General features: G+C 45.5%; 55 protein-coding genes and 1 other annotated feature (2 of these 56 only partly in view). Of the genes, 39 read left to right on the top strand and 16 right to left on the bottom strand.

Features of this window, described 5'->3' with window-relative positions; translation table 11 throughout:
• Nucleotides 1–55 carry the 3' end of an HD-GYP domain-containing protein gene (locus tag DHBDCA_RS08550; protein ID WP_015043828.1) on the top strand. 464 nt of this gene lie to the left of the window's left edge, so 55 of the gene's 519 nt are visible here — the last part of the coding sequence; its start codon lies beyond the left edge, outside the window; its stop codon occupies nt 53–55.
• 121 nt (nt 56–176) lie between these two features.
• Here DHBDCA_RS08550 and DHBDCA_RS15455 read toward each other — a convergent pair whose 3' ends face one another.
• The 3 genes from DHBDCA_RS15455 to DHBDCA_RS08540 form a co-directional block, all read right to left on the bottom strand.
• On the bottom strand, nt 177–320 hold the full coding sequence (locus tag DHBDCA_RS15455) for a hypothetical protein (RefSeq protein WP_015043827.1): 144 nt from the start codon (nt 318–320) through the stop codon (nt 177–179).
• A 19-nt stretch (nt 321–339) separates the two neighbouring features.
• A complete protein-coding gene (locus DHBDCA_RS08545; protein ID WP_015043826.1) occupies nt 340–534 on the bottom strand; it encodes a hypothetical protein in 195 nt (64 codons plus the stop codon).
• 312 nt (nt 535–846) lie between these two features.
• The gene (locus tag DHBDCA_RS08540) at nt 847–1,170 is read right to left on the bottom strand and encodes a nucleotide pyrophosphohydrolase (RefSeq protein WP_015043825.1); all 324 of its coding nucleotides are present in this window, start codon (nt 1,168–1,170) and stop codon (nt 847–849) included.
• Nucleotides 1,171–1,295: 125 nt separating this feature from the next.
• On the opposite strand from DHBDCA_RS08540, the gene cdaA reads away from it, so the two are divergent.
• The 5 genes from cdaA (at nt 1,296) to glmS (ending at nt 8,958) form a co-directional block, all read left to right on the top strand.
• Nucleotides 1,296–2,123, top strand: coding sequence for a diadenylate cyclase CdaA (gene cdaA, locus DHBDCA_RS08535; RefSeq protein ID WP_015043824.1), 828 nt, complete (start codon nt 1,296–1,298; stop codon nt 2,121–2,123).
• Entirely contained in the window at nt 2,110–3,357 is a 1,248-nt protein-coding gene (locus DHBDCA_RS08530; RefSeq protein ID WP_015043823.1) for a CdaR family protein, read from the top strand. The genes cdaA and DHBDCA_RS08530 overlap by 14 nt, the downstream gene beginning before the upstream one ends.
• An 11-nt stretch (nt 3,358–3,368) precedes the next feature.
• Complete coding sequence (locus tag DHBDCA_RS08525; RefSeq protein ID WP_034378962.1) at nt 3,369–4,976, top strand: NAD(P)/FAD-dependent oxidoreductase; 1,608 nt, start codon at nt 3,369–3,371, stop codon at nt 4,974–4,976.
• Between the two features lie 84 nt (nt 4,977–5,060).
• Nucleotides 5,061–6,407: a phosphoglucosamine mutase gene (gene glmM, locus DHBDCA_RS08520; protein ID WP_015043821.1), complete on the top strand. Its 1,347-nt coding sequence runs from the start codon at nt 5,061–5,063 to the stop codon at nt 6,405–6,407.
• A 721-nt stretch (nt 6,408–7,128) separates the two neighbouring features.
• Nucleotides 7,129–8,958 carry a glutamine--fructose-6-phosphate transaminase (isomerizing) gene (gene glmS, locus DHBDCA_RS08515; protein WP_015043820.1) on the top strand — a complete coding sequence of 610 codons (1,830 nt, stop codon included), beginning with the start codon at nt 7,129–7,131 and terminating at the stop codon, nt 8,956–8,958.
• A 169-nt stretch (nt 8,959–9,127) separates the two neighbouring features.
• Here the strand turns inward: glmS and DHBDCA_RS08510 are convergent, their stop codons facing one another.
• On the bottom strand, nt 9,128–10,117 hold the full coding sequence (locus DHBDCA_RS08510; RefSeq protein WP_015043819.1) for a sigma-54 interaction domain-containing protein: 990 nt from the start codon (nt 10,115–10,117) through the stop codon (nt 9,128–9,130).
• Between the two features lie 187 nt (nt 10,118–10,304).
• Between DHBDCA_RS08510 and DHBDCA_RS08505 the strand changes: the two genes are divergently transcribed.
• Complete coding sequence (locus tag DHBDCA_RS08505) at nt 10,305–10,658, top strand: hypothetical protein (RefSeq protein ID WP_015043818.1); 354 nt, start codon at nt 10,305–10,307, stop codon at nt 10,656–10,658.
• 259 nt (nt 10,659–10,917) lie between these two features.
• Here the strand turns inward: DHBDCA_RS08505 and yedF are convergent, their stop codons facing one another.
• From yedF to DHBDCA_RS08490, 3 genes are all read right to left on the bottom strand, one after another.
• Nucleotides 10,918–11,256: a sulfurtransferase-like selenium metabolism protein YedF gene (gene yedF, locus DHBDCA_RS08500; RefSeq protein ID WP_015043817.1), complete on the bottom strand. Its 339-nt coding sequence runs from the start codon at nt 11,254–11,256 to the stop codon at nt 10,918–10,920.
• A gap of 105 nt (nt 11,257–11,361) precedes the next feature.
• A complete protein-coding gene (locus tag DHBDCA_RS08495; RefSeq protein WP_015043816.1) occupies nt 11,362–11,592 on the bottom strand; it encodes a DUF3343 domain-containing protein in 231 nt (76 codons plus the stop codon).
• On the bottom strand, nt 11,589–12,731 hold the full coding sequence (locus tag DHBDCA_RS08490) for an aminotransferase class V-fold PLP-dependent enzyme (RefSeq protein ID WP_015043815.1): 1,143 nt from the start codon (nt 12,729–12,731) through the stop codon (nt 11,589–11,591). The genes DHBDCA_RS08495 and DHBDCA_RS08490 overlap by 4 nt, the downstream gene beginning before the upstream one ends.
• 327 nt (nt 12,732–13,058) lie before the next feature.
• On the opposite strand from DHBDCA_RS08490, the gene DHBDCA_RS08485 reads away from it, so the two are divergent.
• The 3 genes from DHBDCA_RS08485 (at nt 13,059) to DHBDCA_RS08475 (ending at nt 16,536) form a co-directional block, all read left to right on the top strand.
• On the top strand, nt 13,059–13,949 hold the full coding sequence (locus DHBDCA_RS08485) for an RluA family pseudouridine synthase (RefSeq protein ID WP_015043814.1): 891 nt from the start codon (nt 13,059–13,061) through the stop codon (nt 13,947–13,949).
• A 310-nt stretch (nt 13,950–14,259) separates the two neighbouring features.
• The gene (gene cysK / locus DHBDCA_RS08480) at nt 14,260–15,189 is read left to right on the top strand and encodes a cysteine synthase A (RefSeq protein ID WP_015043812.1); all 930 of its coding nucleotides are present in this window, start codon (nt 14,260–14,262) and stop codon (nt 15,187–15,189) included.
• Between the two features lie 63 nt (nt 15,190–15,252).
• Entirely contained in the window at nt 15,253–16,536 is a 1,284-nt protein-coding gene (locus DHBDCA_RS08475; RefSeq protein ID WP_015043811.1) for a homocysteine synthase, read from the top strand.
• A gap of 198 nt (nt 16,537–16,734) precedes the next feature.
• Here DHBDCA_RS08475 and DHBDCA_RS08470 read toward each other — a convergent pair whose 3' ends face one another.
• On the bottom strand, nt 16,735–17,655 hold the full coding sequence (locus tag DHBDCA_RS08470) for a selenium metabolism-associated LysR family transcriptional regulator (protein WP_015043810.1): 921 nt from the start codon (nt 17,653–17,655) through the stop codon (nt 16,735–16,737).
• A 231-nt stretch (nt 17,656–17,886) separates the two neighbouring features.
• On the opposite strand from DHBDCA_RS08470, the gene DHBDCA_RS08465 reads away from it, so the two are divergent.
• The 19 genes from DHBDCA_RS08465 to DHBDCA_RS14990 all read left to right on the top strand — a co-directional run bounded on the left by DHBDCA_RS08465 (nt 17,887) and on the right by DHBDCA_RS14990 (nt 36,671).
• A complete protein-coding gene (locus DHBDCA_RS08465) occupies nt 17,887–18,651 on the top strand; it encodes an acyl-CoA dehydratase activase (RefSeq protein WP_015043809.1) in 765 nt (254 codons plus the stop codon).
• A gap of 19 nt (nt 18,652–18,670) precedes the next feature.
• Nucleotides 18,671–19,813 (top strand): double-cubane-cluster-containing anaerobic reductase, encoded by a 1,143-nt coding sequence (locus DHBDCA_RS08460; RefSeq protein WP_015043808.1) that lies wholly within the window; start codon nt 18,671–18,673, stop codon nt 19,811–19,813.
• Nucleotides 19,814–20,122: 309 nt separating this feature from the next.
• The gene (locus DHBDCA_RS08455) at nt 20,123–20,389 is read left to right on the top strand and encodes a metal-sensing transcriptional repressor (protein WP_015043807.1); all 267 of its coding nucleotides are present in this window, start codon (nt 20,123–20,125) and stop codon (nt 20,387–20,389) included.
• A 94-nt stretch (nt 20,390–20,483) separates the two neighbouring features.
• Nucleotides 20,484–22,940 (top strand): heavy metal translocating P-type ATPase, encoded by a 2,457-nt coding sequence (locus DHBDCA_RS08450; RefSeq protein WP_015043806.1) that lies wholly within the window; start codon nt 20,484–20,486, stop codon nt 22,938–22,940.
• Nucleotides 22,941–22,968: 28 nt separating this feature from the next.
• The gene (locus DHBDCA_RS08445) at nt 22,969–23,184 is read left to right on the top strand and encodes a heavy-metal-associated domain-containing protein (RefSeq protein ID WP_015043805.1); all 216 of its coding nucleotides are present in this window, start codon (nt 22,969–22,971) and stop codon (nt 23,182–23,184) included.
• A 2-nt stretch (nt 23,185–23,186) separates the two neighbouring features.
• Nucleotides 23,187–23,954, top strand: coding sequence for a tRNA threonylcarbamoyladenosine dehydratase (locus DHBDCA_RS08440; RefSeq protein ID WP_015043804.1), 768 nt, complete (start codon nt 23,187–23,189; stop codon nt 23,952–23,954).
• Nucleotides 23,955–24,073: 119 nt separating this feature from the next.
• Nucleotides 24,074–24,535: a MarR family winged helix-turn-helix transcriptional regulator gene (locus tag DHBDCA_RS08435; protein WP_015043803.1), complete on the top strand. Its 462-nt coding sequence runs from the start codon at nt 24,074–24,076 to the stop codon at nt 24,533–24,535.
• Between the two features lie 284 nt (nt 24,536–24,819).
• A complete protein-coding gene (gene larE / locus DHBDCA_RS08430; RefSeq protein WP_015043802.1) occupies nt 24,820–25,635 on the top strand; it encodes an ATP-dependent sacrificial sulfur transferase LarE in 816 nt (271 codons plus the stop codon).
• A 42-nt stretch (nt 25,636–25,677) separates the two neighbouring features.
• Entirely contained in the window at nt 25,678–26,631 is a 954-nt protein-coding gene (locus DHBDCA_RS08425; protein ID WP_034378630.1) for a serine O-acetyltransferase, read from the top strand.
• Nucleotides 26,632–26,699: 68 nt separating this feature from the next.
• A complete protein-coding gene (locus DHBDCA_RS08420; RefSeq protein WP_015043800.1) occupies nt 26,700–27,146 on the top strand; it encodes an RrF2 family transcriptional regulator in 447 nt (148 codons plus the stop codon).
• A gap of 239 nt (nt 27,147–27,385) precedes the next feature.
• The gene (cysK, locus tag DHBDCA_RS08415) at nt 27,386–28,315 is read left to right on the top strand and encodes a cysteine synthase A (RefSeq protein WP_015043799.1); all 930 of its coding nucleotides are present in this window, start codon (nt 27,386–27,388) and stop codon (nt 28,313–28,315) included.
• Between the two features lie 90 nt (nt 28,316–28,405).
• On the top strand, nt 28,406–29,296 hold the full coding sequence (gene pdxS, locus DHBDCA_RS08410; RefSeq protein ID WP_015043798.1) for a pyridoxal 5'-phosphate synthase lyase subunit PdxS: 891 nt from the start codon (nt 28,406–28,408) through the stop codon (nt 29,294–29,296).
• Nucleotides 29,297–29,380: 84 nt separating this feature from the next.
• A complete protein-coding gene (locus DHBDCA_RS08405) occupies nt 29,381–30,661 on the top strand; it encodes a homocysteine synthase (RefSeq protein WP_015043797.1) in 1,281 nt (426 codons plus the stop codon).
• Between the two features lie 187 nt (nt 30,662–30,848).
• A complete protein-coding gene (mnmA, locus tag DHBDCA_RS08400) occupies nt 30,849–31,925 on the top strand; it encodes a tRNA 2-thiouridine(34) synthase MnmA (RefSeq protein WP_015043796.1) in 1,077 nt (358 codons plus the stop codon).
• A gap of 607 nt (nt 31,926–32,532) precedes the next feature.
• Nucleotides 32,533–33,732, top strand: coding sequence for a saccharopine dehydrogenase family protein (locus DHBDCA_RS08395; protein ID WP_015043795.1), 1,200 nt, complete (start codon nt 32,533–32,535; stop codon nt 33,730–33,732).
• A gap of 14 nt (nt 33,733–33,746) precedes the next feature.
• Nucleotides 33,747–34,937, top strand: a complete 1,191-nt coding sequence (nspC, locus tag DHBDCA_RS08390; RefSeq protein ID WP_015043794.1) for a carboxynorspermidine decarboxylase — start codon at nt 33,747–33,749, stop codon at nt 34,935–34,937.
• Between the two features lie 134 nt (nt 34,938–35,071).
• A complete protein-coding gene (gene metA / locus DHBDCA_RS08385) occupies nt 35,072–36,004 on the top strand; it encodes a homoserine O-acetyltransferase MetA (protein ID WP_015043793.1) in 933 nt (310 codons plus the stop codon).
• Between the two features lie 115 nt (nt 36,005–36,119).
• Nucleotides 36,120–36,380, top strand: coding sequence for a GIY-YIG nuclease family protein (locus DHBDCA_RS08380; protein WP_202951860.1), 261 nt, complete (start codon nt 36,120–36,122; stop codon nt 36,378–36,380).
• A gap of 123 nt (nt 36,381–36,503) precedes the next feature.
• On the top strand, nt 36,504–36,671 hold the full coding sequence (locus DHBDCA_RS14990; protein WP_015043791.1) for a DUF1540 domain-containing protein: 168 nt from the start codon (nt 36,504–36,506) through the stop codon (nt 36,669–36,671).
• Between the two features lie 100 nt (nt 36,672–36,771).
• Here DHBDCA_RS14990 and DHBDCA_RS08375 read toward each other — a convergent pair whose 3' ends face one another.
• Nucleotides 36,772–37,086 (bottom strand): hypothetical protein, encoded by a 315-nt coding sequence (locus tag DHBDCA_RS08375; RefSeq protein WP_015043790.1) that lies wholly within the window; start codon nt 37,084–37,086, stop codon nt 36,772–36,774.
• Nucleotides 37,087–37,278: 192 nt separating this feature from the next.
• Complete coding sequence (typA, locus tag DHBDCA_RS08370; protein ID WP_015043789.1) at nt 37,279–39,108, bottom strand: translational GTPase TypA; 1,830 nt, start codon at nt 39,106–39,108, stop codon at nt 37,279–37,281.
• Nucleotides 39,109–39,461: 353 nt separating this feature from the next.
• Between typA and DHBDCA_RS08365 the strand changes: the two genes are divergently transcribed.
• The 3 genes from DHBDCA_RS08365 to DHBDCA_RS08355 all read left to right on the top strand — a co-directional run bounded on the left by DHBDCA_RS08365 (nt 39,462) and on the right by DHBDCA_RS08355 (nt 43,046).
• The gene (locus DHBDCA_RS08365; protein ID WP_015043788.1) at nt 39,462–40,166 is read left to right on the top strand and encodes a CHAP domain-containing protein; all 705 of its coding nucleotides are present in this window, start codon (nt 39,462–39,464) and stop codon (nt 40,164–40,166) included.
• A gap of 287 nt (nt 40,167–40,453) precedes the next feature.
• Nucleotides 40,454–41,095, top strand: a complete 642-nt coding sequence (gene uppS, locus DHBDCA_RS08360; protein ID WP_015043787.1) for a polyprenyl diphosphate synthase — start codon at nt 40,454–40,456, stop codon at nt 41,093–41,095.
• Nucleotides 41,096–41,197: 102 nt separating this feature from the next.
• Nucleotides 41,198–41,459 (top strand) — a binding site (T-box leader).
• Nucleotides 41,460–41,552: 93 nt separating this feature from the next.
• Nucleotides 41,553–43,046, top strand: a complete 1,494-nt coding sequence (locus DHBDCA_RS08355) for a 2-isopropylmalate synthase (RefSeq protein WP_015043786.1) — start codon at nt 41,553–41,555, stop codon at nt 43,044–43,046.
• 39 nt (nt 43,047–43,085) lie between these two features.
• Here the strand turns inward: DHBDCA_RS08355 and speD are convergent, their stop codons facing one another.
• Nucleotides 43,086–43,901 carry an adenosylmethionine decarboxylase gene (speD, locus tag DHBDCA_RS08350; RefSeq protein ID WP_015043785.1) on the bottom strand — a complete coding sequence of 272 codons (816 nt, stop codon included), beginning with the start codon at nt 43,899–43,901 and terminating at the stop codon, nt 43,086–43,088.
• Nucleotides 43,902–44,131: 230 nt separating this feature from the next.
• Here speD and murI point away from each other — a divergent pair, with 230 nt between their 5' ends.
• Nucleotides 44,132–44,899 (top strand): glutamate racemase, encoded by a 768-nt coding sequence (murI, locus tag DHBDCA_RS08345; RefSeq protein ID WP_015043784.1) that lies wholly within the window; start codon nt 44,132–44,134, stop codon nt 44,897–44,899.
• A 16-nt stretch (nt 44,900–44,915) separates the two neighbouring features.
• Here the strand turns inward: murI and DHBDCA_RS08340 are convergent, their stop codons facing one another.
• Together DHBDCA_RS08340 and crcB are read right to left on the bottom strand one after the other, a co-directional pair.
• Nucleotides 44,916–45,254: a DUF190 domain-containing protein gene (locus tag DHBDCA_RS08340; RefSeq protein WP_015043783.1), complete on the bottom strand. Its 339-nt coding sequence runs from the start codon at nt 45,252–45,254 to the stop codon at nt 44,916–44,918.
• A 14-nt stretch (nt 45,255–45,268) separates the two neighbouring features.
• A complete protein-coding gene (crcB, locus tag DHBDCA_RS08335) occupies nt 45,269–45,655 on the bottom strand; it encodes a fluoride efflux transporter CrcB (protein ID WP_015043782.1) in 387 nt (128 codons plus the stop codon).
• 247 nt (nt 45,656–45,902) lie between these two features.
• Here crcB and DHBDCA_RS08330 point away from each other — a divergent pair, with 247 nt between their 5' ends.
• The 3 genes from DHBDCA_RS08330 (at nt 45,903) to DHBDCA_RS08320 (ending at nt 48,661) form a co-directional block, all read left to right on the top strand.
• Nucleotides 45,903–46,142 carry a FeoA family protein gene (locus DHBDCA_RS08330; protein WP_015043780.1) on the top strand — a complete coding sequence of 80 codons (240 nt, stop codon included), beginning with the start codon at nt 45,903–45,905 and terminating at the stop codon, nt 46,140–46,142.
• Between the two features lie 197 nt (nt 46,143–46,339).
• Entirely contained in the window at nt 46,340–48,361 is a 2,022-nt protein-coding gene (feoB, locus tag DHBDCA_RS08325; protein WP_015043779.1) for a ferrous iron transport protein B, read from the top strand.
• Between the two features lie 27 nt (nt 48,362–48,388).
• A complete protein-coding gene (locus DHBDCA_RS08320; protein WP_015043778.1) occupies nt 48,389–48,661 on the top strand; it encodes a FeoC-like transcriptional regulator in 273 nt (90 codons plus the stop codon).
• A 158-nt stretch (nt 48,662–48,819) separates the two neighbouring features.
• Here the strand turns inward: DHBDCA_RS08320 and DHBDCA_RS08315 are convergent, their stop codons facing one another.
• The gene (locus DHBDCA_RS08315; protein WP_015043777.1) at nt 48,820–49,551 is read right to left on the bottom strand and encodes a LolA family protein; all 732 of its coding nucleotides are present in this window, start codon (nt 49,549–49,551) and stop codon (nt 48,820–48,822) included.
• A gap of 378 nt (nt 49,552–49,929) precedes the next feature.
• Here DHBDCA_RS08315 and htpG point away from each other — a divergent pair, with 378 nt between their 5' ends.
• Both htpG and DHBDCA_RS08305 read left to right on the top strand, forming a co-directional pair.
• Nucleotides 49,930–51,807 (top strand): molecular chaperone HtpG, encoded by a 1,878-nt coding sequence (gene htpG / locus DHBDCA_RS08310; protein WP_015043775.1) that lies wholly within the window; start codon nt 49,930–49,932, stop codon nt 51,805–51,807.
• A 7-nt stretch (nt 51,808–51,814) separates the two neighbouring features.
• The gene (locus tag DHBDCA_RS08305; RefSeq protein WP_015043774.1) at nt 51,815–52,531 is read left to right on the top strand and encodes a ZIP family metal transporter; all 717 of its coding nucleotides are present in this window, start codon (nt 51,815–51,817) and stop codon (nt 52,529–52,531) included.
• Nucleotides 52,532–52,551: 20 nt separating this feature from the next.
• Here the strand turns inward: DHBDCA_RS08305 and DHBDCA_RS08300 are convergent, their stop codons facing one another.
• Together DHBDCA_RS08300 and DHBDCA_RS08295 are read right to left on the bottom strand one after the other, a co-directional pair.
• Nucleotides 52,552–54,141: a sensor histidine kinase gene (locus DHBDCA_RS08300; RefSeq protein WP_015043773.1), complete on the bottom strand. Its 1,590-nt coding sequence runs from the start codon at nt 54,139–54,141 to the stop codon at nt 52,552–52,554.
• A gap of 118 nt (nt 54,142–54,259) precedes the next feature.
• Nucleotides 54,260–54,943, bottom strand: coding sequence for a response regulator transcription factor (locus DHBDCA_RS08295; RefSeq protein ID WP_015043772.1), 684 nt, complete (start codon nt 54,941–54,943; stop codon nt 54,260–54,262).
• A 278-nt stretch (nt 54,944–55,221) separates the two neighbouring features.
• Between DHBDCA_RS08295 and metH the strand changes: the two genes are divergently transcribed.
• Nucleotides 55,222–57,671, top strand: partial view of a methionine synthase gene (gene metH, locus DHBDCA_RS08290; protein WP_015043771.1) — the 5' portion only. It continues 1,075 nt past the right edge of the window; only the first 2,450 of its 3,525 coding nucleotides appear in the window; its start codon is at nt 55,222–55,224; its stop codon lies beyond the right edge, outside the window.

Below are 57,671 nucleotides of genomic sequence, written 5' to 3'. Positions count from 1 at the left end.
TTATTGCAAGGAAATCTGCGAAGCTGCGATAGCCTATCTGACAGCTGAATCATAATGAATAATAAAAAATTCAAAAATAATAATTAAATGAAGAGAAAATAAGCCCAAAGAAATACCAGACAGCATGTATTATCTGGTTTTTTCTTTGGGCGAATCTTTTGCCGAGCAGCTAGTTCTTACTTGCTTTTTTTAAAAGCCAATAAGACCAGCTCTTCATTGTTTGCTTTGTATTGAGAATTCAGGGTTGATTCAGTTTGTTTGACCTGATTTAGCTGGGTCTGATCAAGTTGGGCAAAATCCATATGCATGACACTGTCCACGGCTTAAGACCTCCTTAAATTAAAAGCGGTGTTCATATAAGTCAATCCCGCCCAATATCATATGGGCTAGACCAAACCCGATGATTCCGGCACTGATTAGGGGATATACTTCCCTTTTGCTCATACCATTTTTTTTCATATCTTTGACCCTTAAGGCAACACCGGCTGCTGTGACTGCAGTTCCTAATGCGCTGGGTATCAAGCCTTCCCGCATCGTCATTCCCTCCTAAATTAAAATTCTGTCTTTAGCTTTAACCAATTTAGCAAATTTTATTAGCTGTCTTTAAATGAAATTTTTTGACAATTGATAAAATCTCTAACTTAGATAGAAAAATACCCCTGCGTCCAGGGGTATTAGATAAGTTTGCGCCAAGTCTAATTAAATATGTATCTCAGCCTACTTTAGCATAATGAAATATTGATGGTCAATAGATTTTGCCAAGTACTGGGTATGGTGAATAAAAAATATTTTACTAATTACAGAAAAAGGTATAAAATGGTACTTGTTGTAAATGCGCCCGGCTAGTCATTCCGGCTGTTTTCTGGTCCAGCGCTTGCTATCCCGGAGACGGTATTTTTCCATCATTCCTTCAAAGGATTTTTCAAGGTCTATCTGAAGCGAATTGGCCATACATATGATGATAAACAGAATGTCGGCCATTTCCAGCGCAAGATCACCCTCCTGCTCGGACGGTTTCTTGGGTTTTTCTCCGTAACGATGATTAACCTCTCTGGCCAGCTCGCCAACTTCTTCAATCAGCCGGAGCATCATCGAAGAGGGCTGCCAGTAACCCTCTTCAAATTGGGAAACCCAATTATCGACTTCTTTTTGCCAATCTTTGATATCCATCGCGAACAGTACTCCCTTGCAGTTTATTGTAAGTTCAATTTTAAGGGAATTTTTCCTGTCGGGCAAGGAATTTAGGGATTAATGTAGAATCATGATCCATTGATCTATTTTTAAGGAGTGAGACAGTGGCATATCTGCAGACGTTTGCACAAATGGTTCAATGGAAAGATTTCGTAGATATTGTCGTTGTCGCGATCATTATCTATCAATTGCTTATGCTGATTAAAGGAACAAGGGCCGTCCAATTAATCAAGGGTCTTTTTGTGTTTATGGTCATTTCTCTGATTGCGAGGCAGCTTGGTCTGACGACGCTGAACTGGATGGTGGAAAAAGTCTGGACCATGCTGGTTGTTGCGCTGCCTGTCGTTTTTCAGCCTGAGTTAAGAAGGACCCTGGAACAGATTGGTAGAGGTAAGTTTATTACCATGCACCCGGCGACAACCGGACCTGAGGAGTATAAGAAGCTGATCGAGGAAATTGTCAGGTGCAGTCAGGTTTTATCGCAAAGCCGCATTGGTGCTTTGATCGTCCTTGAAAAAACAACCGGGATTCAGGAATATGTTGAGACCGGTGTTAAAATTGATGGGGTTGTCTCTTCAGAGTTCCTGGTCAACCTATTTATTCCAAAGTCGCCGCTCCATGACGGCGCGGTGATTATCCGTGGGGACAGGGTTGCGGCTGCAGGCTGTTTTTTACCTTTGACCCAGGATAATGGACTGCAGAAGGATTTGGGGACCAGACACAGAGCTGCTTTAGGGCTTTCAGAAGTATCAGATGCGCTGGTTATCATCGTATCTGAAGAAACTGGTGTCGTTTCTACGGCCAAAAACAGCAGGCTCACCCGCTTCCTTGATGAAAAGAGCCTCCGCGATCTTTTAAAGAATGAGATCCTGGTCGAAAAAGCTTCCGGGCACAATCTGTTCCGAAGAGGTGACAACAATGCCAATACGTGATATTTTACGGCGAAACCTTGGATATAAAGTGATCTCTCTGATCCTGGCGATTGTTTTCTGGGTATGGCTGACCAGCCAGAATAATTCCTCGATTTTTTCAAAGAATATTGATACCCGGCAGCTGGTGTTTTACAACCAGCCCTCCAATATTGGGATCATATCGCCGGTTCCGACGATTACGATCCGGATTGACAGTTCCTCCCAAGAAAGCAGTGTCAAAGACCTGGTTGCTTATGTCGACCTCAAAGATGCTGTAGTCGGGGAATCCACCTATGATGTTCAAATTAATGCACCGGAAGGTATAAAAGTTGAAGAAATCAGTCCGAAAACAGTGACATTAAAGCTGGATCGGCTTGAGGACAAGATTGTCAAGGTTCAGGCCAACGTTAAGGGTAAACCGGCTTCCGGCTATGAGGCAGGCGAACTGTTATTCACTCCTTCCGTGGTGAATGTACGGGGACCTGCATCGGTCCTGGCCAACCTTACAAGCGTCACCGTCGATGTAGAATTTACAGATCTCACAGAGAGCAAAAGTGTGGTTAGGCCGGTCTACTTTACTGATAACCAAAATGCGGGGATTTTTGACGCGAATCCGTACCCTACACTGCAGGCTTTTCCCGATACTGTTGAGGTAATCATGCCGGTATATGCAAAAGGGACGGCGAGTAAAACTGTGCCGCTCCGGGTGGTAACTAAAGGGACACCTGCGGATGGAATGGAAGTACGGCTCGTGACTCCGCTTCCGTCACAGGTTCAGCTCGTTGGTAAAGAGGAAGCACTTAAAGCGGTCGAATATTTAAATCTTGGGACTGTTGATATCAGCGGAATTACCAGCACCAAAACCATTAATGTTTCCCTGAATTCAATTGTTTTGCCCAACGGAGTGTCTTTCAGTAAGGGAACCAAAATCAGCGTCATGGTTTATGTCGGTGCCAAAGCGGAGAATGAGATCCTGAAAGCGATACCGGTCGGGATTAAAAATATTCCCGACGGACTGACTGCTGATAACATTCAGCCGATCGATGTCACGGTCAGCGGATATCCGGATATTCTTAAAGCGCTGAAACAAGAGGATATTTCCTGTTGGATAGATGCTAAAGGCCTGAAAGAAGGGACATACTCCGACGTATCGGTACTGTGGGAAGTCCCATCCGGGGTGACAATGGTTAGCATACCCAAAGTGCAGCTTGTTCTGAAGGCAAGCACAGCAACTTCCGGAGATAATAAAGAATAGAGTTGGATAGATTGAATCTGATTTGGTCGGATCTAAAGCTGTCTGTGGACCAGGATGAGGGGGAACTGCCGAATATCCTGGCCCGCAGATTAAGAGTGTCACGCGAAAAGATCAATAACCTGCGGATACTACGGCGTTCTGTTGACGCACGCCAAAAGCCGGAGCTTTTTTTTGTTTATACCGTTGAGTTTTCTGCGCAGATTTCCGGTCCGGAATTAAGAAAAGCAATGGTCCATTATCCGCGGCTGAAAGAAAAAGTGTTTGTCCCGGAGCCCCCGCTAAATGGCTACCCGGCGTCCAAACTTGCTTTCCGGCCGATTGTGGTGGGGACAGGACCTGCCGGATATTTTGCTGCGTTGGCCCTGGCCCGGAAAGGCTACAGGCCGCTGGTGCTGGAACGTGGAGACAAAGTTGAAGACAGAAGCGGAACAGTTGAACGCTTTTGGAATACAGGAACCCTCGATCCGGAGAGTAATGTCCAATTTGGGGAAGGCGGTGCCGGGACATTTTCCGACGGCAAGCTGACCACCCGGATTGATGACCGAAGAGTACGGGAAGTATTGGAAAGTTTTGTGGAATTCGGAGCCAGCCCCGAAATTCTGTATGCGGCCAAACCACATATCGGAACCGATATACTGAAGAAGGTCGTCGCGGCAATGCGGGCTGAAATTGAAGCTTTGGGCGGTGAGGTGCTCTTCCGGACCAAAGTGACCGGTTTGAAAACCGTCAACAATCAACTGGAGGCTGTGGAGATCGATGGTGCGGAGACGATCCCGGCTGAAACGGTGATTCTAGCAGTCGGACACAGTGCGCGGGACGTTTATCAGTTCCTGAAGGTTCTTGGCGTGCAGCTAGAAGCGAAGCCTTTGGCGGTCGGCCTGCGAATCGAGCACCGGCAGGAATATGTCAACCTGACTCAATATGGGGGCCCTTTCCACGCTCGGCTAGGTCCGGCAGACTATCAGCTGACCTATAAAGATATAAGCAGCGGCCGAGGCGCTTATACGTTTTGCATGTGCCCCGGCGGACAGGTGATTGCCTCTTCTTCCGAAGACGGAGGGATCGTCACCAATGGGATGAGTAACTTTTCCAGGGACACTGCCATTGCGAACAGTGCGGTTGTTGTGACAGTCAGTCCGAAGGACTTTGCTTCTAGCGACCCATTAGCAGGGATTGATTTTCAGAGAGAATGGGAGCAGAAGGCTTTTCTGGCTGGAGGAAGGAATTACTGGGTACCCGCTCAGTCGGTACAGGATTTTTTGCGGAATCGGCTGACTAAGGAATTTCCTCTTGTACCGACGTACCGGCCGGGATATACATCGGTGGATCTGCATACGATTTTGCCGGATGAAATCGGCAGCGTACTCGAGAGAGCCCTGCTGGCCTTTGATCAGAAAATGAAAGGTTTTGCCGGTGCCGAAGCCACACTTTCTGGAATCGAATCCAGAACGAGTGCACCTGTCAGGATCCTGCGCAATGAATCAGGCCAGTCCGTAAACCTGAAAGGTCTGTTTCCGGCAGGAGAAGGAGCTGGGTACGCCGGCGGGATCACCAGTTCGGCGGTCGATGGGCTCAGGGCTGCCGAAAAATTGATGGCGCAATATGCGCCCAAAGAGTAAGAAAAGTTGGATAGTCCAAAAAAATAAACCAATTAACAGTATATATAACCTTAAGTTGACTGAAAATGAAAGGGGAGCTTGAATTTGGCCAGACTTTTTGGAACGGATGGAGTCAGAGGAAAAGCAAATACGGAGCTTACGCCGGAGCTTGCTTTCAAACTTGGAAAAGCAGGAGCCTACGTTTTGGGAAAAAGGCAGGAAAAAGCCAAAATTGTCATTGGCAAGGATACCCGGATATCAGGAGATATGTTGGAGGCAGCGCTGGCAGCAGGTATTTGTTCGATGGGAGTCGATGTACTGAAGGCTGGAATCCTTCCAACGCCGGGCATCGCATTTTTGACGCGGACGTTGGAAGCAAGTGCCGGTGTTGTCATTTCGGCGTCGCATAACCCTTATGAGGACAACGGTATTAAATTTTTTGCCGGAAGCGGATTCAAACTTTCGGACGAGCTGGAAGATGAGATTGAAGATACACTGAAGAGGATTGATGAGCTGGAATTACCTTCAGGCGGCGACATTGGCAGCATTGTGGAAGTCGAGAATGCGTCGGAGAAATATGCCGCATTCCTGAAAAAAACCTCCGTATCCCTGAAAGGGCTTAAAATTATCCTGGATTGCGCCAATGGCGCGGCTTATGAAGTGGGCCCAAAAGTACTGGCCGATCTCGGTGCTGAGGTCATACCACTCTATAACCAGCCTGACGGGATCAATATTAATGTTCACTGCGGTTCGACGCATCCGGAAGCGCTCGCTAAAGAAGTCCTGCAGCATGGTGCGGATCTCGGGCTGGCCTGTGACGGAGACGCGGATCGGATCATTGCTGTTGATGAGAACGGCAACATTCTTGATGGTGATGCGATCATGGTGATCTGTGCGCGAGCCCTGAAAGACAAAGGGAAGCTGGCCCATGATTCGCTGGTTGTAACCGTGATGAGTAACATGGGACTGCATAAAGCTCTCCGCAAAGCTGGCATCCGGATCCTTGAGACCAAGGTCGGGGACCGCTACGTCATGGAGAAACTGCTGGAATCTGGCGCAATCCTCGGTGGGGAACAGTCCGGCCACCTTATTTTTCTGGAACACAATACGACGGGTGACGGGCTGCTCTCTGGTCTGCAGCTGTTGTCCGTAATAAAAGAGAAAAAAGCCAAGCTGTCCGAGCTGGCCAAACAAATGAAACGATTCCCGCAGGTCCTGGTGAATACCAGCGTCGGTAATAAAGACAAGATTATGCAGAATGAGCAAGTGAACCTGAAGGTCAGAGCGGTTCAGGAAAGCCTGGGCGAGGACGGTAGGATCCTTGTTCGTCCGTCCGGTACGGAGTCTCTGATCCGGGTCATGCTGGAAGGACCGGACCAGCATGAGCTAACCAGGCTGGCTGAAGAAGTCGTCAAGATGGTCAGGACTGTCGATCAGAATGACCTTGGCTGAAAAGGGTTAGAACCCTTTGACGGAAAATGTAATAGAATAAAAATGTAATAGACCGGCACCAACCAAGTTTTCTTTCAGATAATCTTCAGATGATCTTGAGAAAATAAGTCTGTACCTATTTTCTCATATGGATTATAATAGGAAAGTCGGAAGCATTGCTGGTCTGTTACATTGATAGATAATTGACTGCTTATGAGGAGATGGTTGGGAAATAGGTCAGGGATTAAAAAAATGAATAGTGGATGATTTTGACGGTTTACAGTATACAGTTTACACTGCGGATTTTTCCGCACAAAAAATGTAGCGCCAGAGCCCATTTGGGTTGACGAGGAAGAGGTTAATCGAAGTTTTCGGCGGGTGCCTCTCGGTGGCTTGTCATCGTTAGATTCGTTGCAAATCCGGAAAGCAATTTCCGGGACAAGAGCGGATCAAACAGGAAGAAGGTTTTCTTTGCGGAATCCCTTTAGTTGTCCGTACTTTCCTACGCCCGATTGTGAAGCAGTTGGGAAAGGAGTCACGAACAGGATTAACAGGTCTTGACTTGTTTTGATTTGTCTTGCCTTGTTATATCTTCTCTCACTTTATGTTTGTATGTTAGAGATTTGTAGCCGTCCTTGACGGCTATTTTTTATGGCTGACGGAAATATAATGTTATAGAACACGTCATGAATGAGACAACAACTAAAAAATTATTAAATTTGAAACGAGGAGAACAAAAAACATGTGTGGTATTGTAGGATATTTTGGAGAGAAATCGGCTGTTCCGATTTTGGTTGAAGGTCTAAGAAAGCTTGAATATAGGGGATATGATTCCTCGGGCATAGCAGTCATGGAAGAAGGCGGGATCCGGATCACCAAGAGTGTTGGGAAACTTGTCAATTTAGAGGAAAAGCTAAGCAACCGCACTTACAATGCGAAAATCGGAATCGGCCATACCCGGTGGGCGACGCACGGCAGACCGTCTGATGTGAATGCTCACCCTCATATGGACTGCCATGGAGACTTTGCCGTTGTACATAACGGAATTATTGAGAATTATCTTGAGCTTAGAGAATGGCTGACTGCGGAGGGACATCTTTTCCGTTCCGAAACGGATACGGAAGTGCTGGCTCATCTGGTCGAACATTTTTATAAAGGGGATCTCCAGGACGCAGTCAAAAAAATGCTGGCCAAGGTAGAAGGGTCCTATGCAGTCGTCGTTTTGAGCTATAAGAATCCCGATATTATGGTTGCAGCCCGCAAAGACAGTCCGTTGATCGTCGGTATTGGAGACGGAGAATATTTTGTCGCGAGCGATATCCCGGCTGTACTTAAATATACGAGAAAGACGTACATCATGGAAGACGGGGAAATGGTGACCGTCTCGGCCGAAGGTTTGAAGTTCTGTGATTTTACGACAGGCGAATGTATTGAAAAGAGTGTCTTTGAAGTCACTTGGGATGCTGTGGCAGCCGAAAAAGGCGGTTACGAGCACTTTATGCTAAAAGAGATTTTTGAACAGCCGAAGGCCCTGCGGGACACGCTGGCCGGAAGACTGAACCACGACCATGTTGTGCTGCAGGAAGTGGATCTTACCCCGAAAGAGGTTGCTTTATTCAATAAAGTAGCAATTGTTGCCTGCGGAACTGCGTATCATGCCGGACTGATCGGCAAAGGGCTAATTGAACACTGGGCCAAAATACCGGTCGAAGTCGATATCGCTTCAGAGTTCCGGTACAGAGCGCCTTTGATTGATGATAAAACCCTGGTCGTTGTAATCAGCCAGTCGGGAGAAACGGCCGACACCCTGGCAGCTTTGCGCGAATCCAAAAAGAAGGGAGCCAGAGTTATCGCAATCACCAATGTTGTCGGCAGCTCCGTGGCTAGGGAAGCACACGATGTGATCCACACCTGGGCGGGACCGGAAATTGCCGTGGCCTCGACGAAAGCTTATACGACTCAGATTGAAGGAATGATCCTGCTTGCACTTTATCTTACGCAGGCCAAAGGAACCATGCCGAAGGAATGGATCACCGAAATTATTTCCGAACTTGGCAAAATTCCTGATAAAGCGGAGATTATCCTCAAAGAAGGAGCTGAACGCATTAAGACCCTAGCCAGGTACTTTGAAGAAGTGAGCAGCGCATTCTTTATCGGGCGCGGCCTGGACTGGGCAGTTGCGCAGGAAGGTTCTCTGAAACTTAAAGAAATCTCGTATATTCACGCTGAAGCCTATGCTTCAGGTGAGTTAAAGCATGGCACGCTCGCGCTGATTACAGAGGATACACCGATCATCGCGCTCGCAACCCAGAGAGACCTGTACGAGAAAACGGTCTCGAATGTGATCGAGGTTAAGGCCAGGGACGCCAAGGTCATTGGGTTTACGTTTGAAGGAAATACCGATTTATACAAGTCGGTTAATGAAATATTCTATATCCCGGAGACCGTCAATGAGCTTGCTCCGATCTTAACGGTGATTCCACTGCAGCTTCTGTCCTACTATGTTTCTGTCGCCAGAGGGAACGATGTCGATAAGCCCAGGAACCTGGCTAAATCAGTGACGGTTGAGTAATATGAAGGGTATTTGGCAATCCTACGGAAGATACTGAAAAAGCCAGCCAAATAAAGTTATTTAGCAAAAAAAGCAGCCCCCTGAATGCGGGCTGCTTTTTTGCTCTCAACCTATTGCCGTTTTCCAACGGAAGCCCTATAACTAGGGCGTTTGCGTGCCCTGGTATATTTTACTTAAGACCATACTCCTTGATTTTTCTGTACAATGTTGATTTTGATAAGCCTAGCTCTCTGGCCGCTTCATCTTTGTTTTTGTTTTTACACAAAGCATGCATAATAGCTTCTTTTTGTATATCCCTTAAAGGCAACGGATCATTGTTTTGTGTTACACTCACGGTGGTTTGCCTGTGTTTGATTTCATTCGGAAGGTCTCCAATATTCAGTATGCCGTTTTTGGCTTTAAAGACCGCATACACCATCGCATTTTTTAACTGCCTGATGTTTCCGGGCCAGGTATATTCCACAAGCGCTTTATAGACCTCAAAACTTAATTTGGGTGGTTCACATTGTATTTCTTTACTGATCTGATCCAAAAAATAATGCGCGAGCAGGAGAATATCCTTTCCTCTGTCCCGCAGCGGGGGGATATCAATCGCTAAAACGGATAAACGGAAATATAGATCGCTTCGAAATGTTTTTTCCTGTACCATTTGAAACAGGTTCTGGTTAGTTGCGGCGATAAGTCTGAAGTTTACCGTGGTGTACTTGCTGCTGTTAATCCTGACGACTCTTTTGTCCTCGAGGACACGTAATAATACAGGCTGGACTTCCAAAGGCATATCCCCGATTTCATCCAAAAACAAAGTTCCGCCATTGGCAGCCTCTATTTTACCGGGCTGACCGTTTTTGTTGGCTCCGGTAAAAGCTCCCCCTTCATAGCCAAATAATTCACTTTCAATTAAATTTCTGGGTATAGAAGCACAATTAAGGGCGACAAAAGGCCCTTCAGGACAATAATCATGATGAATTGCCTGAGCAAATATCTCTTTTCCTGTCCCGCTTTCACCATTCAGCAGAACATTATATGTAGACTTGCTGATATTCCTGGCAAAATCAATGGCCTGTACGATAGGCCGGCTTTTCCCGACAATGGCCTCAAAAGTATGAATGGTGTCATGATTAAGTTGAGATTGCTTTTCAATTCTTTCTTGAGATAACATGAAAATCCCGGCTCCTTTTGTTTTGTCGATTAGATGCTTAGGGTCAATATTATCATTATCTGAAAATTATGTCAATTCAAATTTTACCCAGGTGTTATAATCATCTATCAATAAAATTTGCCTTGTAAGACACTTAAGTAATATAATTATCTGGAAAAAGCTGTTACTGGGTAAGGAGGTTATCCCATTGTCAACCTATCATGCAGCGGCATGGATGGTGCCTGCAGAAAGCGGCCTAAAAAAGAAACATGTCCAGAAGGTGCTCGCGCTTTTGCCGGAGGACTGCGAACTGGTCCCGTTTGAGATTCATGGTAATAATTCCTCGGCGTATGGTTTTGCGACCATTGAGGTTATTGACGAAGAGGAAAACGGTCTGGAGACGATCGTCGAACTGCTGGAACCGCTTGTCGAAGACTGGACGGAGGATTCTTCCGACTGCACATTAGACCTGCCGGGCGGAAAGCAGACCTATATCGGCTGTGACTACCGTACAGTAATGGTTAGCGGAGTAGATCCGCAACCGCACAGTCATCATCATTAAAATCGTTTAAGAGTAACAAGATACAGATATTTGATTGAACAAGGTCAAGATCGTTGGCTATGCTGCGAAATCAATTGCTGAGCGGCTAAAGAAAAAGGAGGAAATCTGAATTCCTCCTCCTGAAGGATATTTTGTTAAAAACTCTGAAGGACCACTGAAACATGGTGAGTTGGAACGTGCTGCCAACTGGGTGAAGCAAGTAATATCGTAAGTCATTTTTGCTTATAAAGTATATTCCTGCGGCATAACTGAACGGACGTTACCCAAGGGTAATTACTTTCTCAGCCTCGGCCATAATATCCATATTCAGATACATGTTGCCGATTTCACCTACCTTGACCTGATCCTTCAGATTGTAGAAGTCCAGGCAGATGCCACAGGCATAAATGGTAACCCCTTTATCGACTAAAGTCTTTAAAATGTTCAGAACTGGGGCATCTGCCGTGACCAGCTTGACGCCCTCGTGCAGGAATAAAATATGAGAGGGCAAATGGTCTCCCTCGCTCAGACTGTAGAGATAGGAATACATTAATTTTTCTCCTAGGATTTCTTCACCTTTACCGAAACCTTTACTTGTAACCAACAATATGTAACCCATAAAAAATGCTCCTTTCAATCTCCAATATTTATTTATACCCAAAGACAAGAACCATACATCTTAAATCCAAAATTTAACATGATCCCCTGAAGCAAAAAATAATCATCAATCCATACGGACAGCTTTGAGTGGGAGAATGTCATACTGCTCCAAATACGCTTCAACGCCCTGCTGGTCGGAGCAGGCGATCTGGATCGCGAGCCCGCAGCCCTGGTTAATTGAGGGAGGGACCGGTATCAGGACAAAAGGCCAGCTGCCTGAATTCAAAAGATCTTCTGCTTCAAGCGTCTGATGAACGGAACTGAAAACAAGGGCGACATTTTCCGAACTTGTCACATTGAACCTCCCAATATGGTATTTAAGGCAGCCAATAACGCCGCTATATCCGACTCTGTTTGAGAATAATTGATACTGATGCGCAATGCTCCGCGATCAATGGTTCCGGCTGTTTGATGGGCTAAGGGGGCGCAATGCAGTCCCGAGCGGGTAACAATATCAAAGCGGCGGTCCAGCTCCAGAGCCACGCTGTCAGGGGTATGATTCCGGAAAACACAGGACACCAGGCCGACTCTCGCATTGATGTCACGGGGCCCGAGAATTTGGATTTCCGGGATATGTTCCAATCCTTCAAGCAGGATAGACATCAGTTGAAGTTCATGGCTGCGGATCTTAGGGAGGCCCTCATGCAATATGAGTTCTACCGCAGCCCCGAGGGCCGCGATTCCCGGGATATTCCGTGTGCCGCTTTCCATCCCTTCCGGCCAGATATCCGGTTGTTCAAGGGTCAGGGAATGAAGGCCTGTCCCTCCATAAATCAGGGGATTTAAAACAAGATCTGGCCTGGCATAGTATCCGCCAACCCCTTGAGGTCCCGACAGGCTCTTATGGCCGGTAAAGGCTAAAAAATCGATGTGCTGGTCTTCCACGTCAATTGGTATCACGCCGGCAGTTTGGGCCGCATCCACCATAAACAGGCAATGGTGCGCTTTAGCGATTTGCCCGAGCTGTTTGATCGGCAGAATCGTACCCAGCACATTCGAAGCATGCGCAAAACAAAGCAGGCGGGTATTGGGCTGAAAATTAGATTCCACGATAGCGGGATCCAAAAAACCCTCCCGGCTGCACGGAACAATTGTATAGGAAATTCCGCTCTTTTTGAGATATTCCAGCGGACGGACAACGGCATTATGTTCAAGGGAGCTGATCAGAACATGATCCCCAGTCTGAAGAAGTCCATGGAGTCCCACATTGAGCGATTCGGTGATATTCTGCGTAAAAACAATTCTCTCAGTATTTGCGATGCCAAACAAGCGGCTTAAAGCCTTTCTGGTATGAAGAAGCTCCCGCCCGGCGCGCAGAGAAGATTGATTGACACCGCGTCCGGCACTCCCTCCCTGACGCAGGACCCGGTCATGGGTTTCGTAGACCACCTCGGGTTTCGGCCAGGAAGTTGCGGCATTATCAAAATAAAGCAATTCCGTCTCCCCTTATCACGTGGATTTAATATGACTTATTTTAGCATAGGGACATTGGATTTGCATCTTCTCCCGACAGAATCTGCTATCTCTAATTTCGATCGGTCCTACTGTCAAGTATTCAAGACATCAATCGATACCCGAATTCAATTGTCGTTTATAATTCAATTGATGCTCCGGAATTTAATCGATGTTCTGAATCTAATTGAATTATTATTAATCAAAAGATAAACTGATACCAGTATCATGGTACTATGGTTCCCTGTTAGACATCATTAAGCTCGCGGTCAAAGAAAGCATGGTCAAAAGACATGAGAGAGGGACCTTATGAAGAAATTTCAAACATTTCGGATTGCCGAAGAACATCAGGGCTTGACTGTCGAGCAGTATTTGAAAAGTATTGTACAATGTTCCGGCAGAAAAATTCAAAAGCTGACCAGAGCAGGCGGAGTACGTCTCAATAAAAGAAATGCTTATCTTCAGAAAAAGATAAAAAGCGGGGACATCTTGGATGTTCTCGTTTTGGAAGATCAGTTCTTTGGGGTTAAGCCTGAGCCGGGACCGATTGACATTTTGTTTGAAGATCCGGCACTTATTATTTTATATAAACCAGCCGGCATGTTGGTGCATCCAGCAGGGCAAACAACCGGCGGAACGCTGGCTAACTATCTGGCGGAGTACTTTCGGGAAAATGGAGAGACAATTACCATTCGTCCTTTACACCGTCTGGATCGGGATACTACAGGCTGTGTGGTATTTGCCAAAGATGCACGAACCCAGTCTGAACTGGAAAAACAGTTACAGGATGGGAGGCTGAAAAGAAAATATTACGCAGTGGTCCGGGGAAGAATTGAGCCGCCATCCGGTTCTGTTGACGCACCGATCGGACCGCATCCAACACTGCCGAACCGGCGGGCTGTTCATGATCAGGGGGAGCGTGCGCTTACCCATTACAATACGATCAAGACTTTTGAAAATTATTCTCTGTTGGAGCTTACCCTTGAAACCGGAAGAACGCACCAGATTCGCGTTCATCTCTCCTCACTTGGCCATCCTGTGCTCGGAGACAGAATGTACGGGAAGCGCTCCTCCCTGATACCCAGACAGGCCTTGCATGCCAGATCCGTCTCGTTTTGCCATCCCGTGGACGGAAAGTTAATTGAAATACAGGCCCCTGTTCCGCCTGATTTGGAAAACCTAATCAGCCATCTTTCTTGATAGTTTTGGGCAGTGACTTTTACCACCACCAGGTTCTGTAACGGTATCTCGGCCTGTATGCGCCAATGAAAAGGGGAAGTCCCAAAGGAAAACCGAAAAAGAACATGCTGTTCACCTCTTTTTATATTGGTAAATGTATCCAGTTTCAATATATGTTCATTATGCCTAAAAATTATCTTGTCTATGATACCGGTCGTCTTGTTTCTTTATCCAAAAGGTAAAAAGGACAAAAAAAGGATTTAAGATGTTTCGAAAATTATGTTAAGATGTTCCTAAGATCAAAAAGAAATATTGTCGGGTGGTACATAAAATGGGAAAGATTTATAACGGCTTGACGGAACTTATCGGCGGCACGCCACTGGTAAGACTTCACCATATCTCTGCCGGAATCAATGCGGAGGTAATTGCGAAGATTGAATCATTCAATCCTGGTGGTAGCATCAAGGACAGGATTGCTTTGAATATGATTCTGGATGCCGAGAAAAAAGGCCTCATAACAAAGGATTCGGTGATTATTGAACCGACCAGTGGTAATACCGGCATTGGCTTGGCTTTTGTTGCAGCGGCCAAAGGGTACCGGCTGATCCTGACCATGCCGGAAACAATGAGTGTAGAGAGGCGGAAGCTGCTTCAGGCTTACGGTGCTGAAGTCATCCTGACGCCAGGTTCGGAAGGGATGACAGGTTCAATTAAAAAAGCAGCGGAGTTGGCCCGGGAAATCCCAGGATCCTTTATACCCCAGCAGTTTGAAAATCAGGCCAACCCTCAAATTCATCGGGAGACGACGGCTGAGGAAATCTGGGCCGATACAGATGGCAAAATAGACATTCTGGTTGCCGGAGTTGGAACAGGAGGCACGCTTACAGGTATAGGAGAAGTTCTGAAGGTGCGTAAACCTGAACTAAAGGTGATCGCAGTGGAACCTCAAGGCTCTCCGGTCCTCTCAGGGGGCAGGCCGGGTCCCCACAACCTTCAAGGAATTGGAGCAGGGTTTGTTCCCGGAGTTTTAAACATTGACCTCATTGATGAAATATTCCAGGTGACGGATCAGGAAGCGTATCAGACGGGAAGAGAACTGGTGAAAAAAGAGGGAATGCTGGTCGGGATTTCCGCTGGTGCAGCCGCTTTTGCCGCCCTGGAAGTTGCCAAACGTCCAGAAAATGAAGGGAAAATGATTGTGGTCATTCTTCCGGATACCGGTGAAAGGTATATAAGTACTGAAATGTTTCAGGATAAATAAATATAATTACCTAGAAACATATGAACATATAAACATTTAAAGATATTTAAGAGGGGAAATAATATGAGCAAAAATAACTGGAAATTTGATACTCTGCAAGTACATGCCGGTCAGGTGCCTGATCCGACAACAGGTTCCAGAGCAGTACCAATTTATCAGACGACTTCGTATGTATTTAAGGATACGGATCATGCGGCTAAATTATTCAGCCTGGAGGAATCCGGCAATATCTATACCCGGATGATGAATCCGACGACGGATGTCCTGGAAAAGAGGATTGCAGCGCTGGAGGGCGGAGCTGCCGCGATTGCAACAGCATCCGGATCGGCCGCTGTCACGTATGCCATCTTAAATATTGCCGGCGCTGGCGATGAGATTGTATCTGCGAATACGTTGTATGGTGGAACCTATAATTTGTTTTCGACGACGCTGGCCAGACTTGGTTTAAAAACCACGTTTGTGAATCCCGATGAGCTGGAAAATTTCCGGGCTGCCATCACGAAAAAAACAAAAGCCATCTATATAGAAGCCCTTGGCAATCCGGGCATCAACATTGTCGATATTGAGGCTGTGGCCCAAATCGCGCATGAAAATGGTATCCCGCTGATTATCGATAGCACATTTGCATCACCTTACCTTCTCAAACCGATCGAATTCGGCGCGGATATTGTTGTGCATTCCGCAACGAAGTTTATCGGCGGACATGGTACGACAATCGGAGGACTGATCATTGATTCCGGAAAATTTGATTGGTCGGCAAGCGGCGAATTTCCGGGGATGACCGAACCTGATCCGAGCTATCATGGCCTAAAATACTTTGAAGCACTTGGACCGTTGGCCTATATTTCCAAAATCCGGCTGCAGCTGATCCGGGATACGGGAGCAACGATCAGCCCGTTTAATTCGTTCCTTTTGCTTCAGGGGCTTGAGACTCTGTCTCTCCGGGTCAGACAGCATGTGGAGAACACCAGGAAAGTCGTTGATTTCCTCCAGAGTCATCCGCGTGTCTCCTGGGTCAATTACCCGGAACTTGAAGGAAACAAATACCATGCGCTAGCCAAAAAATACTTTCCGAAAGGAAGCGGTTCGATTTTTACTTTTGGGATTAAGGGCGGCATCAAAGAAGGCAAAAGGTTTATCAATAACCTGGAGCTGTTCTCTTTACTCGCGAATGTCGCCGATGCTAAATCTCTTGTGATTCATCCGGCCAGCACGACTCATGCCCAGCTGTCTGAGCAAGAACAGCTTGCTTCCGGCGTGACGCCGGATATGATCAGACTGTCCATCGGCATTGAGGATGCTGAAGACATTATTGCCGATCTGAAGCAGGCACTCGATAAAATCTGAGTGAGCCATAAGGCATTATGCATGTATACGGGGCGTAATCTAACCGCTCTTCGGCTATTAGCGCCCTCCTGGCGCTAATAGCCGTGCTTCACATCCATGTTACGTTTGAGTGCGGTTAGATTACATCCCGTTTATATTTTTTAGAAGTGATAGATGGTTTCCAGGGTCATAAATTTTTATGCAGTCTAAAATGCCAAGTTAGTCAGGCAAAGATGCATATTGATTCGAAACAAGACCGGCTGATTCCAGGCAGAAGTGAATAAAAGTTTCTGCCCAGGGAGACAGGGTTCTTTTTTTATGGTGGGCAAAATAGAACATTCTTTTTTTGGTCAGTTCGGCAAGTTCATAGGCATTGATCTGTCTGCTTTTGACATAATCCAGAGCGGCTATGCCAGAAATGATCGAGATGCCAATCCCTTCCCTGACACTTTCTTTAAGAGCTTCGAGGTTGTCGCAGTAGCCGGCAACCTGCAAGTCGGAAAGCGTAATGCCTGATGTATGCAGCATTTGAACAACATTTGCCTGGGTGCCCGAATCTGACTTCCGAAAAATAAAAGGGTAATCCACCAGTTCAGTGATGGAAATATGATTGTTTAGACAAATGTTGCTGGGTGTGATTAAGACCAGCTTTTCTTGCAGAAAAGGAATAAAAGTTAACTGATCCTCATGGTATTGTTTACCCAGCACCCCGATTTCAACATCCCCGTTCAACAGCTTTTCTGCAACAATTTCCGAACCGCTCTGGTCAAGGACAAATTGAATTCCTTTGTACTCACCTAAAAATTTGGCCAATAAAGGTGGTATTGCATATTTAGCTGGAACACTGCTGGCCGCAATATGAAGATGACCGTCAATTTTCGTAGTCCAACCTTTCATTTCCCATAGTGCCCTGTCTTTTACATTGAGTATTTCTCTAGCCCATGGATATAATTTTTCCCCAAAAGGCGTTAAGACAATTTCCTTTCCAAGCCGGTCAAACAGTTTTTGACCAAAGTAGTGCTCCAGATTGCTTATATGCGTACTGACCGTTGACTGGCTTAAAAAAAGACTTTGGGCAGCCTTAGAAAAGCTGTTTTTTTCCGCTACTTGTGTAAAAATCTCTAATTGATGCAACAGCATGATATTCACTCCCTGCAGATAGGATAGGCCGTTAGTCTTTGCTTTATCCGTTAGTCCGTTAACGTTAATGATTTCATATTATCGTTATTATCGATAGATAGCAATCCTATTTAAAGATAAAAAGTATTTCAAGAAAGATCTGACGCTTGCTATAATAAAGTAATTTGAAAGCTTAAAGCAGAGGGAATTAATGCTTAATCAATTATTGAAAAGGTATGCTGGAGGCCCGAGATGAAATGGACAGTGGGTATCGACATCGGATCCGTATCAACCAAAGCAGTTCTTTTTAATGGAGAACAGGTTGATTCAAAAATTATTCCGACCGGCTGGAGCCCTTCTCAGGCAGGGCAGGAGGTTCTGGAGCGTCTGTTGAAGCTGCAGGAACTGACCCGTGATGATATTAGCTTGCTTGTCGGTACAGGCTATGGCCGTATTCAACAGGGAATGTTTGATAAAACGTTCAGTGAAATTACCTGCCATGCTCGCGGTGTAAATTATCTGCTGCCGGAAGCCTGCGGGTTGATTGATATTGGCGGTCAGGACAGCAAGGTGATCGGTTTTGGCGAAAAGGGCAAAGTTGAAGACTTTGTGCTGAACGACAAATGCGCGGCCGGAACCGGAAGGTTCCTGCAAGTAACCGCCCAGACACTGGGCCTGGAGGTTTCGCAGTTATCCGCTCTCGCCGAAGATGCCGACCCAGCTGACATCAACAGTATGTGTGCAGTATTTGCTGAATCAGAAATCATCGGCTTGCTGGCGCAGGGCATTACTGTCGAAAGTATTGTCGCCGGTTTGTTAAAGTCCATCGCGAAACGCATCAGCGTGATGGCTGGGAAGATCCATTTTCAGGATACCGTTGCTTTTTGCGGCGGGGTAGCTCAGAACCAGGTGCTTAAAGACCTGCTTAGTCAGGAAATAGGATGCAGGCTGGTTGTGCCGCCGAGTCCTCAGGCTGTAGGGGCTCTGGGAGCTGCGGTCCTGGGGTATGAATTATAAAAGAGGAGGAACAAGAAAAATGAGAGCTCAAACAATGGCTTACTTCGACCAGCTGATCCCTAGCGGGATGGTCATGGCCAAGGAGGCCAAGGAACAAGGCAGAAATGTAGTAGGGTATTATTGTGTATTTTCCCCGATAGAACTCATCGAGGCTGCAGGGGCAGTGCCAGTTGGGCTTTGTGCGACCAAACAGGAACCGATAGCCGAGGCGGAAAAAGTGCTGCCGCGTAATCTATGTCCGCTGGTCAAATCCAGTTACGGCTTCGCTGTAAGCGGCAAATGTCCCTTTTTTCATTTTGCAGATATCGTTCTGGCCGAAACGACCTGTGACGGCAAGAAAAAGATGTACGAGCTGTTGGCGGAGCATAAACCGATGATCGTACTGGATATTCCGAATAGCTCCAATCTGGAAGACAGACAGGCCCATTGGGTCAAACAGATTTACCGAGCCAAGGATTATTTTGAAAAGAATTTAGATGTCAAGATCAGCAAAGAAAAACTTGCTGAGGTCATCAGGACCTACAACGAGGAAAGAAAGCTTTTAATGGAACTGGTTAGTCTCAATAAACTGCATCCGACTCCAATTTCAGGTACAGATCTGCTAAAAGTGCTGTGGGGAAGAAGCTTCCAGTTCAAACGCGATGAATACACTGCCAAGGTCAAGGAACTGATTGCTGAACTAAAAGAAATGACAGCAAAAGGTGAAGGTGCCTCCCAGTCTTCCAGCAAACGGATACTCATCACAGGATGTCCTACGGGCACCGGACAGGAAAAAGTCATGCAGGTTATTGAAGAAGCAGGCGGAGCGATTGTGCTGCAAGAATCCTGCAGCGGCATTAAAGGTCTGGTTGATCTTGTATCCGAGGAAATGGATCCGTTCGAAGCCCTGGCTGAAAAATACAGCAAGATCCCGTGCTCCTGCAGTTCCCCAAATACCGGCCGCTTTGAACTGCTGAGCAGACTGGTTCAGGAATACAAAGTGGACGGGGTAGTGGATATCACGCTGCAAGCCTGTCATACGTACAATATTGAATCTTATTCGATCAAGGAACATTTGAAAAAGAACCACAACATCCCGCTTCTACAGATTGAAACAGACTACAGCGATGCTGACCGCCAGCAGATCAAGCTCAGAGTTGATGCCTTTTTGGAAATGTTGTAGAATAGCAATTCTCTTCGAGTGCCGCTAATTAATGAAAACCACTTTCTCCTGCGATGTTAGATGATCTATGTTCGCAGGAGAAAGTGGTTTTTTGGTATTAAGATAAAAATTGATCAGGGTTAACAGGATGATGAAGACGAGATGGAGAGCAGACCGACTGCTTTTGTCTTTTTCATTTTGATTATTTACAATGGAACTGCACAATCAACAGCTGCTGTGTTATCAACACACACGGTTGACTTATTATGATCGGCATATTATGATTACCTTAGCCCCTCCCCGCTGGGGAGGGGCTAAGGAGGTAATTAATTGAACACTCAAAAAAAACAAGCCCTTCAGGCTTTAAAAACAGCTCAGGGCCAAATTGAAGCGACAATTAAGATGATTGAAGAGGGAAGGTATTGCGTCGATGTATCAAATCAAATCCTTGCGACACAATCCCTCTTGAAAAAAGCAAATTTGCTGATCCTGAAACAGCATATGGAGCACTGTGTAACCGAAGCTTTCGAACAGGGTAACGGCAGGGAAAAAATTGATGAGATCATGGCAATCCTGGCAAAGGTGACCAATAAATAAAGGCCAATAAATACAAAATAAATACAATAGGTAATAAATTTGACAAAAAAATAGATAATTATATGAGGGCTAGATCACTGAAAAGAGGTACACGATGATGCAAAAGTCGCTGAAAATAGAAGGAATGACCTGTGCAGCCTGTGCCAGAGCGGTAGAAAGAGTAACGAAAAAGCTTGATGGCATATCTGAAAGCAATGTGAACCTGGCGACGGAAAAGCTGAATATCGTTTTTGATGAAACAAAAATTTCAGTTGCGGATATCCAGGCAGCTGTGGAAAAAGCAGGCTATAAAGCGCTGACCGATACAGCCAGCAAGACACTGAAAATAGAGGGGATGACCTGCACATCTTGCGCAAAGGCTGTCGAAAGAGCCGTACGGAAACTGCAGGGCGTTGAAGAGGCCAATGTTAACTTTGCCACAGAGAAATTAAACATCCGCTATGAACCTTCCCTGCTGCGTGTTTCAGATATCAAAAAGACTGTTGAAAAAGCCGGATACAGCGCTCTGGAAGAAGCAAAGATTGATGAAGACAAAGAAAAAAAAGAAAGGGAAAGAAAAGCTCTCTGGCGGAGGTTTATGCTGTCCGCTATCTTTACGGTTCCGCTTTTAAGTATTACGATGGGACATATGTTTGGCAGTGCTGTTGGCTTTCATTTGCCGGAAATGATTGATCCGATGATGAATCCTTTAAACTTCGCCCTTATCCAGCTGATTCTTGTTCTGCCTGTGATGATCGCAGGTTATAAGTTCTTTGCCATTGGGTTTAAAACGCTACTCAAGGGAAGCCCGAATATGGATTCGCTCATTGCAATGGGTACTTCGGCAGGGTTCATTTATGGAGTCTTTGCAGTTTTTCAGATTTTCAGGGGAAATACTGAATATGCGAATCATCTGTACTTTGAAGCGGCAGGTGTGATTTTGACACTGATTACACTGGGCAAATATCTGGAATCTGTAACGAAGGGCAAGACCTCGGAAGCGATTAAAAAGTTGATGGGGCTTACACCGAAGACGGCCATCATTATCCGGGATGGGAAAGAAATTGAGATCCCGATCGAAGAGGTTGAGACCGGTGATATTATCTTTGTGAAACCGGGAGAGAAAATGCCTGTTGACGGTAATGTCGTTGAAGGGACTACTTCCGTGGATGAATCCATGCTGACCGGAGAAAGCATTCCGGTAGAAAAGAATCCCAGGGATGCGATCATCGGGGCCAGCATTAATAAAAACGGGATCATTAAATATGTAGCGACCAAAGTCGGAAAGGACACGGTCCTCGCGCAGATCATCAAATTGGTTGAGGAAGCACAGGGCTCCAAAGCGCCGATCGCAAAGCTGGCCGACGTGATTTCCGGTTACTTTGTACCGGCGGTGATGGGGATTGCTCTGCTCTCGGCTTTAGGATGGTATTTTATTGGTGGGCAGTCCTTGGTCTTTGCGCTGACTATCTTTATATCGGTACTCGTTATCGCCTGCCCATGTGCTCTGGGGCTGGCCACACCAACCGCGATCATGGTCGGAACAGGCAAAGGCGCCGAATATGGGGTCTTGATCAAGAGCGGAGTAGCCTTAGAAACGACACATAAAATTAATACCATCGTTTTTGATAAAACCGGTACGATCACGGAAGGGAAACCCAAAGTCACAGACGTTATTACTGCTGATGGGATCAGTCAAAACGATCTTCTGCAGCTTGCCGCCTCAGCCGAAAAAGGATCGGAGCACCCGCTTGGAGAAGCAATTGTTAAGGAAGCTGAGGATAAGAAGCTTAGCTTTAAGAAACCAGATGTGTTTAAGGCAATTCCCGGTCAGGGGATCGAAGTACAGATCGAAGGCAGAGCTATGTTGCTTGGCAACAAAAAAATGATGGGCGAAAGGGGAATATCTCTTCTTCACTTTGAGGGAACCTCGGATCAATTGGCCAGAGAAGGCAAGACTCCGATGTATATTGCGATCGATAACACCTTAGCTGGAATTATTGCTGTAGCCGATACGGTCAAAGAAAACAGCAGTAGGGCGATTGAAATCCTCCACAAAATGAATATTGAAGTTGTCATGATTACCGGTGACAACCAAAGAACGGCCGAGGCTATCGCCAAATTGGTCGGAATCGACAGAACGCTGGCTGAAGTCCTGCCTCAGGATAAGGCAAACGAAGTGAAGAAGCTCCAACAGGAAGGCAGGAAGGTCGCCATGGTCGGCGACGGCATCAACGACGCTCCGGCCCTCGCCCAGGCAGATATCGGGATAGCTATCGGTTCAGGCACGGACGTTGCGATGGAATCCGCGGATATTATTCTGATGCGAAGCGACCTGCTCGATGTTCCGGCTGCGATCCAGTTAAGCAAAAATACAATCAGAAATATTAAGCAAAATTTATTTTGGGCATTTGGTTACAATATCCTTGGTATCCCTATTGCGATGGGAATCCTGTATATCTTTGGAGGCCCCCTGCTGAATCCGGCCATTGCCGCCGCTGTCATGAGCTTTAGCTCGGTGTCGGTATTGCTGAATGCACTGAGACTAAAACGGTTCAGGCCGGTAAGATAACTCAATTAATCTATGAGGAGTGTAAAACATGAAAAAGAAAATTGCAATCGAAGGCATGAGCTGCAGCCACTGTGTCAGTCATGTAAAAGAGGCCTTAAGTGAATTTGAAGGTGTAACAGAGGTCGATGTGAATTTGGAGTCCAAGACGGCCATACTGGAATCATTAAGTGACATCAAAGATGAAGCGATTCAATTAGCGATTGAGGATGCCGGTTACGGAGTCGTAGGAATCGAGGTCTTATAATTATGCAAAATCAGTTTTCCCGTACGGCATTGTTGATTGGTCAGGAGGGCCTGTCAAAACTTCAGAGCAGCAAAGTGTATATTTTCGGTTTGGGCGGGGTCGGCTCCTATACGGCCGAAGCCCTGGCCAGAGCTGGTATAGGTTTCTTTAAACTTGTCGATTTTGATGAGATTTGCCTGACAAACATTAACCGGCAGCTTCATGCCTTGCACTCGACGATTGGTAAAGCCAAGGTTGAGGTAATGAAACAAAGGATACTGGATATCAACCCCAACGCAAAAATAGAAACCTTCCAGTTCTTTTATCAAGAGGAAGGAGCTGAAGTTTTCTTTGCCGAGAAACCGGATTATGTGGTTGATGCAATCGATACGGTAAAAAGCAAAGTAAGTCTGGCCAAAGAATGTCACCGGAGAGGGATTCCGCTCATCTCGTGTATGGGAGCCGGCAACCGTCTGGATGCACTCAGTTTTCGCGTCGCCGATATATCCAAAACAAGCGGCTGCCCTTTAGCCAAAGCAGTACGCAAACTCCTGAAACGGGAAGGTATTACGCAGGGGTTCAAAGTCGTCTTTTCTCCGGAACCTACTTTGAAGCCTTTGGAACAGGAAACGAGCTGCGAGTCCAATTGTATTTGCCCCAGTGGTGATGCCCACTGTTCCTTGAAACGTCAGATCCCCGGTAGTATATCTTACGTTCCATCGATGGCTGGTCTGCTGATGGCAGGGGAAGTCGTTAAGGATATTATCAAGAAAAATTTTAATCGGGATTAAAATAACCCTATTTTGGGAATGATGATTGAAAATTGTTGGTTTCACGGTGAATATGGAGTAAAAAATGACTTGACGAACAACAATAAGTAGTTGTATTATACAACTAAGGAGAGGTGCCGATGAAAAACAACCGTCAATTGCTTTGTCTGCTTGCTGAAATGACTAAAGCGTCCAGATGCTGCCAGCAGGATGCGATCCTTGGCGGGGGTGTCACGTTTACCCAGTTTTATATTCTGGACCTCGTAGGAAGCTATGGTACAATGCAGCTTTCGGATTTACACCCATTACTTGGCGTCGAAAAAAGTACCTCGACGAGACTGATTGAACCCCTTGTCCAGCAGGAGTTGATTGTCAAGCAAAGGTCTGAAATTGACTGCAGGGCCATAAATCTGGTCCTGACAGGCAAAGGTCAGAAAACGAAGGACGATTTATGGAAACGCGTAGATCTTTTTTTAAGAAAACTATCGGCGGAAATCCCGGAAGAAAAACAAGAAGAAGTTTACGAGAACGCATGGATATTTCTCAAAGCGGTGAAAAGAGTTCTTAATCAAGATTGCTTTGAGATGAATATGATGCCTTAGGAAATTTCCGGTGAGAGGAGGTGTACACAAATGTTTACAAAACATTGGATGTTGCGTGAAACCGCTCATTGCAAAGAAGGCTGCATAATTTAGTCTTGGGGAAGACGGTAAACTCCCTGGAAGAGCTCGTTAATCGGGCTCTTTTTTCAGCTTGCTGCGTTTGGCAGTGTTTTTTCAATCTAACCATCTGATCCTATTAAAACCATAGAAATTATGGTATATTAAGCTGAAAAGAATATCATACAGCTTAATAAACATTCAGATATACAAAAAGAGGCTGATCAATGGATTACAAAGATAAACTTGTTCTGCTGAAACAAGAACTCAAGAATATGGATAGGGTAATGATTGCATTTTCCGGAGGGGTGGACAGTACTTTCTTAGTGAAAGTTTCCGAAGACGTTCTTGGTAAAAATGTGATCGCCGTAACGGCTAAATCTGTTGCTTTCCCGGAGAGAGAGATTCGGGAAGCTGTGCAATTTTGCCGGCAGGAAGGGATTAGTCATTTGCTTATTGAATCCGAAGAGCTGGATGATCCTGAATTCGGTAAAAATCCTTTTAATCGCTGTTATCTCTGTAAAAAACAATTGTTCAGTAAAATATTGGGGATCGCGGCTGAATACGACGCAAAATATATCGTGGAAGGATCCAATGCGGATGATTTAAGCGATTATCGTCCGGGAAGGCAGGCTTTAGAAGAGCTGGGTATACAGAGCCCGCTGCTCCAGGCGGGGCTGACGAAAGAAGAAATACGCCTTCTCTCCAAAGAATATGGCTTGACAACCTGGGATAAACCCTCATTTGCCTGTTTGTCTTCCAGAATCCCCTATGGTGAAGAGATCAACGAAAAGAAACTAAAGATGATTGATTTGGCAGAACAGTATTTGCACGATTTGGGATTCCGTCAAGTCAGAGTGCGCCACCATGGTGATATTGCCCGGATCGAGGTATCTCCGCAGGAGAATACAAAGATAGTCCAATCGGATTTAGCACAGAAGATCTATAAGACATTTGCTGATATTGGATTTACTTATACAACACTTGACCTGAAGGGTTACCGTAGCGGCAGCATGAATGAAAAGATTAACACAAACGGCTGAGACCATCTGCTTATGTAAATTTAAATATTCGGGGGAATCATTATGAGGGAAAATCGTAACACACGAATGAATCAACTTGTTTCGCGTATTGTCTCCAGCTATCAGGAACAACCCAATCCCTACAACCAGTTGTCCTGTCAGCTTCCGAACAGGGATGTTATCATCGAGATTATTCATCTCTTGCGGCAGCTTTTATTCCCGGGGTATTTTGGCAAGCAAAACCTGACTGAAAGCACTTTGGAATATCATGTCGGAAACCTGCTGATCGAGATCAACGAAAAACTGAATCAACAGATAACCCATGCGCTCAGGCATCAACATGACAATGCGGCATCTTGCGATGATATAGAAATCAGTGAAAAGACAGGAGAAATATGCTCGCATTTCTTGAGCAAAATCCCGGAAATAAGGGAATATCTGGCCCTGGATGTACAGGCTGCTTTTGACGGAGACCCGGCTGCTGATGATAAAGCGCTTGTAATCTTTGCATATCCAGGTCTTTTGGCAGTCAGTATTTACCGGCTTGCGCACGAGCTTTACCTGCTCTCTGTTCCGTTGATCCCCAGGATAATGACTGAATTTGCTCATAACGAGACTGGAATTGATATTCACGCAGGTGCCAAGATCGGCAAATATTTCTTCATTGACCATGGTACGGGCGTCGTTATTGGCGAAACTACTATTGTTGGCGATAATGTTAAGATCTATCAGGGTGTAACGCTGGGAGCCCTATCCACCAGAGGCGGGCAAAGCCTTCGCAGCCAAAAGCGCCATCCGACAATTGAAGATAATGTGACTGTCTATTCCGGAGCCTCAATATTTGGCGGGGAAACGATCATCGGAAAAGGTTCAGTTATTGGCAGTAACGTGTTTATCACCCAATCTGTCCCGCCTGGAACCAGGGTAATCATCAAAAATCCGGATCTAATCTTTAAGGGGCAGGAAACGCAAAAAGATAAGATGGAACTGACAAACGAGCTGGACCTGGATACTTGATGAAAATAGCTAAAGAGGCGCTGGTTGAGTGCAATTTGAAAATTTGAAGAAAGGAAAGAAGGGTTAACTTGAAAATATCAACAAAAGGAAGATATGGTCTTCGAGCGATTCTGGATGTAGCCCTGAATGAGCACGCTGGTCCGGTAACCATTCATAGTATTTCTGAACGTCAGGATTTATCTGAACGCTATTTGGAACAACTGCTCATTACATTGAAACAGAATGGACTGATTAAGAGTATCCGTGGATTCCAAGGAGGATATATTTTAAGCAGAGAGCCCGAAAGTATTACGGTCGGTGACACGATTAGGGCTTTGGAAGGACCGATTTCTCCCGTCGATTGTGTCAATGACAGTAATCCTGGTTCTTGTTCCAGAGCAGAATTGTGTGTGACTAAACTCGTTTGGGACGATTTGAAAAATGCTATGGTTAAGGTGCTGGATTCGTATACATTGGCAGACCTGATGGCTGAATATGAGAAAATGAACAATTCCTTTGATCATTATTGCATTTGATAGAATTAGAGTTCAGCTTACCGCAATTGCCGGGATGATCAACAAATCCCGAAAAATAGACTTTCCTGCCCCATGGTTGTTTACGCAGCCATGGGGCTATTTTTTTTGGCGCTCCCGCTTTGACAATCTAAATCGATTTAAATTTGAAATAGTATTGACAAATTCCTGAAATATAACTATGATGTCTTTAAACACTACTAAAACCATAGACATTATAGTATTTAGGAGGAGGTATTGATATGAGTAAAATCTATGAAGGGCTTACCGATTTAATTGGCGGAACTCCATTGGTTAAACTAAAGAAACTTACGATCGGACTAAATGCAGAGATTGTAGCCAAGCTGGAATCCTTTAATCCGGGCGGAAGTGTCAAAGACAGAATTGCGCTGCATATGATCAAAACGGCTGAGGAAAAAGGATTGATCAATACAAATTCGGTGATCATTGAACCAACGAGCGGAAATACCGGAATTGGCCTCGCTTTTGTGACTGCTGCCAGAGGGTACCGGTTGATTCTGACCATGCCGGACACGATGAGTGTTGAAAGGCGCAGCTTGCTTAAAGCCTATGGTGCCGAACTTGTATTAACCCCTGGGGCTGAGGGGATGAAAGGAGCCATCCAAAAGGCGATGGAGCTGGCAAAGGAGACACCGAACTCTTTTATTCCTCAGCAGTTTGAAAATCCGGCCAATCCTGAAATTCACCGTAAAACAACGGCCGAAGAAATTTGGAATGACACAGACGGTGAGGTTGAGATTATCGTAGGCGGCGTTGGTACTGGTGGGACGGTTACTGGGGTTGGTGAAATTCTCAAATCACGGAAATCTAATATAAAGGTGATTGCGGTAGAACCAAATGACTCACCTGTTTTATCAGGAGGCAAGCCTGGGCCGCACAAGATACAGGGAATCGGAGCAGGATTTGTCCCTCAGGTCCTTAATCTGGGGGTCGTCGATGAGATTATTAAAGTTACGAATGAACAGGCTTTTGAAACGGGACGCAGGCTGGCCAGGGAGGAAGGACTCTTGGTTGGGATCTCCTCCGGCGCCGCAGCCTATGCAGCCCTGGAAGTGGCTAAACGTCCGGAAAACGAAGGGAAACGGATTGTAGTTGTTCTTCCCGATACCGGAGAACGTTATCTGAGTACGTCGCTATTCCAGGAGGGTTAAGATTATAAGCAAGCGTAGATGAAGATAATATTATTAATGATCTTGCAGAACGTACACCAATGAAAACTAAGCATAACTTCGGAGGCCATAATGAGCGAAACAGAAAAAGGGACATGGAAACTGAAAACAGGATTGGCAGAAATGTTGAAAGGCGGAGTTATCATGGATGTGACGACTCCGGATCAGGCAAAAATTGCAGAAGAAGCTGGGGCTTGCGCAGTTATGGCCTTGGAACGTGTTCCGGCAGATATACGGGCTGCCGGCGGGGTAGCCAGAATGGCTGACCCAACGATTATTTTAAAGATCATGGATGCGGTTACGATTCCGGTCATGGCCAAGGCAAGGATTGGACATTTTGTCGAAGCACAGGTTTTAGAAAGTCTGGGCGCTGACTATATTGATGAAAGTGAAGTCCTTACCCCGGCTGATGACCTGTATCACATTGATAAACATGCCTTTGCGGTACCCTTCGTTTGCGGAGCCCGCAATCTGGGAGAGGCCTTGCGTCGGATCGGAGAAGGCGCAGCGATGATCAGGACCAAAGGGGAACCCGGAACGGGGAATATCGTGGAAGCAGTAAGGCATATGCGGACGGTACAGAGTGAAATCAGAAGATTGAAGACAATGCCGAAAGAAGAGCTGATGACTGCCGCCAAAGAAATGGGAGCACCTTATAATCTGGTATTGTCTGTCGCCGAAAACGGGAAGCTGCCGGTCGTGAATTTTGCGGCTGGCGGAATCGCAACTCCGGCGGACGCCGCCTTAATGATGCAATTGGGTGTAGATGGGATCTTTGTAGGATCGGGAATCTTCAAGTCTTCAAATCCGAGGAATCGCGCCAAGGCTATTGTCCTGGCCACGACGCACCATAACGAACCCGAGGCCTTAGCTGAAATATCCCGAAATCTAGGGGAAGCAATGCCGGGATTGGAGATCTCCACGATCAGCGTCAGCGAACGAATGCAGGAACGCGGCTGGTAACAGAGATCCCAAAACATAAAACTTAAAGATCAGTTGAATATTCAAAAAAATAAAATACGAATATATAATGAGGAGATGTTTAATATGAGCAAAGAAAATTGGAAATTTGATACCCTGCAGGTTCATGCAGGCCAGGTTCCGGATCCAACTACCGGATCCAGAGCCGTCCCGATTTATCAGACTACATCCTATGTGTTCAGGGATGCTAAGCATGGCGCCGATTTGTTTTCCTTGGCAGAACCTGGCAATATCTACACTCGGATCATGAATCCAACATCGGATGTTCTGGAACAGAGAATTGCTGCGCTCGAAGGCGGCGTCGGGGCGCTTGCTGTAGGATCGGGTTCTGCAGCCATTACTTACGCCATTCTGAATATCGCCGGGGCCGGAGATGAGATTATCTCTGCCAGCACACTGTATGGAGGGACACATAATCTTTTTGCGATTACGCTTCCGAAGCTGGGGATCAAGACCCATTTTGTCAATCCGGATGATCCCGCGAATTTTAAGAAAGCCATCACGGAGAAGACCAAAGCCATTTATATTGAATCGATAGGCAATCCAGGGATCAATATCATCGATATTGAAGCAGTTGCCAAAGTAGCCCATGATAACGGAATACCGCTTATTATCGACAATACATTTGCAACGCCATATCTTCTGAGACCTATCGAATACGGTGCAGATATTGTGGTCCATTCAGCAACCAAGTTTATTGGGGGGCATGGCACATCCATCGGCGGGCTGATCATTGACGGCGGAAAATTTGACTGGGCAGCCAGCGGCAAGTTCCCTGGATTTACAGAACCGGATCCGAGTTACAACGGATTGGTTTATGCAACATTGGGTGCACCGGCTTTTATTCTAAAAGCCAGAGTGCAGCTCTTGCGAGATACCGGCGCAGCACTGAGCCCGTTTAATTCTTTCCTGTTTATCCAGGGTCTTGAAACTTTGTCTTTGCGTGTTAAACAGCACGTGGCCAACACCTGGAAAGTTGTTGATTATTTGAAAAACCACCTCAAGGTTTCGTGGGTGAATTACCCGGGATTGAAAGACAATAAATATTTTGATTTATCGTTAAAATATTTTCCGCAAGGCCCTGGCTCTATATTTACATTTGGCATTAAAGGCGGCGCGGAAGCGGGAGTAAAATTGATCAACAATCTTGAGCTGTTCTCGCTGCTTGCCAATGTTGCAGATGCCAAATCCCTTGTTATACATCCTGCTAGTACCACGCATGCCCAGCTCTCCGAGGAAGAACAGCGGGCCGCCGGGGTAACACCCGATATGATCCGGCTGTCGATTGGAATTGAAGATGCCGATGATATCATTGCTGATCTGGAACAGGCTTTTGCCAAACTATAACGAATAACTTACGGGCAATAAGAATTGTGTCGGGCAAATGTTTGGTAAAAGCCAAGCATTTGCCTTCTTCCATTGGGATTAGATGAGTCTATTTGGAATATATCGGACTTTAAGATGGCAGGATAACAAAATATTTGTTTGCAATTCATTTCAACTGAACCAATGATCAAGCAACGGGAGAATGGATATGAAAAAAACCGTAGTGGTTGCTATGAGCGGCGGCGTCGACAGTTCAGTTGCCGCTCTGTTGTTAAAAAGAGAAGGATACCGGGTTATCGGTGTCACCATGCAGATCTGGCCGCAGTCGGAGGACAAAGCCAAAGCGTGCTGCAGCCTCGAGGCAGTCAATGATGCCCGCAGAGTGGCCTGGAAGCTTAAAATTCCATATTACGTGATGAATTTCAGGAAGGAGTTTGAAGACAAGGTTATTGACAACTTCTGCAGTGAATATCTTCGAGGAAGAACGCCTAATCCATGTATCGAATGCAACAAGCATCTGAAATTTGATTCTTTGCTGCAGAAAGCCCGTGGTTTGGGGGCGGATTATATTGCAACTGGGCACTATGTCAGGAAGGAGTATGATGACAAAACACAGCAGTGGGTGCTGAAAGCAGGGATTGATGAGACGAAAGACCAGAGTTACGCACTCTATCATCTGACTCAGGATCAGCTTGCCCATACTTTTTTTCCCCTGGGTGAATATCGCAAAGCGGATGTCAGGCAGATTGCTGAAGGGGAAGGACTGGCTGTCGCCAAAAAAGCAGAGAGCCAGGATATTTGTTTTGTCGAGGGAACAGCAGGTGATTTTATTGAAGGATACCGTCAATTGAAGAATGTCCAGGGGGTTATCGTTGATTCTCGGGGGATGATTCTCGGCAGACATAAGGGAATATACCGCTATACAGTCGGGCAGCATAAGGGACTCGGACTGGCGCTCGGTTTTCCTGTTTATGTTACTTCGATTGATGCTGAAACCAATACGATCAGGGTCGGATCAAAGGACGAGCTTTTCAGCTCAGGCCTGCATGTTGAGAATGTGCATTATATTTCCGGTGTGTTTCCAGAACAGATTCAAAACATCCTGGTGAAGATCAGATACAATGCGCCAAAAGTATCCGCGGTGGTCAATTCTCTGGAAAATGGGACAGCCGTAGTGATCTTTGGAGAAAAACAGCGTGCGGTGACTCCCGGACAGGCGGTCGTATTTTACGACGGAGAAAGCGTCTTAGGAGGAGGTACAATCCGAGAAACTATTAAATGCTAAAGTTTTGCCCTGATGGAAGAAGTACACGAGATTCATAAGTAGCTATAAAATCGAATGGGGTAACAAAAATATATAAAATTTGAAGCTTGTTACTAATTTATAAAAACTATTGAAATATCTTGAAATATTAGATATAATTTCAGTTGCGAAAAGAGGCAGTAGAGCCTTTTCAGCAAAGAATTTTTTGACCGTTCTCTGCAGAAGCTATAGAGGACCAAGGCCATACGGACAGCCGGGTCAAAAGCCGAAGTTGGCAACTTTGTTGCCTTATTGATTGAGCCGGGGCGGCTCGAAGCGTTATGAGTTGGCTAATTCATAGCCGTGTGCAAATCCGCTGCACATCACACTTGTGAAACGATCAATAAGAGTAGTAAAAGTAATTCCTTGCTATATAGACTCTGAAACCTCGAAAGCTGAATAAATAACTCTAAATGGAAAGGGTCTTCGCCCTTGACGTAAATAGAGCCAAATAAACAAGTTTTTCATGATCGTCGCGCTTAGGTGTGGTGTACTGCCCTGTTTTGCAGTACCGCTTCTAAGTGTTTTTTATTTTGGTACAAGTTTTTTGAGTTGGGCAAAAATCATTTTAGCGATTGGAGGAATTACTATGGGAAAAGTACTCGTTATCGGCTGCGGCGGCGTCGCCGGTGTGGCAATCCACAAAATCTGCCAGAATTCAGAGGCTTTTGGTGAACTGTGTATTGCCAGCCGTACGAAATCAAAATGCGATGCTTTAGCGGAAAAACTGGGCAGAGGTAAAACAAAAATCACAACAGCCCAGGTGGATGCTGACAACGTGGAAGAACTGATCGCGCTGATCAACAAAGAAAAGCCTGATGTTGTGCTGAATCTGGCATTACCGTATCAGGACCTGCATATTATGGATGCCTGTCTGGCCACAAAGACCAGTTATGTAGATACCGCCAATTATGAGCCTGAGGAGACTGCCCACTTTGAATATAAATGGCAGTGGGCCTATCGGGAGAAATTTAAAGAAGCAGGGATAACCGCCTTGCTCGGTTCAGGTTTTGATCCGGGGGTTACCGGGGTATTCAGTGCCTACGCCCTGAAGCACCACTTCGATGAGATTCATGAGATTGACATTCTCGACTGTAATGGCGGCGACCATGGCTATCCATTTGCAACAAACTTCAACCCTGAGATTAATATCCGGGAAGTCACGGCTAAAGGCAGCTACTGGGAAAACGGCCACTGGGCAGAAACTGAGCCGATGGAGATCAAAAGAGCGTACAATTTCAAGGGTGTCGGCGTCAAGGATATGTACCTGCTGCACCACGAGGAATTGGAAAGTCTGGCGCTGAATATTAAAGGCATCAAACGCATCCGTTTCTTTATGACTTTCGGACAAAGCTACCTGACACATCTGAAATGTCTCGAGAACGTTGGTATGACGAGCATTGAGCCTATTAATTATAATGGAATGGAAATCATCCCTTTGCAGTTCTTAAAAGCTGTCCTGCCGGATCCGGCTTCCCTTGGTCCGCGTACCAAGGGCAAAACCAATATTGGCTGCATTTTCAAGGGAATTAAAGACGGCAAGGAAAAAACCTACTATCTGTATAACATCTGCGATCATGAGGAGTGCTATCGAGAAGTAGGAAGCCAAGCCATCAGCTATACCACCGGCGTGCCGGCGATGATCGGGGCGATGTTGGTTATGAATGGTACCTGGGCGAAACCTGGTGTTTATAATATGGAAGAGTTTGATCCCGATCCTTTTATGGAAGCACTCAATAAATGGGGTCTGCCCTGGGAAGAAGACTTCAATCCGGCGCTGGTACCCTGATGGGAAACGCAATAATGGATCTGTACGCAAGAGAACAGAATACTGAACAGAAGGCTGTAGAAACAGAAAATGCGGAGAACTGGTTTGACCGTGTTCCAACTCCGAGCTATGTGGTTGATGAAAATCTGTTAATATCAAATTTAGAAATTTTACAAGACGTTCAGGAACAGAGCGGAGCAAAAATTCTGCTCGCCCAGAAGGCATTTTCAATGTTCGGGGTATACCCTTTGATTGCCCAATATTTGTGCGGAACAACAGCCAGCGGTTTGTACGAGGCGAAGCTTGGCCGCGAAAAATTTGGCAAAGAAGTGCATATTTTCAGCCCGGCTTACCGGGAGGATGAATTCGATGAGATCTTGACTGTATCTGATCATATCATATTCAATAGCTTTTCTCAGTGGGATAAGTTTGGTAAGCTGGCGCTTGCCGCAGGGGCAGAATGCGGCCTGCGGATCAACCCGGAATGTTCCACCCAGGAAGGTCATGGCATGTATGATCCGTGCGGACCCTATTCCAGACTCGGTGTGACCAGGGCAAACTTTAAGCAGGATCGGCTCAAAGGCCTTTCCGGACTGCATCTGCATACGTTGTGCGAACAAAATGCCGATGCGCTGGTGACAACGGTTGAAGCCTTTGAGAAGTCGTTTAGTCAGTTCTTGCCTGGGATGAAATGGCTGAATCTTGGTGGGGGGCACCACATTACACGTGAAGATTACGATCGGGAGCTTCTGATTCGGACCATCAAGCGTCTGCGGGAAACCTATGGCATTACCGTGTACCTGGAACCTGGCGAAGCGATCGCGCTGAATGCCGGTTTTCTGGTCTCATCCGTGCTGGATACGCTGCTTAACGGTATGAACATTGCTATCCTGGATGCCTCAGCTGCTTGTCATATGCCGGATGTACTGGAAGTTCCGTACCGTCCCCGGATAGTTGGCTCAGGGCAGCCCGGAGAAAAGAAAACTACGTACCGTCTTGGGGGGCCAACCTGCCTGGCCGGCGATATCATCGGGGATTATTCATTTGATCGGGCCTTAAATCCCGGAGACCGCCTTGTCTTCTGTGATATGGCAATTTACTCCATGGTCAAAAACAATACATTCAATGGGATACGGCTGCCGGATATTGTCCTGAACAAGGCTGACGGTACCATTCAGACTGTCCGTAGCTTCGGCTATGAGGATTTTAAAAACCGTCTGTCTTAAATGGAATGCCAGTTTTTCATTATGAGACAGGCCTTTTGAAAATATGGTATTCTCAGTGAAAATAGGTTATACTGTTCTATTGGAGCATGCAATTGAGCAAATACTGTTGACACTGAACTTGAGGAGGAAAGCTAATGCCGATCAAAATTCCGGACGATTTACCGGCAAAAGAAATCCTGGAGAATGAAAATATATTTATTATGGGTGAAGACCGGGCACAGCACCAGGATATTCGTCCTTTAAGAATAGCACTGCTTAATTTAATGCCTACCAAAATCGTTACCGAAACGCAGTATTTGCGCTTGATGAGCAACTCACCTCTGCAAATAGAGATAACACTGCTCTACACTTGGACGCATAAGCCTGCAAATACTTCGGAAGAGCATTTAAGCAGGTTCTACAGCTCTTTTGATGAAGTGAAAGATCAAAAATTTGATGGTCTGATTATCACCGGTGCACCGGTCGAAAATCTGGAATTTGAAGATGTAGACTACTGGGATGAACTCAAACAGATCATGAAGTGGAGCCTTACCAACGTTTATTCAACCATACATGTCTGCTGGGGAGCCCAGGCGGGATTATACTATCATTATGGGATTCCGAAATATCCGCTTGACAGTAAAATGTTTGGGATATTCAACCATAAGATTATCAGTCATAACAACAACAATAATTTTCTGCGGGGATTTGACGAAGTATTCAATGCACCGCATTCCCGCCATACGGAAGTCCGGATTGAAGACATTGAAAAGCATCCGGAACTGGAAGTCCTGGCAACGTCGGATGACGCTGGTGTCTATATGGTCGCCGGGAAGCATGGCCGACATCTTTTTGTTACCGGCCATCCCGAGTATGATGCGCTTACGCTGAAAACCGAGTATGATCGGGATGTGAATAAAGCCCTGGATATCGCGGTCCCCAATAATTACTTTCCTAATGATGATCTGAAGAGAATGCCTCAGGTCACCTGGAGAGGACATGCCAATTTACTGTTTTTAAATTGGCTGAACTACTATGTATACCAGCAGACGTCTTTCGACCTTGGACAATTGGCTGAGTCGGACTGAGTTCTAAGTTGCTAAGCCAACTGAGCCAGATTAAATTAACTTAACTGTTTTGTTAAGCTTAAATTTTGAAGCTTTAGATAGCATGCGTATCTTTTTCTTTTTGGGGGCTTCCGGATTGTTTTATGTTTATATTGTAGAATGCAAAGATGGGACACTGTATACGGGTTGGACTGTGGACATACAGAAGAGGCTGACAGCTCATAACAGGGGTAAGGGTGCAAAATATACCCGGTCACGGTTTCCTGTTGTCCTCAAATATCTGGAACAGGTGGCATCCAAACCGGAAGCATTTCAAAGGGAATACAGCATCAAACAATTGACTAGGGAACAAAAATATCAGCTGATTGCCCAAAGCAAGTCGGATCAAATTACCTGATGGAATGTCAGGTTATTTTTTTACATAAAAATTAAGCACAGAATTTACCTTTCCGGCCACAGAATATTTTCTTTTTAGCGGTCCATAATAAAACGAAAATATTAAAACGGAGGTATTTTTGCGATGAAAGCCAAGAAGATGCAAGGACCTAACACTGGAATCAGATGTGTGGTCAATACCTGTTATTATTATATGGATGGGGATCACTGTACAGCTGAAAAAATTGAAGTGCAGCCCCGGAATGCAGCTGATTCCGAGCAGACTGACTGTGCGACCTTCATCAAAGAATAACAGGAAAAATGGAGGGGGGATACGCTACTTTGTCCCCTCTTTTCCATTCTTGTTACTTTCGTTTCAATAATAATGGTCCCTCTAATATTGATTACAGGCTTTATTGAAGTGGTATACCGGTATTCCGCTCATATCTTTGAATAAGTGGGTCAATGATTACGGCAGAGACAAGACCAAGATAAGCAGAGATAAAACCGAATCCCAAGAATGCAATGAACTGCTGCAAGTCAGGCTGGAGCGAATGGTAATATAAGAAAACGGCTAAACCGCACCAGAAACCCTGACAGAATGGACAGCCAAACAGCTTGCAGAAAAAGTAGCCTTTCTGCTTAAGGGCATCTCTGATCTTTTTAAATAAGACAAAGTCAAATAGAAAAAAACGGAGGCTTAAAGCCAGCAAAAGCTCAAAAACCATTATAGATCACCTGATTTTTTAAAATTTGTCCTTTTACATTCCATATTATGGTAAAATAAAATAATATGTGCCTAGTTAATGATGACCAGGTTAAAAATCAAAAAACAAAAAAGCCTGATGCAAGAATCATCTGGAAAGGGATTTAGGATTCTCGATCAGGCTTTTTCATTGTCAGGTATTCTGATTTGAGGATTAGATTCCGCTCATATTCTTTTGTTTTTCATAACGGGTGCGGGTGTTTTTGTCTAAAAATCTTTTGCGTAGGCGAACGTTGATGGGTGTAATTTCTACATATTCATCATCATTGATATATTCCAGGGCTTCTTCCAGACCGAGCAATTTTGCCGGTTCCAGTCTCAGGCTTTCATCGGCTCCGCTGGAGCGCATGTTGGTCAACTGCTTTTTGCGGGCAATGTTGATATCAATATCCTGTTCGCGGTTGCTTTGACCGACAATCATACCTTCATAGACTTTGGTTCCGGGATCAATAAACATTCTGCCGCGGTCCTGCAGCTGAAACAGTGCATAAGCGGTGGATTCTCCCGGATCTGAAGCGACCAGGACTCCTCGGTTGCGGCCTTGAATATCGCCCTTATATGGTTGATAGGAATGGAAGACATGAGCCATGATTCCTTCCCCGCGGGTTTCGGTAAGATAGTCCCCCCTGAAGCCGATCAATCCGCGTGCCGGAATCAAAAACTCCAGGCGTGTAACTCCACCAGACATGTTGACCATGTTCTGCATCTCAGCTTTACGGGTGCCAAGCATTTCAATCACGGTGCCGGTGCACGAATCAGGAATATCACAAGTCAGATGCTCAAATGGCTCGCATTTGACACCGTCAATCTCCTTCAGAATAACTTCCGGTTTCGAGACCATCAGTTCGAAGCCTTCTCTTCGCATATTTTCAATCAGGATGGACAGGTGCAGCTCTCCGCGTCCTGATACTTGAAAACAGTCCATGTTTTCAGTTTCTTCCACGCGGAGACTAACATTTGTTTCAATCTCTTTAAATAGTCTTTCCCTAAGCTTGCGGGACGTGATATGTTTTCCTTCTGTTCCGGCAAAAGGACCGGTATTGACCATGAAAAGCATGGTCAGGGTAGGTTCGTCAATTTCAATCATCGGAAGAGGTTCAGGATTCAACGGATCAGCTATGGTTTCTCCGATATTGATATTGGGAATGCCGCTGATAGCTACGATGTCTCCGGCATTTGCTTCAAGTACATCAACCCGACCTAAGTTCTGGAAGGTAAATACTTTACCGACTTTGACTTTCTCGATCGATCCGTCTCTTTTGATCACAGCGACTTGAGTATTAGCAGTCAGCTTGCCCCGGAAGACACGTCCGATAGCAATCTTGCCAAGGTAATCGTTATAGTCGAGTGTTGTTGCCAGCATCTGCAGAGGACTGTCGGGATCGCATTCTGGAGCAGGAATTTCTCTCAGAATCGTTTCGAATAACGGGACCAGATCTTCAGTCATTTCCCCGGGTTCATAACCGGCATTTCCTTGACGGGCTGAAGTATAAACGATTGGAAAATCAAGTTGTTCATCACTCGCACCCAGCTGCATAAACAGCTCCAGAACTTCATCGACAACTTCGTAGGGACGCGCTTCAGGCCGGTCGACTTTGTTAATGACGACGATGGGTTTCAAATCCAGTTCCAAAGCCTTACGAAGCACAAATTTGGTCTGAGGCATCGGGCCTTCAAACGCATCAACAACCAGAAGCACACCGTCGACCATTTTCAGGACGCGTTCGACTTCTCCACCAAAATCGGCATGCCCAGGGGTATCGACAATATTGATCTTGACACCCTGCCAGTTTACGGAAGTATTCTTAGCCAGAATGGTAATTCCGCGTTCCTTCTCCAGATCATTGGAGTCCATGACTCTTTCTTCGACTTGTTCATTGGAGCGAAACGCTCCGCTTTGTCTGAGCATGACATCGACGAGACTTGTCTTGCCATGATCGACGTGGGCAATAATTGCCAAATTTCTTAAATGGTCAGCGTACATTCAATTTCTCCTGTCGTAATCTAATTCTTTCTCCTTAACAAGTAAGAACATAAATAAGAATATTGGTATTTGCATATCGAAATCTTAAAGAAGTAATACTTGCCAATCGTCCTGCGTGTGAAGAGGACTTAACCTTTAACATTATAATACGTTTAAACTTTTTTTCAAATTAATTTATTTTTCCTGAATTTTATTTTATTTATTCTGTAATCAGATTTTGTCCATATTTTATTGGAGCTGTTTCAACAGCATTCTGCAATCAGCATTTTATGGGCTAGGCTTGCTTAAATAGGCAGAGAAATATATAATTTCATGTGGACGAGTATAAAACACATCATGAAGGAGCAGACCCGATGAGGAAATCCAGACGATACTATCGCAGACGAAACAAGACACCGTTGCTCGCCATCATAATCATCGTATTTGCCTTAGCAGTCGTAACGGGATCCAAAATAGTTTCCGGCAATGCACTCGATCATTCTCAGACAGACTCAAGCTACGGTGCCCAAACGGCTGATCATTCCAGTGAAGCAGCGGACACTGCGCGTCTCATCCGGCAGGCTGACGTTGCTGCCGGTATGAAAATCGATGAATACAAAGGTGTGGCAGTCTATTCCAATGGCGCGGATTATATGTCCAGTCACGGCTTAAGTTATAGTAAAGATGGTTATTATTACGGCTACAAGTGGCAGTGCGTAGAATTTGTAAAACGATTCTATTATGAAATCTATCATCATGAGATGCCTGACGGCGCTGGGAACGCCAAATATTTCTTTAATCCGATGCTGGCACAGGGCAAACTGAATGAACAGAGAGGCCTTGTTCAGTACGTTAACGGAGGGAATGAAAAACCCCGGGAAGGAGACCTGCTGGTCTTCAATGAGGGGTCTTACGGTCACGTTGCAATTATCTGCGGAGTGGCTGACGAATGGATTGAAGTCATTCAGCAGAACTCAGAGGTTCCCAGGGAAAAATACAGTCTTGTTTACAAAGATGGTACCTATACGATATCCGGAGACAGAGATCCAGCCGGATGGCTCAGAGCTAGCAGCAGGTAAACCTGGCCATAACAGCAAAGATTTAGAAATTGAGAAACCAGAAAAATATTAAGGCTGAGCCGAGATGGAGAATTTCGACTCAGTCATTTTAGTATATCAAAAAGTAGAAATACAACTTTCTGATATATCTAAATGCAGCTATGGCTGACGCCAAGGCGTGGCGTCAGCAAAGGTTTCTTTTTATTAGCTGAAAATAATTTGTAATAATCTACGATAATTGGAAACAATAATGGTAAACCTGTAGAGAATATCGAACATTATCGGCATAGTGTAAAGGAGTATCCAGAATGAGAATTCCCAATCATATTGGGGTTATCCCAGATGGCAACCGGCGATGGGCAGACAACAATGGATTACCAAAGGAGATGGGCTACCGGGAAGGTCTGGACCCAGGACTTAAACTTCTGAAATTATGCAGGGGAGCCGGCGTCAAAGAACTGACCTATTATGGTTTTACAGTGGATAATACCAAAAGACCAGCTACTCAGAAGAAAGCTTTTGTGCAGGCCTGCATTGATGCAATTGGTATGATTGCGAGCGAGGACGTGTCCTTGTTAGTGATTGGCGATACAGAATCTAAGATGTTCCCCAAAGCGCTGCTGCCATATACGCGTCGGACAAAAGTCGGCAAAGGCGGCATTAGAGTGAATTTTCTCGTCAATTACGGCTGGGAATGGGATCTGGGAAATCTTCGTACTGCCGAAAAGAATAAGAGAAAGGTTATTAAAGAGTTAAAATCAAATGATATTTCCAGAGTTGATTTGCTGATCCGCTGGGGAGGAAGACGCCGACTCAGCGGTTTCCTGCCTGCACAAAGTGTTTATGCGGATTTCTATGTACTCGATGATTACTGGCCAGATTTTAAGGAAGAGCATTTCTATGATGCTCTGAAGTGGTATAATACGCAGGATATTACTTTAGGCGGTTAAAAAAAGAATGTGAGTGGAGAATGCACAGTCTCGGTGAATAAAGGTATTAACAAAGGTATTGACAAAGAAGTAATTGGACTGATATAGTGAATAGGAATATATGAAAAGATGATGACAGGGAATAATAAGTCCGGAGTATTTGTGCAGAGAGCCGCAGGCTGGTGAAAAGCGGTCAAGACGAAAGACTGAACTCCCCCTTGAGTTGCCGGCTGAAACCATTTAGGCAGTAGGACCGGACGGAGTCTTCCGCCGTTAAAAGGAAGGGGATATCGGAAGATGGTTTCACTGTTTTCCCGCATCCTGTAGAGTGAACGGCATGTGCCGTTAACATGAGTGGTACCGCGAATTGGCCTTCGTCTCATTAATTGAGACGAAGGCTTTTTGACGTCCAAGGATGGACGAATGACGCATTCAACGAATGGCAGGGAGCGACAAACTATAATGAGGAGGTATTGGAATGCGCAGATTATATTTGTTTGACACCACGTTAAGGGATGGTGAACAATCTCTCGGGATCACGTTAAATGTCCGGGAAAAACTAGAGATTGCCAAGCAGCTGGCGACACTCGGCGTAGACATTTTGGAGGCGGGCTTTCCGGCTTCATCTCCCGGGGACTTCGAATCTGTGAAAATCATTGGCAGGGAGGTTAAGGGAATCACAGTGTGTGGACTGACCCGTTGTGTGAAAAAAGATATTGACCTTTGTGCCGAGGCCCTCAAAGAAGCTGAGAACCCTAGAATTCATACCGGAATCGCCGTTTCCCCGATTCATATGGAGAAAAAACTCAGGCTAAAACCGGAACAGGTGATTCAAAAGGCTGAAGAAGCTGTCAGACATGCCAAAAAATATCTGAACGATGTCGAGTTTTATGCTGAAGACGCTTTTCGGAGTGATTATGATTTTCTGGCTAAAATATTTGAGCGCGTGATCGCGGCCGGAGCAACCGTCGTAAATATTCCGGATACTGTTGGATACGCGACTCCGTGGGAATTCGGCGAACTGGTCTCCTATATCAAAACGAATGTCCCTAATATTGATCGGGTGAAAATAAGTGTCCATTGTCATAATGATCTTGGAATGGCCACAGCAAACACTCTAGCCGGGATTATGGCCGGGGCCGATCAGGTGGAAGGCACTATCAACGGGATAGGGGAAAGAGCCGGCAATACCGCTTTGGAAGAAGTCATTATGGCGATGTATACCCAGAAAGACCGCTACGGCATCGATTTGGCTGTTAACACCCGGGAAATTGCCGCCACTAGCAGACTGGTTTCCTCGATCACAGGGGTGCCTGTGCCGAGCCATAAAGCAATCGTTGGCACGAATGCATTTATGCACGCTTCAGGAATCCATCAGGATGGAATACTAAAAGAAAAACAGACCTATGAGATTATTGATCCGGAGACGATCGGAGTGCCAAGAAATCAGATGGTCCTGAGCGCCAGATCAGGAAGGCATGCTCTCAAACACAGGCTGGAAGAGCTCGGATATAAGCTTGAAGAGACTCAGATGAATACGCTTTATGAAGAATTCTTACTGCTGGCAGATAAGAAGCAGGAAATCTACGACGAAGATCTGCATATTCTAATGGGAACAGGCATACCTGAGCAAAAGAGAATCAAAGTAAAGAATATATCCGTAGCGACTGCCGGGACACAGTCGGCCACGGCAGCTGTTACCCTGGAAATACAGGGGACAGAGATAACTGATGCCGCAATTGGAAACGGTCCTATCGATGCTGTGTTTAAAGCAATCGATCGAATTATCGGTAAAGAAGTCCGGCTCGAGGATTACAGTATTAAATCTGTGAGCCGCGGCAAGGAGGCGCTTGGGAATGCAACGGTTAAAATTTTTGCCGACGGAAATTATTATGTCGGCAAGGGAGTAAGTACCGACGTCATCGATGCTAGCGCCCTGGCCTATGCCGATGCAGTCTCCAAACTTAGCTGACAGACAAGAAAAGATGCCTTTAATTTGGCATCTTTTTTTTTAGAAAACATTTCTCCCGGAGAAAATCTCCTGCATCTCATGTTTAATTCTTTGTTTGATCCTTCTCCGTTTACTGGAGGATATCTCTTCTTTCTCAGCTCCGAATAGATAATGATCAAGATCAAACTCTCTTAAAAGCATCTTGGTGTGAAAAATATTATCCTGATAGACGTTGACATCAATCAGCTGATATCTGTTTCTGGTCTCTTCCGAAATAAAATTCTGAATGGAATTAATCTTATGATCAATAAAATATTTTCTACCGTTTACGTCCCGGGTAAAGCCCCGGACACGGTAATCGATAATCGCAATATCCGGTTCAAAACTTGTAATCAAGTAGTTTAAAGCCTTTAGCGGCGAAATCTGGCCGCAGGTGGAGACGTCGATATCGGCCCGGAACGTACTAATCCCCTTGTCAGGGTGGTTTTCCGGATACGTATGCACCGTAATATGACTTTTATCCAGATGACCGACCAATGACTGCGAATCAGGCCCCGGGGCTTCGTTTTCAAGGATTTCCATCGGTTCACGGATCATAATCTGATTTTCAGCGACCAGCATGGTGACACTGGCACCTTGAGGATCGTAATCCTGATTGGCGATATTCAGAATATTGGCTTCAATGATCTCAGCGACAGAAGTCAGAATTTTAACCAGCCTGTCGGCATTGTATTCTTCATCAATATACTCAATGTATTTCTTATGTTGATCCTGCGATAAAGCATAGCAGATATCATAGAAATTAAAGCTCAACGTTTTCGTCAGGTTGTTAAAACCATATAATTTTAATTTTTTATTGATAGGTTTTATATTCATTTTCTTGCACCTATACCAAATATTATTTTTAAGCCTTTTTCTCTCAAGTTACTACTTTATTATACATATTTTTTAACTTTTTCTATAGACAGTTCGAATATTTTTGAACAAATATTTTTAAACAAATTCTTTTAAAAACAAGACGAAAATGGTGATAATATTCTTTGTAAGATTAACAAGATATAGGTTATAATTTATTAAGAAAAAACAAAGTTTGTGAGTTGAAAAAAATGCGCATAGGCTTCTTTGACTCCGGGGTCGGTGGAATCACCGTACTGCATGAAGCGATCAAGCAGCTGCCCCGGGAGGATTTTATTTATTACGCGGATATTGATCATGTGCCTTATGGGACCAAAAGCAAGGAAGAAGTCCTGAAACTGGTTTTGGATGCTGTTGATTTCATGGCTGCTGAAGGGATAAAAGTTCTGGTAGTCGCCTGTAATACGGCGACGAGTATTGCCATCAAGGAGCTTCGCCAAAGATATGATCTTCCAATCCTTGGCATGGAACCGGCAGTAAAACCAGCTGTCGAAAATAATGGTTGCAAGAGAATACTGGTCATGGCCACCCCGCTCACACTTCGCGAAGAAAAGTATCAAAACCTGGTCACCAGACTGGATCAGGACCATCTTGTGGATGGCAAAGCATTTCCGGAGCTTGTTGAATATGCTGAAAATTTTTATTTTGACAAAGATGAGATCCTGAAATACCTGAATCGCAAACTTGGCATTCATAATTTGACCGAGTATGGTACTGTCGTTTTAGGATGCACACACTTTCCATATTTTAAGCGGATTCTGCAGGAACTGTTTCCTGCTGATACGCACATTATTGATGGAAGTATGGGAACCGTCAATTATCTGAAAAAAATCCTGACTGAAAGAAAACTTTTTGCTGAGGACGGTCATGGTCAGGTCACTTTCTATTCTTCAGGCCGAAAAGAGCCTTCGGAATCCCGTTATGCCCGGTACCTCCTGCTGCTGGATCAAAATCAATAAAGCCGCTAAGACGGCTTTATTTTTTTGGCAAATATTTCATGACTTCCAAATCTTCTATGGTTATTAATCCTTCGTTGACGACCTCGTCCAAAAAAAGCAGAAAGTCCTGCAGATATTCGGCGCTGTCTATCACTTCAATAACAATCGGAAGGTCATTGGAAAGGTCCAGTATTCTCGACGTTTTTATTCTCGTATTGGCGCCGAATCCTTCAATTCCCCTGAAGACAGTTGCACCAGCCAGGCCCAGCTCTTTGGCCTTTAAGACAATTGTGTGATAAAGGGATACTCCTTTATATTTACTGGCTTCTCCAATATAGATACGGATTCTTCTAGCCTGACCAGATATTTTTACCATCGAGATCCCTTCCTTTATTTTATTAATAGCTGAGTCAGGCTCATTCCAAGCCAGACGGCAATCAGTCCGACGAGCATGCTTCCCAGACCGTTCAGCACAGCTACAATAATCTCTCCGCTCTTAATAAGATTCAGGGTTTCAAGGCTCAGCGTAGAAAAGGTTGTAAACGCGCCCAGAAAACCCACAGATATAAATAAACGGGTATTTGGGCTGGTCACCAGGTTTTCAACTCCTAGTACATAGACAATACCCAGAACAAAACACCCCAGCATATTGACGACGAAGGTCCCCCAGGGAAAGGTATAAAAATATTTTTGATAAATCCAGGTGGAAAGTACATAACGGGCAATAGCTCCAAGTGCGCCGCCTAAACCGATCACCAGATAGACGGAATAATTCAAAGGAAGATCAGCCTCCTGTAAAGTTAAATACTCCCTGAAAAAAGGGTTATTTAAGTATATCATTTTATTTCAGCATATTTCAATAAAAAGCTCAGGATAAAAAGCGCAATACTTGAATAGGAAGATACGAATTGACATTTTGAGCAATAAACGTTATATTAATAATATGAATTCGATAATCATTATCAAAATTATTGTGACATTTGAACAAAATATCAAATTTTTTAAAATTCATAAGGAGACTGCAATGGACGCTACCTTCCTTACAATGGACAAGATACCCGTAAACTCGAATGCCAGAATTGTCAATATACACATGGATGCCGTATTAAGAAAAAAACTGACAGATATGGGCCTGGTCAAAGGGACAGAATTTAAAGTTGACGGCCAAGCTCCGTTGGGGGACCCTATGAAGATTAATCTGAGAGGATATCATCTGGCTATCCGTAAAAGCGACGCCAGGAAAATTCAGGTTGAGAAGATTTGAAACAGATAATAGCAATCTGCCTCCCTACTTTTGGTTTTTAAATGATAATCATAATCACTATCATATATAGTCTTTAATTACGAATGATGAACACCGCAAATTATACCTTGTTTAAAGGGCAATATACAGCAATAAATATTGAAACAAATATTGTATGAAATGCTTAATCGCAAGTGTTTCAGGGGAAGGATAAACAGATGGTAAAGAATTTTACGATAGCTCTTGTTGGAAACCCAAACTGCGGGAAAACAAGCATTTTTAATGCGTTGACAGGATCGAGGCAGCATGTTGGCAATTGGCCGGGAGTAACCGTTGAGAAAAAAGAAGGTACGGTCAGGTTCAGCGGGAATGAGATCAGCGTAATTGACTTACCCGGGGCGTATAGTCTTTCCGCCAGTTCGGAAGATGAAATGGTTGCGGTAAACTATATTTTGCAGGAAAAACCCGATGTTGTTGTGAACGTGATTGACTCAGCAAATCTGGAGAGGAATCTTTATTTCACGTTACAGCTGATTGAGATGGATACGAATGTAATCATTGCTTTGAATATGACAGATGAAGCAGTGAAAAAGAATATTTTCATCAATACAGCGAAACTTGGAGATGTTCTTGGCGTACCGGTTGTCACTACAGTGGCAACGAAGAACAAAGGGATTCGGGAGCTGCTGGAGACTTCAGCGGCAATGAAAGTAAAACCAGGCCGGCCCGTCCAGCCAGACTATTGGCAAACGATGAACCGGGAATCTGGAGCTTTGGCTGAGGCCCTGGTCCAAGAAGGTATTGCTGGTAAAGAATCGGCGAACTTGGCGGCTGTCAGGCTGCTGGAGGATGAGGCGTTTGCTCGAACGCAAATAGCAGGTTGTCCTACCCTGGAAAAACTGGCTGACAAGGAAAAAGACAGGATAACGAGCCGTTTTGGTCTTGAGCCCGGAATCTATCTGGCAGACCAGCGTTATACCTTTATTGGCCAAATCATTAGGGATTGTGTTCGTAGGGAAACGCCTCCGCAAAGAGATCTGACAGAAATGATTGACAGGGTTGTGACAAATAAATGGATCGGGATTCCTTTGTTCTTTGTAATGATGTTTTTGCTGTATCAGATCACAATGGGTCTCGGCAATAATGTTCTTGGGGGCTATGTGGACAGCGCCTTCGGGATCCTGGGGCGGTATGTTTCCGGCTTGCTGGTAAATGCTCCGGTCCTGGCCCAGTCCTTTGTCAGCGATGCTCTGATCGGCGGGGTGGGTTCTGTACTCGTATTTGTCCCGATGATGTTTACCATGTATTTCTTGATTTCTTTTCTTGAAGACAGCGGCTATATGGCTAGGGCAGCCTATGTCATGGACCGGCTGATGAATGCTGTCGGGCTGCACGGGAAAACAGCCGTTGCCATGATTGTCGGCAGCGGCTGCAATGTGGCCGGAATCATGTCCACCCGAACCTTGGACAGCCGGAAAGACCGTATGATCGGCATTTTAATCAGTCCGTTTATTTCCTGCAGTGCTAGGCTTCCAGTCTATGCGCTGTTTGCCGGGGCATTCTTCAGGGGCAAAACGATCGGCATCATACCGTTGGCAGGATTGGTCATTTTTTCACTGTACCTTTTAGGGATCATGGTTGCTGTTGCCGCGGGGAAAATCCTGAGTGAAACACTGTTCAAGCAGGAAAAATCCTACTTTGTTATGGAACTCCCGCCTTATCGTCTGCCGACGCTGAAGAGCCTGATACGGCACATGTGGGAAAAAACGGAGTCGTTTGTCAGAAAAGCAGGGACTGTGATCCTCGGGATCGTCGTTCTGATCTGGATACTTTCTGTTTTCCCAATCGGCGTTGAACCAGGCAGTACCGAGAGTCTCCTTGGAAAATTAGGCGCAGTCATCGCACCTGTATTATTCCCGGCTGGTTTTGGCAGCTGGCAGGCCTCTGTAGCACTTCTTGTCGGAGTCGGTGCCAAGGAAGCAATCATTGCGACGTTCGGGTTGGTTTACGGGACAGGCGAAGGAATGCTCGGAACAGTCTTAGCACAGCATTTTACGCCGCTCTCCGCCTATGCCTTTATGGTAATGACCCTACTTTATTCACCCTGTGCAGCGACAATCGGAATAATTAAAAAGGAGACCAATTCTGTTAAATGGACACTGTTTTCTGTTCTCTACTCACTGATCATTGGCTGGATCGCAGCGGTGCTGATCTTTCAGCTCGGTTCGTTGTTCATCTGAAATGAAGAATAGGCAGGAGGTATTGCGATGCTGATCAATTTGTTAACAGAAATTGCCGATAAACAAGCAAACTCCTTTTCTTCGCTGGCAAAAAAATTAGACCTCGATCCAGAGATGATCAAACAAATGCTGAATGACCTGCAAAGACTTGGATACCTGACTGCGGATAATGTAGCCTGCGTCAATGAACCATGTAAGGGGTGCGGGGGCTGCTGCAGCAAAGGAAACGGAGAAGCGGGAGCAATCTTGTGGACGCTCACGGCAAAGGGGAGGATACTTTTGGAATCCACGAACCGGTAAAGGGTATATGACGCAACACTAAGTTAATAAAAACCGTTAAAAAATACTGTCAACAGTATAAAACGATTAACAGTATCTTACAGATTTTAAGTTGCGCTTGTTTAGGGGTTCGCCCTACAGTCGGAAATATGAAAAAACCATTCATCTACTATTATCTGTTATTTATTGCTGTCGAGATTTATCATGCCGTTAATGTCGACCACTTCCATTCCTGACGGCAGGTCGAAAGTCCCAGCGGGTACGGCACCTGTTCCAATTTGCAGGTTTTTGAATTCCATAGTGGTCATCTCGCCCCCTGCCTCATATTGGGCCTTCACAACAATGCCGTACTCGGTGCTGATCCATTCCTTGACAGTTGATCCTTCACTGGTGAAAGTAAGGACTTTGCACTCCATGCCGTTGACCGTTTCAGTCCCGCCTATTGTATACTTAGATTCAACGAGACCACTGACATAATCAACAGGGGTGGTGGTGTCCGGACCGTTATATTCACTTAACGTCATTTTTATGGCGCTGTTTTGCCCCGAGGTATAAGTAATAAACTCTTTCTTGGACTTATCAAAAATAAAAGTCATCTTTGGGCCGTTAAAGGTGCCCTCCATTTTCATTTTCTGATCCTTGAGCCAGACTTTGCTTTCCGAAGATGCTCCGCCGCCAACAATCACATAATCATAGGCCATTTCTTTGACCAGCTGTCCTTTTCCGATCAGACCGGATACAATTTCATTATCATCAGGTAAAGTTTGTGTTTGTGTTTGTGTTTCTGTCGGAGCCGAGGTTGCTTCATTTTGGGCAGCTGATTCTTCTTTCCCGCCGCAGCCGGATAAAGCCCCAACGCAAAGAAGCAGCAAAACGAGCAAAAGCGCAAGATACCGTCGCGTCAATCTCATGATATTTTCCTCCTATACCTTCTTTTGTATTCAGATATGGAATTTAAAGATTTAATCATTCGATAAGAATGATGGCAAACTCTATTAGCGGATAAATCTTCAAAAATGATATTTTGTTAAACTATATTTGTTATATTATTTTTCGTGATGACTCATAAAAAGTCCTCTATATACGTATCATTTTATTCCAGAAATTAGAACACCATCCTGAATAATGGAATATTTTTTTGGTTTCAGCGATAAAAAAGTCAGAGGAACAAGTATTTGAAGGAACAAGTATTTGAATGTTAGATTTTTTTCCATTCCATGGTATAATATGATGGTCGATTTTTGATTCAACCAAAGCACAGCCATATGAAATGATTGGGAGGGTTGGTAATGATGAATAACAATGTTGAAACTAGGGAGTTTCAGACAGAAATCACCCAGCTGCTGGATATTGTTATTAATTCTCTCTATACGGAGCGAGAGATCTTCTTAAGAGAATTAATATCCAATGCAGCTGACGCTACGGAGAAACTGCGCTACTGCAGGCTCACCGAAAATGAGATAAGCGAATCCGAACAGCCGCTGGAAATTTCCATCGAAACGGATGAAGAAAAGCACACGCTTACCATTACCGATAATGGGATCGGAATGACCAAAGAAGAACTAATTGAAAATCTGGGTACGATCGCCCATTCAGGATCCAAGGAATTTATCAAACAGCTGACAGAGGTCAGAAAGGCCGGATCCGGAAGCAATACCGATTTAAGCCTGATTGGACAGTTCGGCGTCGGATTTTATTCGGCGTTTATGGTTGCGGAGAAAGTAACACTTTATACCCGCTCTTTCAGACCGGACTCTGAAAGCTGGATCTGGTCTTCAAACGGAGCAGGGAGCTATTTAATAGAACCGGGTGATCAAAGCAATTATGGGACCAGGATCGTTCTCCAGTTAAAAGAAAATGCCTATAATTTTAGCAAAGCTGACGAAATCAACAGGATTATCAAACAGTATTCGAGTTTTGTCCCTTATCCCGTGAAAGTTAACGGTGAAAAGGTCAATACCGTCGAAGCAATATGGACGAAAAACGCATCTGAAATCAGTGAGCAAGAATATACGGAATTCTATAAATATATTGACAATGCTTTTGACGAGCCATTTTACAGAATGCACTTTTCCTCCGATGCGCCCCTTTCCATTAAAGCACTGCTGTTTGTGCCCGGAGAAAATTATGAGCGGCTTGGCTTCAGTAAAATGGAGAGAGGCGTTAACCTATTCTGCAAAAAAGTCCTGATTCAGGAAAAATCTGAAGCCATCGTGCCGGAGTGGATGCGGTTTGTACGCGGCGTCATTGACAGTGATGACCTTCCCCTGAACATTTCCAGGGAGACCCTTCAGGACAATGCGCTTGTGGCCAAACTGAACAAGGTAGTCACCGGTAGATTTTTAAAGTATCTCGAAGAGCAAGCCAAAGATGATCCGGCCAAATACAATCAATTTTGGGAAAAATTCAGCAGGTTTATCAAAGAAGGAGCAGCCTCGGATTATGCCCACAAGGACGCACTGGTCAAGCTCCTGCGCTTTGAATCTAACATGACGGCTGAAGGTGAGCTGATTTCACTGGAAGGCTACGTCGGAAGAATGAGAGAGGAACAAAAAGCGATCTATTATGTCAGCGGCTCCAATCGTAAAGTGATTGAATCCGGGCCGTATCTTGAGATCTTTAAGGACAAGGGCATTGAAGTGCTCTATACGTATGAACCGATTGATGACTACATCTTAAGCGGGCTTCCTGAGTTCAAAGAGAAGAAGATTGTTGCGGCCGAACAGGACAGTCAGGATCTGCCGGATTTAGATGCTGAGCAGCCCAGTAATGCCGAAAGTGATATTCCCGAGGATGAAGTGAAGGTCTTATTGGATTGGTTCAAAGAAACACTTGGGGACAGGGTAACCGAGGTGCGTGCTTCCAAACGTCTCGTGGACAGTCCCGCCGTTGTGCTCAGCTCATACGGAACGCATAGCATGCAGAAAATGATGCAAATCATGAACAAGGATATGGAAGGTATCCCAGCGGGGATTTTGGAGATTAACGGCCGGCATCCGGTCATTCAGGGAATCAATGAGCTGCGCAAGTCGGGCGACGCATTTGCTGCGGCAGCGGCGGAACAGATTCTGGAAAACTCGCAGATTGCCGCCGGGCTGATCATCGATCCCAGGAGTATGGTTAGCAGACTCTACAACATCCTGGAAAGAGCGGTTGTGAAGAAATAATACCGGAGTGATTATTATTACGATTCTACTCTACGGGCTGATAGCGGGTCTGGTCACCGGGCTTGGCGCTGTCATCTCTATCTCAATAAAAAATATCACGAACAAGATACTTTCAATATCGCTCGGATTTGCGTCAGGAATCATGATCGGGATATCTGCCTTAAGTCTGATTCCGACCAGCCTGGACATGAGCAACAGTATCATTTGTATTGCCGGTTTTGCAGCAGGGGCTCTGTTCTTGTTTCTGGTGGATATTTCAATGCCGCACATTCACAAGGTTGAAGCGGATTTGAGTAACTATGCCAAGATGGGGTATTTTATCGCGCTCGGAATCACACTGCATAATCTGCCCGAAGGGATCGCGATCGGCGCGACCAGCGAAGTATCGTATCACATGGGTATCATGACAGCCTTGACAATCGGTCTGCATAATATTGCTGAAGGTCTTTGTGTGGCGATGCCGCTGTGTCTCGCCAACGTCCGGAAATCGAGGGTCGTCCTGATTACGACCATGACCGGTATGTCAACGCTGCTTGGTACCGGGCTGGGAATGATTCTTGGCCTGATCTCTCCGCTCATCATCGCTTTCTTTCTGGCGTTTGCGGCCGGAGCAATGATCTATATCAGCAGTGACGAACTGATTCCGAAAAGTCACCATTCCCACAGTGAGTATGCCAATGTCGGCATCATGCTCGGCTTTATCCTGGCATTAATCCTGTCGTAGAATTATCTGTGGCATATCAATCAATCATTTTGTGTCATCAAGCTATCGTTTTTCACGAGAACCAGCGGGAAAAAAATCGTAAAGGACGTTCCTTCTCCAGGGGTGCTTTCGACCCGTATTTCTCCTCCGCGAAGGTACACCAGTTCCGATACGATTGCCAGGCCGAGTCCCGATCCTTGGCCTTTTCCATGGGAACGGGAACGGTCTCCCTGGAAAAACCTTTCAAAAATATGAGGAACGTCTTCAGCCGGGATTCCTTCACCGTTATCCCTGACGGATAGAATAAAACGGGAATTTTCCGATTTAGCGAGGATATCAATCGTTCCGCCGGAAAGTGTATGTTGAATAGCGTTATTAACAAGATTGTACAGAATCTGTTTCAGTTCATCAGGTTTTAATGGAAGCACTTGCGACGTATCCAGGACTTCCGAGACGAAATCGTCAATTGTCCGGAAATCCTGGCCGTTGAATCTGAAAGTACGGTCTTTAAGCAGCGGGATCAAAAGCGGCATAAGTTCAGGAAGAACATCGTGCAGTCCAGAATTGAGCTCTTCGGAATGATCGCTGTTTATTTCTTCTTGGGCAATCCGATTTAAGGTCAGAAGACCTTCGGTAAGCCTGATCAGTCTTTCTGTCTCGATCAGCATGGTCTGATGGGCGGCATCCAAAGTTTCTTTATCTGCCGTACCCGTCCGCTGAAGTATTTCCAGGAAGCCTCTGATCGAGGTCAGCGGAGTCCTGAGTTCATGAGAAGCATCGGCAATAAACCGGGCCATCCGGTTTTTAGCCGATCTTTCCGTATTTAGAGCATTTTCTATCTGTCCGAGCATATGGTTTAAAGCTTCCCGAAGCTGCTGAATTTCCGAAGCGGTTTTATTCATATACGGAAGGCGCAGGTCATAGCGGCCGGCGGCAATCTTGCGGGCCGTAGAGGAAATGTTCAGAAGCGGTTCCAATGGTTTCTGCAAAACCAGCGCTGTAAAAAATGTACTGAGCAGAATAATGATGATCGCGTTAAAAATATATCCTCTGAGATTTCGGCTCAAGATCAGGTCCTGTTCAGCCAGCGGCTGACCGATCAAAGCATAGCCCACATAGGGATGAATATCGTTGTTTTGTTCCAGGGGGAGACTGTTTACCGAAAGCTGATTCGTTACGACCGGGGCCACCATCAGCATATACTGCTGTTCGTCGGTATCCTGAAAAACAAAACATCCGCCGGATCTCGCCTTCTCAGCAAGATCAAACTGCAGTTGGCTGTGGCTGAGATTAGGGACCGTGCTGTTCGCTTTGCCGTAGCTGTAAACAATCGATTTAAGCTGATGGTCGCTGGTATAAAACGCCACAAAATTTCCCGGGCGGAGTTCGGAGAATCTTCCCGGAGGAAACTCACTGCTCGAAAGCCAGCTCCCCATACTGTTCCGTATGGCGTAATAGTCTGAAAGCAGGTTCTGCTCCACGCTCTGATACAGGGAATTTTTCAAGGAAGTATACTGAATAGCCCCAATTAACGTAAAAAAAATGATATGGCACACCCAGAAACGCAGCAGGAGCTGCCCTACCAGGGATTGCCGCCAAATATTCAGTTTTTCCAGAGGATTAATTTTCATGATGATCTCCCTAATGTGATCATACTTAAAGCACAACAATTGAAATGTTAAACATTCAATGCGTCATGATATTCCTGTGTAAAATGCATGATATTTGATATCTCGTGCAGACTGCCAGTTACTGCTGCTCCGTCTGCAGATGGTAACCGAGGCCCCTGACCGTTTTAATAATTGTATGGTCCAGATCCCCAAGTTTCTCTCGAAGATAGCGGATATATACCTCGACGATATTGTCCTCTCCTTCAAAATCGTAACCCCAGATGTGAATCAGGATTTGTTCTTTACTCAACGTTTGGTTGCTGTTCCATAATAGATAGGACAGCAGTCTATATTCAGTAGGAGAAAGCTGCAGAGGCTGATTATCGAGCAGGATTGACTTTTTCAGTTCATCGATCGTAAACCGGCCAATGGTTCTTTTGCCGGATAGATCCGGGAAACGGTTACGCAGCTGAACCTCGATCCGGGCCAGCAGCTCGTCAAAGTGAAAAGGTTTAACCAGATAGTCATGGGCTCCGAGGCGCAGTCCTTTGACAATGTCTTTGGATGTATCCTTGGCAGTCAGCATAATCATGGAAGCACCGGATATTTCCGGGATGGATTCACATAGTTCATATCCGTCCATGACCGGCATCATAATGTCAAGGATGATGACATGAGGTTCAAAGACAGGGATTATTTCCAGTGCCTTTTTTCCATTGTCCGCTGTTCCGATATCGTAACCCTCCTGCTTCAGCCCCAGGCTGAGCATCTGGCGGATTGAAGCGTCGTCATCCACGACAAGTATTCTGAATTTATTGGCCATTCGTTTATTCCTCCTGTATCTTTAAAATACACGATTATTCTGAAAGGAAACTGAATACAGTCATATTTGTCTAAATATCGCCATATATTACTATTTTAACGGTTTGAGCAATTTTCACAAGAATTTTCTGCAGCTCAGGATATCCGGATATGCTGCTTAGAATATACAAAAATGATTACGCAGGAAATACGCAGGAAATACGAGATGTATAGATTGGACGAATCGTATAATCATGGTAAAATAATATGATAAACCCAAGGGAAGCTTGGAGGAAAAGTTTGCAAAGAAGTGGTGAGACCATGAAACAACAGATTTTTAATGAATTGCTTGCGAGAAAAATTCTGATTCTGGACGGAGCAATGGGGACCATGCTTCAGCAGAAGGATCTGTCTGCTGAAGATTTTGGAGGGCCTGAACAGGAAGGCTGCAACGAAATCCTGACGCTCACCCGTCCTTATATCGTGCGTGATATTCATGAGGCCTATCTGAAAGCCGGTGCGGATATCATTGAAACCAATACCTTCGGAGGTACAAATATTGTCCTTGGGGAATATCATCTCGGGGACAGGGATATGGAAATCAACGAGGCTGCGGCACGGCTGGCCCGCGAAGCTGCTGATAAATGGTCCACAGCGGAAAAACCGCGGTTTGTGGCTGGATCCATGGGTCCGACGACCAAGATGCTGGCCTTTGGAGGCGGTATTACTTTTACTGACCTGGAAGAGGCTTATTGCCGTCAGACACTTGGCCTTATTAAGGGAGGCGTCGATCTGCTGATCGTCGAAACCTGTCAGGATACGCTGAATATCAAGGCGGCAGGACTCGGGATCCAGCGCGCCTTTGCTGAATTTGGGCGGGAGGTGCCGCTGGTCGTTTCTGTGACGATTGAACCCTCGGGTACGATGCTCGCAGGACAGAATATTGAAGCCTTATATATTTCGATACAGCACCTGAAGCCGGCTGCCATCGGCATGAACTGCGGCACCGGAGCGGAACTGATGAATGATCACCTCAGAACCCTGGAGGGACTTGCCTCTTGCGCCGTGAGCTGTTACCCGAATGCGGGGCTCCCGGATGAAGAAGGCGGTTACCAGGAAACTCCGGAAGAGTTTGCCGGAAAGATGGCCGCTTACGCAGCCAAAGGGTGGCTGAACATTGCCGGTGGATGCTGCGGGACGACGGATCGTCATATCGAAGCCCTGGCAGCAGCCTTGGCCAAGTACGCTCCGAGACAAATACGGGCTGCTGAACGAAGCAGCGTCGCAGGACTCGAAGCGGTCTGGCCTGAAGAAGAAAACCGGCCGCTGCTGGTCGGAGAGCGGGCCAATGTGATCGGCTCTCGCAAATTCAAGGAGCTGATTGCCGATGAATATTATGAAGAAGGTTCCGAGATTGCCCGAAACCAGGTCAAGAAGGGTGCTCAGATCGTGGATGTCTGTGTGGCCAATCCCGACCGGGACGAGTTGAAGGATATGGTCAGTTTTCTGCCCCACGTTGTCAATAAAGTCAAAGCGCCGCTGATGCTGGATACGACCGATCCTGCGGTTTTGGAAGCAGGACTCCGGCTAATTCAGGGCAAAGCAATTATCAATTCGATCAACCTTGAAAACGGACGGGAACGCTTTGATGAAGTTGTTCCGCTGCTCCGAAAATTCGGGGCTGCAGTCGTGGTTGGCTTAATCGATGAACAGGGTATGGCCCTGACCCGGGAACGCAAGCTCGAAGTGGCCGGACGCTCTTACAATCTGCTGGTGAATGAATACGGTCTTTCAGCTGCCGACATTATCTTTGATCCGCTGACATTCCCGGTAGGAACCGGGGATGTCAAGTATCTCGGTTCCGCAGTTGAGACCATTGAAGGTCTGCGGCTGATCAAAGCCAAATATCCGGAATGCAAGACGATTCTTGGGATCAGCAATGTCTCCTTCGGTCTGCCTGCAGCAGGCCGGGAAGTGCTGAATGCCGTTTTCGTCTATCTGAATACCGTAGCCGGGCTGGACTACGCGATTGTCAATTCCGAAAAACTGGAACGTTATGCGACGATTCCTCATGAAGAGAAAAAACTGGCCGAGGATCTGCTCTTAAATACGAATGACCAGACCTTAAAAGCTTTTACCGATTTTTACAGAGAGAAAAAGGTCACAGAACAAAAACAGACGTCCGGGCTTTCCGTTGAGGAACGGCTGGCAGGAGCGATTGTGGAAGGCTCCAAAGAGGGCCTGGAGAATGATCTGTACGAGGCCCTGACAAAATACCGGCCGCTTGAAATTATTAACGGCCCGCTGATGAAAGGTATGGAGGAAGTCGGCAGCCTCTTTAACAGGAACCAGCTGATCGTGGCTGAAGTTCTGCAGAGCGCTGAAGTCATGAAGGCAGCGGTGACCATCCTGGAGTCCCAGATGGAGAAAGCTGAAGAGGCGGTCAAAGGGAAGATCCTGCTCGCAACGGTCAAGGGCGATGTCCATGACATCGGTAAGAATCTTGTGGAAATCATCCTGTCCAATAACGGCTATAAGGTGGTCAACCTTGGCGTCAAAGTCAGTTCTGAACAGCTGATTGAAGCGGCTAGGAAAGAGGCCCCTGATGCGATCGGTTTATCAGGACTTCTGGTCAAATCGGTTCAGCAAATGCTGCTGACGGCCCAGGACCTGCAGGCAGCTGGAATCAATACCCCGCTGATTCTCGGAGGCGCGGCTCTGTCGCGCAAATATACCGAGGAGAAGATTGC

Origin of the sequence: Dehalobacter sp. DCA, from assembly GCF_000305775.1 — a bacterium.
Lineage (GTDB): Bacteria > Bacillota > Desulfitobacteriia > Desulfitobacteriales > Syntrophobotulaceae > Dehalobacter > Dehalobacter alkaniphilus.
The sequence above is the reverse complement of the archived record's forward strand: the minus strand, read 5'-3'. Positions and strand labels throughout refer to the sequence as shown.

Excerpts from the sequence above, each read along its gene's own strand:
- DHBDCA_RS08545 (WP_015043826.1), bottom strand. The coding sequence starts at position 534 with ATGCGGGAAGGCTTGATACCCAGCGCATTAGGAACTGCAGTCACAGCA.
- DHBDCA_RS08540 (WP_015043825.1), bottom strand. The coding sequence starts at position 1,170 with ATGGATATCAAAGATTGGCAAAAAGAAGTCGATAATTGGGTTTCCCAA.
- DHBDCA_RS08530 (WP_015043823.1), top strand. The coding sequence starts at position 2,110 with ATGCCAATACGTGATATTTTACGGCGAAACCTTGGATATAAAGTGATC.
- glmS (WP_015043820.1), top strand. The coding sequence starts at position 7,129 with ATGTGTGGTATTGTAGGATATTTTGGAGAGAAATCGGCTGTTCCGATT.
- DHBDCA_RS08510 (WP_015043819.1), bottom strand. The coding sequence starts at position 10,117 with ATGTTATCTCAAGAAAGAATTGAAAAGCAATCTCAACTTAATCATGAC.
- yedF (WP_015043817.1), bottom strand. The coding sequence starts at position 11,256 with ATGGGTTACATATTGTTGGTTACAAGTAAAGGTTTCGGTAAAGGTGAA.
- DHBDCA_RS08485 (WP_015043814.1), top strand. The coding sequence starts at position 13,059 with ATGAAGAAATTTCAAACATTTCGGATTGCCGAAGAACATCAGGGCTTG.
- cysK (WP_015043812.1), top strand. The coding sequence starts at position 14,260 with ATGGGAAAGATTTATAACGGCTTGACGGAACTTATCGGCGGCACGCCA.
- DHBDCA_RS08475 (WP_015043811.1), top strand. The coding sequence starts at position 15,253 with ATGAGCAAAAATAACTGGAAATTTGATACTCTGCAAGTACATGCCGGT.
- DHBDCA_RS08470 (WP_015043810.1), bottom strand. The coding sequence starts at position 17,655 with ATGCTGTTGCATCAATTAGAGATTTTTACACAAGTAGCGGAAAAAAAC.
- DHBDCA_RS08465 (WP_015043809.1), top strand. The coding sequence starts at position 17,887 with ATGAAATGGACAGTGGGTATCGACATCGGATCCGTATCAACCAAAGCA.
- DHBDCA_RS08460 (WP_015043808.1), top strand. The coding sequence starts at position 18,671 with ATGAGAGCTCAAACAATGGCTTACTTCGACCAGCTGATCCCTAGCGGG.
- DHBDCA_RS08450 (WP_015043806.1), top strand. The coding sequence starts at position 20,484 with ATGATGCAAAAGTCGCTGAAAATAGAAGGAATGACCTGTGCAGCCTGT.
- DHBDCA_RS08445 (WP_015043805.1), top strand. The coding sequence starts at position 22,969 with ATGAAAAAGAAAATTGCAATCGAAGGCATGAGCTGCAGCCACTGTGTC.
- DHBDCA_RS08440 (WP_015043804.1), top strand. The coding sequence starts at position 23,187 with ATGCAAAATCAGTTTTCCCGTACGGCATTGTTGATTGGTCAGGAGGGC.
- DHBDCA_RS08435 (WP_015043803.1), top strand. The coding sequence starts at position 24,074 with ATGAAAAACAACCGTCAATTGCTTTGTCTGCTTGCTGAAATGACTAAA.
- larE (WP_015043802.1), top strand. The coding sequence starts at position 24,820 with ATGGATTACAAAGATAAACTTGTTCTGCTGAAACAAGAACTCAAGAAT.
- DHBDCA_RS08425 (WP_034378630.1), top strand. The coding sequence starts at position 25,678 with ATGAGGGAAAATCGTAACACACGAATGAATCAACTTGTTTCGCGTATT.
- cysK (WP_015043799.1), top strand. The coding sequence starts at position 27,386 with ATGAGTAAAATCTATGAAGGGCTTACCGATTTAATTGGCGGAACTCCA.
- pdxS (WP_015043798.1), top strand. The coding sequence starts at position 28,406 with ATGAGCGAAACAGAAAAAGGGACATGGAAACTGAAAACAGGATTGGCA.
- DHBDCA_RS08405 (WP_015043797.1), top strand. The coding sequence starts at position 29,381 with ATGAGCAAAGAAAATTGGAAATTTGATACCCTGCAGGTTCATGCAGGC.
- mnmA (WP_015043796.1), top strand. The coding sequence starts at position 30,849 with ATGAAAAAAACCGTAGTGGTTGCTATGAGCGGCGGCGTCGACAGTTCA.
- DHBDCA_RS08395 (WP_015043795.1), top strand. The coding sequence starts at position 32,533 with ATGGGAAAAGTACTCGTTATCGGCTGCGGCGGCGTCGCCGGTGTGGCA.
- nspC (WP_015043794.1), top strand. The coding sequence starts at position 33,747 with ATGGATCTGTACGCAAGAGAACAGAATACTGAACAGAAGGCTGTAGAA.
- metA (WP_015043793.1), top strand. The coding sequence starts at position 35,072 with ATGCCGATCAAAATTCCGGACGATTTACCGGCAAAAGAAATCCTGGAG.
- DHBDCA_RS14990 (WP_015043791.1), top strand. The coding sequence starts at position 36,504 with ATGAAAGCCAAGAAGATGCAAGGACCTAACACTGGAATCAGATGTGTG.
- DHBDCA_RS08375 (WP_015043790.1), bottom strand. The coding sequence starts at position 37,086 with ATGGTTTTTGAGCTTTTGCTGGCTTTAAGCCTCCGTTTTTTTCTATTT.
- typA (WP_015043789.1), bottom strand. The coding sequence starts at position 39,108 with ATGTACGCTGACCATTTAAGAAATTTGGCAATTATTGCCCACGTCGAT.
- DHBDCA_RS08365 (WP_015043788.1), top strand. The coding sequence starts at position 39,462 with ATGAGGAAATCCAGACGATACTATCGCAGACGAAACAAGACACCGTTG.
- uppS (WP_015043787.1), top strand. The coding sequence starts at position 40,454 with ATGAGAATTCCCAATCATATTGGGGTTATCCCAGATGGCAACCGGCGA.
- DHBDCA_RS08355 (WP_015043786.1), top strand. The coding sequence starts at position 41,553 with ATGCGCAGATTATATTTGTTTGACACCACGTTAAGGGATGGTGAACAA.
- speD (WP_015043785.1), bottom strand. The coding sequence starts at position 43,901 with ATGAATATAAAACCTATCAATAAAAAATTAAAATTATATGGTTTTAAC.
- murI (WP_015043784.1), top strand. The coding sequence starts at position 44,132 with ATGCGCATAGGCTTCTTTGACTCCGGGGTCGGTGGAATCACCGTACTG.
- DHBDCA_RS08340 (WP_015043783.1), bottom strand. The coding sequence starts at position 45,254 with ATGGTAAAAATATCTGGTCAGGCTAGAAGAATCCGTATCTATATTGGA.
- DHBDCA_RS08330 (WP_015043780.1), top strand. The coding sequence starts at position 45,903 with ATGGACGCTACCTTCCTTACAATGGACAAGATACCCGTAAACTCGAAT.
- feoB (WP_015043779.1), top strand. The coding sequence starts at position 46,340 with ATGGTAAAGAATTTTACGATAGCTCTTGTTGGAAACCCAAACTGCGGG.
- DHBDCA_RS08320 (WP_015043778.1), top strand. The coding sequence starts at position 48,389 with ATGCTGATCAATTTGTTAACAGAAATTGCCGATAAACAAGCAAACTCC.
- DHBDCA_RS08315 (WP_015043777.1), bottom strand. The coding sequence starts at position 49,551 with ATGAGATTGACGCGACGGTATCTTGCGCTTTTGCTCGTTTTGCTGCTT.
- htpG (WP_015043775.1), top strand. The coding sequence starts at position 49,930 with ATGATGAATAACAATGTTGAAACTAGGGAGTTTCAGACAGAAATCACC.
- DHBDCA_RS08300 (WP_015043773.1), bottom strand. The coding sequence starts at position 54,141 with ATGAAAATTAATCCTCTGGAAAAACTGAATATTTGGCGGCAATCCCTG.
- DHBDCA_RS08295 (WP_015043772.1), bottom strand. The coding sequence starts at position 54,943 with ATGGCCAATAAATTCAGAATACTTGTCGTGGATGACGACGCTTCAATC.